General features: G+C 40.6%; 29 protein-coding genes and 1 pseudogene. 22 read left to right on the forward strand and 8 right to left on the reverse strand.

The window, feature by feature from the left end; genetic code table 11:
* Positions 1-79: 79 nt before the first annotated feature.
* The 4 genes from BVH04_RS21430 to BVH04_RS25570 all read right to left on the reverse strand — a co-directional run bounded on the left by BVH04_RS21430 (position 80) and on the right by BVH04_RS25570 (position 1,272).
* The gene (locus BVH04_RS21430; RefSeq protein WP_086543507.1) at positions 80-427 is read right to left on the reverse strand and encodes a DUF3024 domain-containing protein; all 348 of its coding nucleotides are present in this window, start codon (positions 425-427) and stop codon (positions 80-82) included.
* A gap of 243 nt (positions 428-670) precedes the next feature.
* The gene (locus tag BVH04_RS21435) at positions 671-850 is read right to left on the reverse strand and encodes a hypothetical protein (protein ID WP_140160636.1); all 180 of its coding nucleotides are present in this window, start codon (positions 848-850) and stop codon (positions 671-673) included.
* 9 nt (positions 851-859) lie between these two features.
* A complete protein-coding gene (locus BVH04_RS26715) occupies positions 860-1,120 on the reverse strand; it encodes an ImmA/IrrE family metallo-endopeptidase (protein WP_086543530.1) in 261 nt (86 codons plus the stop codon).
* Positions 1,114-1,272 carry a hypothetical protein gene (locus BVH04_RS25570; protein WP_169714480.1) on the reverse strand — a complete coding sequence of 53 codons (159 nt, stop codon included), beginning with the start codon at positions 1,270-1,272 and terminating at the stop codon, positions 1,114-1,116. Before BVH04_RS25570 ends, BVH04_RS26715 begins: the two co-directional genes overlap by 7 nt.
* A gap of 826 nt (positions 1,273-2,098) precedes the next feature.
* Here BVH04_RS25570 and BVH04_RS21445 point away from each other — a divergent pair.
* Positions 2,099-4,489, forward strand: coding sequence for a right-handed parallel beta-helix repeat-containing protein (locus BVH04_RS21445; RefSeq protein WP_205635901.1), 2,391 nt, complete (start codon positions 2,099-2,101; stop codon positions 4,487-4,489).
* A gap of 385 nt (positions 4,490-4,874) precedes the next feature.
* Here the strand turns inward: BVH04_RS21445 and BVH04_RS26410 are convergent, their stop codons facing one another.
* A complete protein-coding gene (locus BVH04_RS26410) occupies positions 4,875-5,003 on the reverse strand; it encodes a hypothetical protein (RefSeq protein ID WP_262481380.1) in 129 nt (42 codons plus the stop codon).
* Positions 5,004-5,433: 430 nt separating this feature from the next.
* Between BVH04_RS26410 and BVH04_RS21450 the strand changes: the two genes are divergently transcribed.
* From BVH04_RS21450 to BVH04_RS21525, 17 genes and pseudogenes are all read left to right on the forward strand, one after another.
* Positions 5,434-5,883 carry a SusD/RagB family nutrient-binding outer membrane lipoprotein gene (locus tag BVH04_RS21450; RefSeq protein WP_086543510.1) on the forward strand — a complete coding sequence of 150 codons (450 nt, stop codon included), beginning with the start codon at positions 5,434-5,436 and terminating at the stop codon, positions 5,881-5,883.
* A gap of 92 nt (positions 5,884-5,975) precedes the next feature.
* Positions 5,976-7,706 carry a hypothetical protein gene (locus BVH04_RS21455; protein ID WP_086543511.1) on the forward strand — a complete coding sequence of 577 codons (1,731 nt, stop codon included), beginning with the start codon at positions 5,976-5,978 and terminating at the stop codon, positions 7,704-7,706.
* Between the two features lie 138 nt (positions 7,707-7,844).
* Positions 7,845-8,573 (forward strand): sulfatase-like hydrolase/transferase, encoded by a 729-nt coding sequence (locus BVH04_RS21460; RefSeq protein WP_240511012.1) that lies wholly within the window; start codon positions 7,845-7,847, stop codon positions 8,571-8,573.
* A gap of 43 nt (positions 8,574-8,616) precedes the next feature.
* On the forward strand, positions 8,617-11,346 hold the full coding sequence (locus tag BVH04_RS21465; RefSeq protein WP_086543512.1) for a DUF6797 domain-containing protein: 2,730 nt from the start codon (positions 8,617-8,619) through the stop codon (positions 11,344-11,346).
* 236 nt (positions 11,347-11,582) lie between these two features.
* Positions 11,583-14,915 carry a SusC/RagA family TonB-linked outer membrane protein gene (locus BVH04_RS21470; protein ID WP_086543513.1) on the forward strand — a complete coding sequence of 1,111 codons (3,333 nt, stop codon included), beginning with the start codon at positions 11,583-11,585 and terminating at the stop codon, positions 14,913-14,915.
* 11 nt (positions 14,916-14,926) lie between these two features.
* On the forward strand, positions 14,927-16,654 hold the full coding sequence (locus BVH04_RS21475) for a RagB/SusD family nutrient uptake outer membrane protein (protein ID WP_086543514.1): 1,728 nt from the start codon (positions 14,927-14,929) through the stop codon (positions 16,652-16,654).
* Between the two features lie 616 nt (positions 16,655-17,270).
* Positions 17,271-17,897 (forward strand): annotated as a pseudogene (locus BVH04_RS21480) (beta-L-arabinofuranosidase domain-containing protein); the annotation flags it as partial.
* Positions 17,898-17,902: 5 nt separating this feature from the next.
* On the forward strand, positions 17,903-17,977 hold the full coding sequence (locus BVH04_RS26720; RefSeq protein ID WP_394335240.1) for a hypothetical protein: 75 nt from the start codon (positions 17,903-17,905) through the stop codon (positions 17,975-17,977).
* 106 nt (positions 17,978-18,083) lie between these two features.
* Positions 18,084-19,526: a sulfatase gene (locus BVH04_RS21485; protein ID WP_086543516.1), complete on the forward strand. Its 1,443-nt coding sequence runs from the start codon at positions 18,084-18,086 to the stop codon at positions 19,524-19,526.
* 259 nt (positions 19,527-19,785) lie between these two features.
* A complete protein-coding gene (locus tag BVH04_RS21490; RefSeq protein ID WP_240511013.1) occupies positions 19,786-22,227 on the forward strand; it encodes an alpha-L-rhamnosidase in 2,442 nt (813 codons plus the stop codon).
* 119 nt (positions 22,228-22,346) lie between these two features.
* Positions 22,347-23,813 (forward strand): sulfatase family protein, encoded by a 1,467-nt coding sequence (locus BVH04_RS21495; RefSeq protein ID WP_086543517.1) that lies wholly within the window; start codon positions 22,347-22,349, stop codon positions 23,811-23,813.
* A gap of 264 nt (positions 23,814-24,077) precedes the next feature.
* Entirely contained in the window at positions 24,078-26,996 is a 2,919-nt protein-coding gene (locus BVH04_RS21500) for a glycosyl hydrolase (RefSeq protein WP_140160638.1), read from the forward strand.
* Positions 26,997-27,003: 7 nt separating this feature from the next.
* A complete protein-coding gene (locus BVH04_RS21505) occupies positions 27,004-28,476 on the forward strand; it encodes a sulfatase family protein (protein ID WP_086543519.1) in 1,473 nt (490 codons plus the stop codon).
* 58 nt (positions 28,477-28,534) lie between these two features.
* A complete protein-coding gene (locus tag BVH04_RS21510; RefSeq protein ID WP_086543520.1) occupies positions 28,535-30,121 on the forward strand; it encodes a sulfatase family protein in 1,587 nt (528 codons plus the stop codon).
* Between the two features lie 9 nt (positions 30,122-30,130).
* Positions 30,131-31,561, forward strand: a complete 1,431-nt coding sequence (locus BVH04_RS21515) for a sulfatase family protein (RefSeq protein ID WP_086543521.1) — start codon at positions 30,131-30,133, stop codon at positions 31,559-31,561.
* 246 nt (positions 31,562-31,807) lie between these two features.
* Positions 31,808-33,652: a family 16 glycoside hydrolase gene (locus BVH04_RS21520; protein ID WP_086543522.1), complete on the forward strand. Its 1,845-nt coding sequence runs from the start codon at positions 31,808-31,810 to the stop codon at positions 33,650-33,652.
* A gap of 163 nt (positions 33,653-33,815) precedes the next feature.
* Complete coding sequence (locus BVH04_RS21525) at positions 33,816-35,819, forward strand: plastocyanin/azurin family copper-binding protein (protein ID WP_086543533.1); 2,004 nt, start codon at positions 33,816-33,818, stop codon at positions 35,817-35,819.
* Between the two features lie 798 nt (positions 35,820-36,617).
* Here the strand turns inward: BVH04_RS21525 and BVH04_RS21535 are convergent.
* A complete protein-coding gene (locus tag BVH04_RS21535) occupies positions 36,618-38,066 on the reverse strand; it encodes an L-serine ammonia-lyase, iron-sulfur-dependent, subunit beta (RefSeq protein WP_240511015.1) in 1,449 nt (482 codons plus the stop codon).
* Positions 38,067-38,382: 316 nt separating this feature from the next.
* Here BVH04_RS21535 and BVH04_RS21540 point away from each other — a divergent pair, with 316 nt between their 5' ends.
* From BVH04_RS21540 to BVH04_RS21555, 4 genes are all read left to right on the forward strand, one after another.
* The gene (locus BVH04_RS21540; RefSeq protein WP_086543525.1) at positions 38,383-39,258 is read left to right on the forward strand and encodes an AraC family transcriptional regulator; all 876 of its coding nucleotides are present in this window, start codon (positions 38,383-38,385) and stop codon (positions 39,256-39,258) included.
* Between the two features lie 259 nt (positions 39,259-39,517).
* Positions 39,518-41,749, forward strand: coding sequence for a S9 family peptidase (locus BVH04_RS21545; RefSeq protein ID WP_086543526.1), 2,232 nt, complete (start codon positions 39,518-39,520; stop codon positions 41,747-41,749).
* A 92-nt stretch (positions 41,750-41,841) separates the two neighbouring features.
* The gene (locus BVH04_RS21550; RefSeq protein ID WP_086543527.1) at positions 41,842-42,759 is read left to right on the forward strand and encodes a dihydrodipicolinate synthase family protein; all 918 of its coding nucleotides are present in this window, start codon (positions 41,842-41,844) and stop codon (positions 42,757-42,759) included.
* 79 nt (positions 42,760-42,838) lie between these two features.
* Positions 42,839-44,245: an aminopeptidase P family protein gene (locus tag BVH04_RS21555; RefSeq protein WP_086543528.1), complete on the forward strand. Its 1,407-nt coding sequence runs from the start codon at positions 42,839-42,841 to the stop codon at positions 44,243-44,245.
* Between the two features lie 21 nt (positions 44,246-44,266).
* On the opposite strand, the gene BVH04_RS21560 is transcribed toward BVH04_RS21555, so the two are convergent.
* Positions 44,267-46,597, reverse strand: coding sequence for an aminotransferase class III-fold pyridoxal phosphate-dependent enzyme (locus tag BVH04_RS21560; protein WP_240511016.1), 2,331 nt, complete (start codon positions 46,595-46,597; stop codon positions 44,267-44,269).
* A 13-nt stretch (positions 46,598-46,610) separates the two neighbouring features.
* Positions 46,611-46,941: GIY-YIG nuclease family protein (locus BVH04_RS21565; protein WP_169714481.1), on the reverse strand; the 331-nt coding region annotated here is incomplete at its 5' end.

Genomic DNA, 46,941 nt, shown 5'->3' on the forward strand with positions numbered 1-46,941 from the left:
GACTATTTAATTCTGGTTCAAATCTTCAGACTCAAACTGGTACTTGAGATTTGGACCATATTGAATTTTTCAGAAAAAATCACCCGAAGAAGCTACCATGAGGATTTTTCATGATCAGATCCAGTGCCTTGTCTAGGGTATCAAATGAGCCAAATTCGTCGTATAGATGCCATTTTAGATTTCCGCGCATCCCATAGATTTTCCATTCATTTGAACTTTTGGTGTATTTTATTTTGGCAAAAGGGTGAGTGCTTTTCTGTTCTGGTTTTCTCCAATCGGGGCGGATTTCATTCAAAAATATATCTTGACTTTGAATATTATAACCAAGGTCAACTTGATCTCGGATATCTTCCTTAGGTCTATTTTGCTCAAGCCAACGGGTCAATGAAGATTCTATAGTGCGAAGGAGTATGGGAGGGAAGGCCATGGATGTTGATATTTTGAATAAAGGTAAGTGTGATATCTTTGAAAATAGTATGCAAATTTAAATCAATAAAGCCTCAAATCTTACGAAATGAGGCTTTTGCTCCTCCTTGTCCCAGCCGACCGAAGGTGGGTAGGACTTGAACCAATCCCGTACGTAAAGGAGATCCAACATTTTGACTTTGACAGTACTACTCTTCCCCATTTCCTTTTCCAGCTCCCTTTTCTTTTTTTCGAGGTCTTTCTTTTACTGAATCGTATCCTCCTGTTCTTTTCTCATTCGACCATAAATGGCTCCACTCATTTTTCCTTTTCTGACCAGATAGGTAAAAATAGCAGTGAAGCTTAGATGTGTATTATCTGAAATGGCTTTGATCCCATCGAAGGAGTAGCCATTGGATTGTCCAACCTCTGGTAGTTGATCCAACTTGATCATTTAATCCCCAGCCAAGAAAGCAAAGGCAAAAGTATAGCACCATGCTTCAATTTTAGAGGTAGCGCCTAGAACCAACTGATCGAAATAAATGGATTCTACTTCTTCCTGATTGAGGATGTAGTGTCCAAGTTCATGAGCCAGCGTAAAGATTTCCCATTTGAAATAATCTTGATTTCTTCTTAGTACTATGACATTAGGCTTTATAAAGAATCCATCAATGTTACTTTTTTGCTTTAAAGAAGGATGTCGATAAATTAAAATACCAGAATATTAGCCTCGGCTAATTTGCTGATAAGTGATTCTAGAAATTTTTTAGGGTCTTTGCGGTACTTAGGATAAAGTGCATTTACAACCTCATTGGCTACTGCCACCGAGGACTTGTTGGTCGAATAAATAGGTAAGCTTCGCTCCATTTTAATATCAGAGAGCTTTGCAAGTCCGGATAGCGAGATTTTCAGTTCTTCGAACTGGTTGGCAATCTTTATGGAGGCAAGATTTAGATCTGTTCCGAACTTTTCTTTCCTATAGAAGATGCTGGATTACTTGCTTTGAATAGGTGCGCTTGGATCCAAATAATAAGACAATCCCTTGCTAAAGACTTTGTCAATAAATGATTCAGTTGAATTTCTTCCTGAAATACGGTTTCCCAAGTAACTCCAGATCATCTCATCTTGCTCCTTTAGCATTCTCTTTTATAGCGTGATTTCTCTTCGTGGATTTGGACCATCCCATTTTGATTTTTTTGGGAATCTATGATGTAGTTGTAGGGCTATTGGGATTTGAGTCAGATTAAGCTAAGAACCTGTTTACGGAGATATATGGAATTCATGCAGCGAAGTATCCAGTTTCCAGTTTGCCCAAGGGGAGAGGAATTGCAGCCACTTAGTAAAGCTTGTTTAGAAAGGCTTTTGGAGGAATTGGATTTTGTAAATAGGCTATAATTGTGGTGAGGGTGCTTTTGTGGTCACCAGATTCTATCGGCTTTCCAGGGTGCCGATGGTTTGGGGTTTTATTTGGAATGAAATAAGCACAATAAAGAAGGTAGCAAGGAAGCGAAACATCATATAATTCTATTTATTAGGTGGGGAATTTGAGTTTTTTGTCGCCAATTCTTTGATTTTTACAAATCCTAAAGGCTTTTTTGGTTTATCGTTTCCTAATACTCCCAAAATAAGATGGCTACAGATATTTTTCAAAGTCAAATTTGATGCCTCAAGGGAATATGCTTACTAAATTGATATGATGTCTAAAAAAATAAGTATTCCTCTTTTCCTGCTATTAACCATTTCTCTTTTTTGCCAGGCCCAAGACCGGAAGGAGTTTTACCTTTCCCCTAAAGGGTCTGACCAAAATTCTGGGACAGAAGGAGCACCTTTTGCCAGCATTGAAAAAGCGAAGGAGATGGTGAAATCCTACAAGAAGAGTAATCCGGACAAGGCTTTTACTTTGATCCTTTCAGAAGGCACTTATTACTTAGACCAACCTTTGGTTTTTTCTCCGGAGGAATCAGGGTCAAAAGATGCTCCTTATACGATCAGGGCTGCCCAAGGTGAAAAGGTGGTCATCAGCGGAGGGAGGTCATTAGATTTAAAATGGAAAAACTTTAACGAAGAAATTTTGGTGGCTAAAGTGCCAAAAGGGTTGGCCTTTTCGAGCCTTTTTGTAAATGGGGAAAAGCAAATAAGAGCCCGCTACCCAAATTTTCAAAGAGATGTCTATCCATTCAATGGGTATGCAGAAGATGCGCTTTCTAAAGAAAGGATAAGAAGTTGGAAGCATCCCGAAGGAGGTTTTATTCATGCACTTCACACGGGAAGATGGGGTGGAATGCATTATGAAATTACCGGAAAAATAGGAAAAGACAGTTTAGCCTATAAAGGTGGCTGGCAAAATAACCGAGCAAGTGCTATTCATCCTACTATGCGTTTTGTTGAGAATATTTTTGAAGAGCTGGATAGTCCAAAAGAGTGGTATTTGGACAAAGAAGCAGGATTGCTTTACTATTTTCTTGAGGAAGGATTGAACAAAGCGGGAATCGAGAAAGTGGAGGTGGATGTATTGGAAAATTTGATAACTCTTCAGGGAGAACTTTCAAAACCTGTGCACCATATTTTTTTTCAGGGGATCACCTTTACTCAGACAGCTCCAACCTTTATGAAAACTGAAGAAAAGCTGATGCGGAGTGATTGGACGATTTATAGGAGTGGAGCAGTTATGATGGATGGGACGGAGAATTGTACGATTGAAAATAGCGTGTTTTCAGCTTTGGGAGGAAATGCCATTTTTATCAGTAACTACAATAGAAATGTAAGTATCAAGGATAATCTGATCGAGGATATCGGAGCCAGTGCAATTAGTTTGGTGGGAGATCCAGACGCTGTACGTTCTGCTACTTTTAATTATTATGAATTTGTAGAGGAAGAGGATATCGATACTATTCCTGGCCCAAAATCACTCAATTACCCTTCTAATTCGCTTATAGCAGGAAATCTGATTCGCAATATTGGCCAGATAGAAAAGCAAGTGGCGGGAGTTCAGATTCAGATGGCGATGGATTTACATGTAGTTCATAATACTATTTACAATGTGCCGAGGTCAGGAATAAATATAGGCGATGGTGCTTGGGGAGGTCACATTATTGAATACAATGATGTGTTCAATACGGTGATGGAGACGGGCGATCATGGCGCATTTAACTCCTGGGGCAGGGATAGATTTTGGCATCCAAACAGAGGCGTGATGAACGCCTTGGTAGAAAGGCATCCCGATTGGATCAAATTGGATGCGATCAAGACCACTATAATTCGAAACAATAGATTTCAATGTGACCATGGATGGGATATAGACCTTGATGATGGTTCCAGCAATTATGAGATTTATAATAACCTGTGCTTGAGTGGTGGAATAAAACTGAGGGAAGGTTTTTACAGAACGGTTTATAATAACATCACTGTGAATAATGGCTTCCATCCACATGTTTGGTTTCAGAATAGCCATGATGTTTTTACAAGAAATATCGTCATGACTTCTCACAAGCAAATCCAAGTCAATTATTGGGGAGACAAGGTTGATGAGAACTTTTTTACTGCCGAAGCGGATTTAAATCAATCAAAAGGTTTTGGAGTGGAGGCGAACGGAGAATTTGGAAATCCTGAATTCATTAATCCTGATGAAGGTGATTTTCGTGTGAATGAGGATTCCCCTGCAATCAATTCAGTTGGGTTTGTGAATTTCAGTGTGAGCGATTTTGGAGTCCTTTCTCCCAAATTAAAAACTCTTGCTGAGGAGCCAGAAATCCCTTTCCTTCTTTTGGAAAGATCTGAGAAATCCGATGAGATTTATGTATGGCATGGGTTTAAAGTAAAGAATATGGAAACGCTTGGAGAGCAGTCTGCGGCAGGCTTAGATGAAATTTCAGGAGTTTTGATTTTGAATGTTCCCGGGGGATATGATGCTTCTTCGTCAAAATCTTTAAAAAGTGGGGATGTTATTCTTGGTTGTTGGGAGGATAAGGTGGAAGATTACTTGTCATTAAGGAAGGCGGAAAAAGGGAATATTTGGAAAGGTAGAATCGAGCTGAAGGTTTGGAGAAATCAAGAGTTGATCTCGATAGTCATGGAGGGGAAATAATCTTGGAAATTGGTCAATTGTTAGGGCCAGTTTTCTTTCATCGAAGATAAAACAAGAAATCCTCAAATCGTAAGATCTGAGGATTTTGAATTTCTTAATTAGTTACTAGCTCTTCCGCAAAAATAAATCCTTTCTGTACGTTTGGCGCAACCACCTTTATGTATGTACCGGGCTTGTTTTCCTTCGAGTGATCCTGTGAATTCTTTGAACACCCTCTTATTTTTCAACCGGTATAATATTTTCGATTCAAAGTATAGTTTCAATTTTTTTTTATTAGCTGAAATAGAAACTTCCAGTTAGCCAGACATAAATACGCCTGGGCAAGCCACTTGCATAAAGGTTGCTGAGATGGAATTCAGGATAGTTTCCTTTCCCATATCCAAGGTCACATCAAGATCATTTGTGAAGCCTTGCCATCTACCGTCATTGTAGGAATCACAACCTCTGTAGCCATCATCAATCTATCCCAATCAGCAGCTGGAAAGAAGGTGTTATATGGTTTTTGATACTGCAATGGCTGGGAAATCGACTAATTAAATGTAATGGGTTAATGGCGCCAATCATAAAGCAAGGTGTTTTTCATTCCGTAAAACTAATTTTCAGGCAGTGTTTAATGGTCAAACCTTCAAAAAAAGATACATTAATGGGGTAACAATGGGAAAAGGCTGTTAACCCATTGCCTTTTTTTAAAAGCCTTAAGAATGGGAAATCCAGCTTGGAGAGCGCATATGTAATATTGGCAAAGTTAACATACTATACATTTTGGTTAGAATATTGGATGCTTAATCCTAAGCATTATGATAATCTTGTATTATCTTAATTTAACCAAATTTTATGAATGCAATTTATGCTGGAATCACTCAAAAGGGTAAAAGGTTTAAACCAAAAATTATTCCTTTCATAGGAGAAACTTTGGCTATGATGACCGGGGATTCTCGCCCTTTATGAATGCAGCTCAGGTATGGTTTATTAAAGCTGAAGCTTTCGAAAGGGGATTGGCATCGGGCGATCCAAGAGTGGCTTACGAAAGAGCTATAGTAATATCAATGCTCGATAATGCTATAGCTCAGGCCGATATCGACGCTTATTTGCAGGGTACTGAAGTAGCTTGGGATTCCGGAACTAAGGCAAACCTGGAAAAGATCAGGTTGCAAAATTGGATCAGCTTGTTCAAACAAAGTGTGGAAGCTTGGTCAGAGGTAAGAAGAACTGATGTGCCTGCATTGGTCAATATCTACAATGACTACGCCAGCAACCACAACCGTCCTCCATTTCGAATGGCCTATCCTGCTAATGAAATAGCCTTTAACGAAAGTTTTTCTACCAATGTGGTTCAGATAGATATCTTCTATGGTGATCAAATATGGTGTGATACTAGAGAGGGTGTATATTAGAATTTCAATGCCATCGGGAGGTTGCTTCCGTTGGTGATTTTCTCCTTAAATGATTGTTATATTCTCAGACTAATTTCACACAAACCATACTTATGCTGACTCGCTACTCCGTTTCCTTTGTGATCTTCTTACTTGTTGGATTTATAGCCACGGAATTTAATTTCACCAAAAAAAGTAATTCTGAAGTATCCGAAAGTATTACAGAGAACAGCAATGGACTCCATGGGTACATTGGATATAGCACTCTGAAAAGGCCTGAAGGCTTTGGTGCCGGAATAGGTTTTTACACTGCAGTTTGGCCTTTAGTGGAGCAGCCTTTGGCAGGATTTCAGATTGGGCTTCCGGGTAATTGGATCACACCTGACAATCCTACCAACAAAGACATTCCCTGCTGTCCAGAAGGTACTATAGCTAGGACGTGGGCACCTAGAGGGCCGACTTGGTCGAGCGTCTTTCAGACTCAGGAAGGCGGACTGGGATATTGGAGAGGAAACAGGTACCATTATGGCTCTCCAAAATTCAGCATGAATGGTGTCCCAGATTGTTATAATTCAGAAATAGCTTCTGCCGGATGGCCTTTTTTTTATAGAGCAGAAGCATTGCCTGATGATCAAATGGGAATAGCCCAGCTGAGCAACAGAATTGTGGTGCCACCTGACGGAATTACCTTTGAAGGAGATCTAGAAGGCAGGTTTTTGGGGTACACCCACATGATGCTGCCGCTAACTGAGGCCAGGCCGGGTCCTGCGCCTACGGGTAACCAAAGCTGGACGCTTTTTTTGAACTCAGATAACTTTAAAGGACCTGTGGCTTTTTATATTCCTGAAATGTGGAGCAGACTTTCAAAAGAATATAAAGCAATAGAAGGAATGGGGCTTGATGCCCGGGAAGGAACCATGGGGGGTGGTGGAGCAATGGAAATCAATACAGTGCCTTCTTTTGAAATGAAAGACAATAACGGGGACTTGTATATCAAAATTCCACAGCTCCAATTTCCTGTAAATGAGCAAGGCCAATCTGTGCTGGTTCAAGATGTAACCTATTACTCAAAAGATGCGCTGTTTAATTATCTTTTGGAATGGAAAAAGGGAGGTAAAGCTTATTCTGGAAAATTTGATGAAACACATGCTTGGAAACCGGATTTAACCCCAAGAGCAATTTCTTTAGATCAAGGAGCCAGCTTAAACAACGGAGGAAAAAAATTAACTGGTCTGGAAAGCATCCTCCAAACTATCACCACTGATACCAATGCATTTGGTCTGCAGTGGCAGGAAAATGCAATTTCTAAACCGGGTCTTTTCCCTCAATATTACAAACAAGTGGGTGATACTAGGGTAGCAATAAGCCCGGAAAATGTCCCCGAATCTCTGCGAAAAATGGAATTTGCTAAAGCTGGATCAGAAAGTCATTACATCAATTGGAGAGATGGTAATGAGATAGTGGAAGGAAATTTCATCATCGACAAAAGCCTGCCTTACTCCACTCCAACTACCGGTGCTTGGGAAAACCCTGGTCCCGCTTCCCAATCCTACTCTGTGCTGTTAAAAGACGGGTCAACGGTCACTTATAAATGGTATAGATTTATTGATCAGCCTTCTTTTCAACAATTTGGCTGGAGTCAGAAAGAAAAAGATACGCTTCAGAAATTTGTCGAGCAAATCCACAGAAACTGGACCATCGACCAAGAATACATGGCGCCTCCCAGTACCGGAAAGCTGGTTGCCATTGATCCGGTTTTGATTGTTAGCCCACCTGTGGGAATGGAAATTGGATTCGTACCCATAGTCATCAGGCAGGAGAAAATCATGATTTCATCTAGATAATACATCAGTTAATTATTGAAATTGATTCACTGACTTTTAGAGAGAAACAGAAGTCTGAAAAAGATCTTGAAGTTGCATTATCACCACCTTAAAAATTCACTTTTAACTACTCGCTTACTCAATAAGAATTCCATAAAAATGAATATTGAGTTTGCGAGTATCTTATATTTTACGAAAAAGCTGATGGATTTATTGAAAAACTTCTTCTCTATTAATTCTAGACAACTTTCATTTTTATCTATCAATATGGTAATGTTCTTAATAGTAATTCTATTCAATTATCCCTACCCTATTGCCCAAAAAGAAGACGGAAATGTACCAAGACCAAATGTCATTATTTTTCTGACAGATGATTTGGGTTATGGGGATCTCGCCAGTTATGGCAATCCCATTATAAAAACTCCAAATTTGGATCAGTTTGCTTTAGAAGGGGTTCGGATGACGGGCATGCATTCAGACGGTACAGTTTGTTCGCTTTCCCGGGCTTCCATCCACACGGGAAGAAATGCCTACGGCAATGGTTTTTACTCCATTGCAGGAATTTTTGGCACTACTCTACACAAGGATGAAATAACTCTACCCCAACTGCTGAAAGAAGTTGGTTATGAAACAGTTTTTTTTGGAAAGTGGCATTTGTCCCGTTTGGAATCACCGGCAGAGGTTTCAGTCAATGAAATGGGCTTTGATTATTCTTTGGCTACTTCCGTCAATGCATTCAATACCGGGCCTAAAAACCCGGACAAATTCATTCGAAATGGTCAGCCTGTAGGAACTTTGGAGGGATGGTATGTGGATATCGTTTCAAATGAAGCTGCATACTGGATCGCTACAAAAAGGGATGATGAGAAACCCTTTTTTTACTCATAAATTAATAATTTAAAGCTTACCATCAATCTCACCCAACCTCTCTATGAAAAGATTCCTACGCAATTTAAATTTCCTTCTACTTTTTCTCTTTCTCCTAGGGTGTAATTCCGGTTCTAAAAATGAAGATGCAGAAACTGCCCTTGGTTTTACCCTTCAGGAATCAGACCTCCCCGATTACGAAAAGAACATAGATCATCGAGGCCTGCTAACTGCCTTGGATGACCGGCAAGGGGAATCAATTCGGACTGGAGAGCATATTTACAATAATACCTGTTTCAATTGCCATGGAAATCCCGAGCAAGAGGGTTCTATGCCCAATGCATTTAAATTTTGGAAGGACGAATTTAAGATGGGAAAGGATCCCTATTCCATCTATCAAACCCTCACCAGAGGTTACGGATCCATGCCTCCGCAAGTCAATTTGACGCCCGTAGAGAAGTACGATATTATCAATTACCTGAGGGAAACTTTTTTGAAAGAGGCTAATCCGAATCAATATGTAGCAGTGGACTCGGCCTATTTGGCAACCTTGCCTGACGGAACGACCACAGGACCTGCACCCAAAGAATTTAAGCCTTGGGCGGAAATGGACTATGGTAACTTTTTGATCAATACCTATGAAGTGGTCGCACAGAATGCGCCGCCGAGAGAACGGTCCACTGGCCCCATCCAGCCACTTAAGGATGAAAATCTGATCAATTCCAATTTTGCATACAAAGGGATCGCCGTCAGACTGGACCAGGGAAAAGGTGGTGTTGCCGCTGGCAAAGCTTGGATGATGTTTGACCACGACCTGATGCGTGTTGCTGGAGCTTGGACAGGAGAAGGATTTATAGATTGGGAAGCGATTTTATTTAATGGAAAACACAATATCTCGCCTAGAACTATTGGTGAGCTGCACTTTGAAAACCCGGTAGTTCCAGCTTGGGCAAACCCAGCCACGGGCAACTTTGACGATCCTCGATTTACAGCTCGAGACAAACGGAAGTTTGGACCCTTGCCTCGAGAATGGACGCACTACGAGGGACTTTATCAATTCAACGATCGGGTGATTATTTCTTACACCGTAGGCAATGCAAAAGTCTTGGAAACTTTTGGGCTGGAGACGTTGGAAGACCAACCGGTATTTACCAGAACTATGAATATTTCTTCTTCTGATAAAGCGCTGAAAATGAGAATTGCTCCTACCGGAACTTCCGTGGCAGTGGTGGGTGAAGGGGCAGTTCTGAAAGATCAGGGTGGGTTTACCGTCATGGAGCTCCCTCCTTCTCAATCTCTAAAAATCAAATTATTGATTGCTAAGTCTGGCATGGAGGGTTTGCAGCAGTATTCAAAAACTTCCAGCCAACCAGAGGATTTGAATCCACTGATCAAAGGAGGTCCTGCCAGATATCCTCAGAAATTGACCACAGCAGTCCAGATTGGAGAGCAAGAAGGCCCTTTTCAGGTGGATATTCTGAATCCGCCTTTTGACAGCCCATGGAAAAATCAATTCAGATTAAGCGGGCTTGACTTTTTCAAAGATCCCAATAAAGGGGTGATTTGCTCAACCGATGGAGACGTTTGGCTGGTAGAAGGCTTTATGAAAGATTCTGGAAAACTCACCTGGCAGCGCATCGCTTCAGGCTTGTTTCAGCCTTTAGGAATCAAAGTAGTCAACGAGGAGATTTTTGTCACCTGTAGGGATCAGCTGGTCCGCCTACACGATTATAATGGAGACAGGGAAACAGACTTTTACGAAAGCTTCAACAATGATCATCAGGTCACGGATCACTTCCATGAATTTGCCATGGGACTTCAAACCGATGATGAGGGAAATTTCTATTACGCCAAAAGTGCCAGGCATGCCAGAGAGGCTTTGATCCCTCAGCATGGAACATTGATCAAAGTGAGTAAGGATGGACTAAAAACCGATATCATCGCCACCGGTTTCAGAGCCGCAAACGGCGTTTGTATCAATCCTGACGGCACGTTTATAGTGACTGACCAAGAAGGTCACTGGAATCCTATGAACCGGATCAATTGGGTGAAAGCCGGTGGATTCTATGGAAATATGTTTAGCTATAATCCACCTACTGACAGCACAGAAAGTGGGATGGAACTCCCACTCGTTTGGGTGGAACGGGATATTGATCAGTCACCTTCCGAACTCCTTTGGGTTGATAGCAAAAAGTGGGGAGCATTGGACGGAAAACTTCTGAACTTCTCTTATGGCTATGGAAAAATCTTTGTGGTTCCCTATGAAAAAATAGGAGACCAAGTACAGGGAGGGATCTTTGAATTGCCGATTCCGAGGTTTTCTACCGGCGTGATGCGGGGGCGATTCAATCCCGGAGATGAACAGTTATACCTCTGCGGCTTATCAGCTTGGGGTTCCACGCAGCCACAGTTGGGGGGACTTTACCGAATCAGGAAAGTAGATCAGCCGATGGTCATTCCCATTGGAATCAAAGCAACAACCACAGGAATAGAGCTAAGCTTTACCGACGAACTCGATCAAGCTAGCGTCAATCAAATTGCTAACTATACGGTGGAAACATGGGATCTTTTGCGATCCAGAAAGTATGGATCGAAGCACTACAATGAACAAACATTAAATGTCACAAAAGCTGAATTGGGAAAAGACAAAAAAACGATCAAACTGACTATCCCCGAAATCAAACCAACCTGGGTCATGGAGATTCAATACAAACTGAAGGATAAAGGAGGAAAAAGCATTGATGGATCAATTCAGAATACGATTCATAGATTGGGGAAAGCTTCGACTAGTTAACTACTTTTTTTTAAATGAAAAACGAGACTATCAAAAAAAAATAGATTGGGTAATAATGAAAAAGGGCTGTCAATCGACAGCCTCTTTTTTTTAAGTCTTAAGAATGAGAAATTTGGTTTGGAGAGCGTATATGTAATGTAGGTACAGTTAACATACTATACATTTTGGTTAGAATATTGGATGCTTACCACCAAGCGATATGATAATTTTAATATATCATCATTTAACCAAATTTTATGAAGGCAATTGTTACAAGCATCACAAAAAAGGATGAAAGGGTTAAACAAAAAATTATCCCTTTTATCAGGAGAAACTTTGGCTATTACTTATTACCGCTACTATTCGTGCAAGTGGCAACAGCGACGCCACTTCCAGCTGAAGGTGAATTAATCGGAAACAAAAAAACCGAATCCATTAATTCAGGATCTTATCTTTTTGAAATCCATAAAATGGCAGAATTTCTAGTTGTTACAGAAGCTGATATTCAGGTCTCTGGAACAGTGACGGATGAAAAAGGTGATCCCTTACCTGGGGCTTCTGTTACGGTAGCTGGCACTTTAACTGGAACCGTAACGGATATAAATGGAAATTATACGCTTGAGGTTGACGAAAGTGCGACATTAATTTTCTCATTTATAGGATTTGATAGCGAAGAGGTAGCTGTCGGATCCAGAACAATAATTAATATCACCTTACTGGATGATGTTTCCTCATTAGATGAAATAGTCGTGGTAGGGTATGGTACCAAAAAGAAAATAAATTTAACAGGTGCTGTTTCAACCGCCAGTGGCAAAGATATGGCGAATAGACCTGTAACTAATGTTCAGCAGTCTTTACAGGGCTTAGTTAGTAACCTGACTATTTCGCCTAATAATGCAGGAGGAGAGCCTGGTGCGGATATGGCTATGAGCATACGTGGTCTGGCATCTTTTGAAGGAAGTACTGCTCCTTTTGTTCTGGTGGATGGAGTTCCAATGGGTATCAATGATATTGATCCTAACGATATAGAATCTGTGTCTGTTTTAAAGGATGCCGCCTCAACTTCCATTTATGGTGCTCGCGCAGCCTACGGGGTGATACTGATCACAACCAAAAGAGGAAGTTCAGGATCAAGAATATCCTATTCAACAAATGTTGGATTTAGTGCACCTACAATATGGCCGAGGTTAGAAGGAGGAACGGCGTGGGCACATGCATTGAATGATGCAAGGACCAATTTCGGTGCTTCCCCATTCTATCCGGACGAAGCCATTGCAAGATTGGAGCAGAATCTGGCAAACCCTGGCAGTGCTCCAGGTATGTTACCAAATGCAAGCGGTGATAATTGGAACATAATGAACACGGGGACATTAGGAGTGGCAAATGACGGTATTAGTGATTTAATCCTAAGGGATAATGCTCCAAGAGTTAAACATAATTTGAGTATTTCAGGCGGAAACGAAAGTGTTAATTATTATTTATCCGGTGGCTTTTATGATGAAAAGGGACTTTTGACATTCGGTGATGAATCATTTAATCGATTTAATGTCGATGCAAAGATCGGGGCCAAGGTTACTTCCTGGATGAACCTTGATCTTTTTTTCAAGTACAAATCAGAAAATGAAGATTTTCCATGGAATCAAAACTTTGGACGTGCCTGGTATATGAACTGGATTGGCAAACTGAAATTTGGCACACCTGCAAAGTATCCAGGGACAGATATTTGGACAGATCAGACTAATGTGGAGGCTTGGAAAAAAGTGCGTCAATCTATCACGGATAATCAAATGGTGATTTCACCAAAAATAACTTTAGAGCCTATTAAAGGATGGGTGACAACTCTACAATTAAATTACACTTCCACTCAAGTTGAAGACACAAGAACTGGCTTACAATATCCATGGGTTAGGCCAAATGGAGTCGTTGATTTTATACCACAAAACCGAGAATCAACTGAATATCACAATGAATTAAGAAGAAATACCTATCTCTCACCTAACCTTTATTCATCTTACTCAAGGGTATTTGGGAAGCATGATCTTCAACTTATGGTTGGTTATCAACAAGAGGAATATACCTTCAGTAATTTGGGGGCAAGAAGTTTCTTCTTATTGAGTGATGCCATACCATCGATTAGTACCGCAGTGGGTGATCAACTAGTTAATGACGCAGTTGGACACTGGTCTACACGAAGCGTATTTGGAAGATTCAATTATATTTTTGACGAAAAGTACTTGCTTGAAGTAAACTTAAGGAGTGATGGATCATCCAGGTTTGAGGAAGATGAAAGATGGGGAGTATTTCCATCGGTATCAGCTGGATGGATAATTTCGGAGGAGAACTTTTTTTCATCAAATAAATTAATTGACCTATTAAAAATAAGAGGTTCCTATGGAACCTTGGGTAATCAGGATGTTGCCAATTATTTATTCATACCAACAATGCCGATACGTCAAACCAATAACTGGTTATTTGGTAATGATCGTGCTTGGACAGTTCGTGCGCCAAATCTGAATAGTGTGAATTTATCATGGGAAACAGTATCCACAATAGATCTGGGTATTGATGCCTACTTGCTGAATAATCGATTAGGATTCACTTTTGGTGTATATGAAACAAGGACATCCGACTTGGTTGGACCGGGACAACCCCTTCCAGCGGTTTTGGGATCAACAGTGCCAAAAAGGAACGAAGGAGAAATTAAAACACGTGGATGGGAACTTGAGCTTTCATGGAAAAACGTTGTGAGTCAGGATTTCCGTTATGAAATCAGAGGCCAATTGGCCGATTACAAGAGCACCGTGGTGGATTATAATAATCCGACCGGATTGTTAAACACCTTTTACCCTGGACAGGATCTAAATGAGATTTGGGGATATCGTTATGACAGTCATTATCAGACACAGGCTGAAATTAGTGAAGGTGTGGATCAGAGCTTTATTTATTCCGGGTTGTGGAGAACTGGTGATTTTAGGTATAAAGATTTGAACGGAGATGGTAAAATTAATGTGGGAGATAATACGATTGATAATCACGGAGACCTAGACATTGTAGGAAATACTACTCCACGATACACATATGGGCTTAATTTAAATGCACAATGGAAAAATTTAGATGTTTCAATTTTCTTCCAGGGAGTGGCTAAAAGAGACTGGAGCTTTGGAAGTAGTAGTGTTTTCAGAGGACCTGCGGGAGGACCAATGCATAATAATGTGTTAGAGGGTCACCTTGACTACTGGCGGGACGAATCAAGTGTTCTGGGTGCTAATTATGATGCATATTTCCCACGACCTTATGCCCAGTTTTTTGGCGAGAATGCAAAAAACTACGGACGACCTACCGATCACCTCATGCAAGATGCCTCATATTTAAGGCTTAAAAATCTACAGATAGGTTATTCACTTCCTAAAAGAATTGCTGAAAAAGTGTTATTGACTAATGCAAGGATTTATATATCTGGTGAGAATCTTTTAACATTTACAGATTTAATGTTTTTTGATCCGGAGGCACTTGCTGGTAGATGGTATGGATCCGGAGATGCTTATCCATTAAGTAGGACATTTTCTGCGGGTTTAAACCTTAACTTCTAAAAAACGACACCATGAAAAAAATATTTTATATACTTATACTAGTATCGGGAACATTTTTGTATTCCTGCCAAGAAGATTTCCTGGAGAGATCACCGCTCGATCAGATATCTGATCCGGAATTCTGGAACAGTCAATCCGATCTGGAATTATTTCTTAACTCATTTTATGACTCATTTCAGGGATGGCCAGCCTCCGGTGGTGGAAAGGCGCCAACTAAGGACGAGGGAACAGACCTTGCATTAGAAGGGCTCAACGCTTTTGGCGGTACTTTAACTGCACGTATGGATGGTGTATTAAATGTGCCGGCTTCCGGTGGTGGCTGGAATTGGGGGAATATTCGAAACATAAACTATTTCCTTGCTAATGTAGATCGCGTTCCGGTGGGAGGTAATATGAGAGACCATTATATTGGTGAGGGACACTTTTTCCGGGCATGGTTTTACTTTGAAATGTTTAAGGATTTTGGAGCTTTACCAATAATTACAGTACCAGTTACAGCAGAAGATGAAGACATTTTGTATGGCAGCCGTGCTGACAGAACGGAGGTTTTCAATTTTATTCTCAGCGATATTGATTTAGCTATTTCCAATATGAAAAATAGTAAAGAACTTGCTACACCAGGAACTAGGTTAAGTAAAGATATTGCCTTATTGTTTAAAGCAAGAGCAGCTTTATACGCTGGTACATGGGAGAAATACCATCAGGGCTCAGTCTTCGCAGGAAAGACGAATGGAACCGAATATATACAACAAGCTGCGACCGCTGCCAAGCAGATCATTGAGGATGGGAATTTTTCTCTCGTAACAGGTGATAGCAGCAAGGTCTATTTCGAACTCTTTAATCAGGTAAACTATGCCGGTAATCCGGAAGTGATTTTTTACCAACATTTCGATAGAGTCGTTGGAGACAGCTTTAGTAATCAATTGTGGAACTGGCCAAACGGTTACGGATATACTTACGAAGCGTCAAGATTTTATTTGAGTAATGATGGGTTGCCTATAGCCATTAGCCCAAATTTTGTTGGTGATGCCACCTTAGATATACTTGAAAAGAATCGTGATCCACGACTTGCACAGACATTTATGGTTCCGGGAGATATTAGGAGGATACAAGGTACGGACACCTTGATGTTTATCAATCCAGATGTAGATAATAGTGGTACCGGTATAGAATCACAAAAATTCCGGCACATTGTAGTAGATCCTGCAATAGGGATTAACAATGGAAATGTTGATTATATTTTTATGCGTTATGCCGAAGCTTTATTGATTTATGCCGAAGCGAAAGCAGAACTGGGTACATTGACTCAGGCAGATGTTGACATGACCATCAATCAGTTAAGGGACAGGGTCGGAATGCCACACCTAATTTTGAATAATATCACACCTGATCCTAACTGGCCGAATTATGGTTATTCCTTATCTGGTGTAATGCATGAAATCAGAAGAGAGCGTGTCGTTGAATTGTTTGCAGAAGGGTTTCGTTTTGACGATTTGACGCGTTGGAGAGCACATGAGTACTGGATGGGAGAACGATTCGTAGGCACATTTGCTACTCCCGAATTAAAGGGATCATCTAATGTTCCGATTAATGCTGACGGTTTTTTTGATCCTTTTCAGAATAGGTTAAGCGGACCCAACGGAGGATATGGATTCAATCCGGAAAGAGATTATTTAATGCCTCTTCCTACCAATGAATTAACATTGAATAAAAACCTTACACAAAATCCGGGTTGGTAAAAACACACCTTTTTTTCAAGGTCGAGAAATGAGGATTGTTTAATTAAGCAAAGTCAGAGTGAATTCATTATGATCTTTGACTTTGCTTAATATTTTCTAATAAACTCTTTTATACATTCAAGAATAGCAATGTTGAGTTGACTGTATTTAAGGATATCCCTTTAAAATAGTTGTTTTTTCAGTAACAAGATTAAGATAATCTGATAAGCAATAGAGTAAATCAGATCTGTTTGATGAACAAAATATGTAATGAAGCAGAGAGATGTTTTTGTTTTGCAACCCTTAGAGAAACTAAAACCAGAATTCATAATGGGGTGTAAGATATAGCTCTGAAAATAACAATCACTATGAACCAACAGTATGTTTTATCTACAATTGAACTTTCTGGTTTATCTCATTCTGTTACTAGGCAATTTTTTACTGCTTAGCACAGCATATATGTCAGGGAAAAATAGCCCTAAAAAACCAAATTGACCCCTGCCCGAAGACAGGCGTGGAGGAAGGAAGACCGAAGTGGCGCCTTTGCTAGTCCCGATGGCTATCGGGATCACCAAATCCTCTGTTGATTTTGGCTTTTACTGGTAGAAAAGTGGATATACAGTTTACATTAAATAAAATGGGACAAAAAATAATATTCTCTAAAACTTTCGGCATTCATGTTTCAGTTTTACTAGGCTGCTTTTTTGTGTCGGCATCATCGTGCAAAACAGTAGAGAGTGATACCGAAAAAGAGAATCTGCCAAAATTCGAATCGAACAGAGAAAATGGAATTCCATCCGTTTTTGAAGCCGGCAAAACTTCGTTTGAAAATTTTGACATTGCTGCGGGAAAAACGGAAGGAGAGCAAAACCAAAGAATGGCCAGTGATTCTGATTTTTATAAAATTATCCAGGGGGTAGCCTATTCCCTTCAGCATACACCAGATAAGGAACTGGAAGCATTCACAGACAGCCTTATTGACAGGATAGTTGCGGCACAACAGGATGATGGTTACCTTTTTACCTACTGGACAGCTATTAATCCGGATAAAAGATGGACAAATATTAACAAAGACCATGAGCTCTATTGCGTGGGTCATTTCTTTGAAGCTGCAATTGCCTACTACGAAGTAACAGGAAAAAGAAAATTACTGGATGCAGCTATAAAACTTGCCGATCATATTGGTTCCATTTTTGGCCCCGGTAAGCGGATTGATATTCGCGGTCATCAGGAAATAGAACTGGCTTTATACAAACTTTACCAAACAACGTGCGATATATCCCTTATTATTCTTGGGCAAATAGGGAGGAAGGCAACATGAAGGTTTGGGCATCATTCGAATAGCAAAAAAATAATCCCTCATTATGAAAATTAAAATGTTACCGATTTTGCAACGTGCTCCAGTAGCACAGAAAAGGAGAAAATTAATTGCACATAGAAGTTATAGAAAATGAAACTATCCCTAAAATTTATTTTATACATTTCTCTGGCTGCGGTTGGTGCGTTTTCCTGTAATCAGGCACAAGAGAAAAAGGTGCCGCCAAATATCGTTTTCATCTTTATTGATGATATGGGTTGGAAAGATGTAGGATATATGGGGTCAGAATATTACGAAACACCCAATATTGACCATCTGGCAAAAAACGGAATGATCTTTACACAAGCTTATGCAAATGCTGCAAACTGTGCTCCAACCCGCGCCTCTTTGCTTAGCGGGCAGTATTCACCAAGACATGGTGTTTTTACTGTTGCCAGATCAGACAGAGGGGATCCTGAAGACAGGCGATTGATTCCAATAGAAAACTCAAGAACTGTCCCTCTTGAGCATATTATGATCTCAGAAGCGTTAAAACCGGCAGGTTATCGGAGCGCTGCAATTGGAAAATGGAACGTTGGAAATTCACCAGAGGAACAAGGTTTTGATTTGGGGATACCTGGTTCAGGGTTTGAGGGTCACTTTAATAAAGAAGGAGAATATTTGGCTGATCATTTAACCGATAAGGCTGTAGAATTCATAAAAGAAAACAATCCTGAAAAAACAGGGAATCCATTTTTTCTTTACCTCGCGCATTACTCCGTTCATACGCCTATTCAAGCAAAAGATAGTTTAATAAATAAATATCAGGAAAAACAGGGGTCCCAGGATCACAATAATCCAACCTACGCTGCAATGATAGAAAGTGTCGATCATAGTGTGGCAGAAGTAAATGGCATACTTGAGGAATTGGGATTAAGTGAGAATACGTTGTTGGTTTTCTTTTCAGACAATGGTGGACATGGAACATATACTAGTCAGAAACCTTTGCGTGGAGGAAAGGGAATGTTTTATGAAGGAGGAATCCGGGAACCAATGTTTGCTTACTGGCCCGGCAAAATAAATCCGGGAACCGTCTGCGAAGAACCGGTTATGGGTACTGACTTTTACCCCACTTTCCTTGAGCTTGCCGGTGTAGAAAAACCAAAGGATTATGTGTTGGATGGGAAAAGCATTGTTTCATTGCTAAATGGAGAAGCGACAATAAATAGAAAGGCACTTTTTTGGCATTTCCCGGCCTACCTGGAATCTTACCAAGGAATGAAAGATGAGTCGCGAGATACAGTTTTCAGGTCCAGGCCTGTGAGCGTAATAAGGAAAGGAGATTGGAAGTTATTACAGTTTCACGAAGAGTGGGTACTCGATGGTGGTCGCCAGAATATCTCTGAAAATAACGCGGTTGAATTGTATAATCTTGCAGATGATATTAGTGAAACAAAGAACCTTGCCGCAGTTGAAACTGATAAACGTGATGAGTTGCTTGATGATCTTATAAAATGGCAGCAGGAAATTGAAGCGCCAATTTCCAGAGAAATGAATACAAAATATGATGGCGACGACAAAAAGAAATTAAAGTAACAAACAGTATTTTGAAACCGGACAGGTGGCCGTTTAACACAGTTTCCAGAGGGAGTCGAATTATATAATTTCCGCATAGATACAGGAGAAATAATGGGAGTTTCAGCTGATCCTCCTAAGATGGTTGAAACGTTAAATGGAATGGCCGGATAGCAAATCACTGCACTCGGCCAGTAGTGTAGATATGATGCAGTAGTGAGAAAAACCCTTCCCGTAGAAATTCCTGTCACAATTTTTAAATAAAAGGAAAAATTGAAATATGAATGATTTACAATTAATGGTAACAAAAGCAAATAGCGTCTGCTGGTCATTAATGCTGTTGGTTGCGTTTTCCTGCCAAGAACCATCCTTAAAAGTGCCGGATTGTGGATTGTGTTCGGAGACAGGGGCAGAATGGCTAGAAGATGAAAAGCCCCTGCCTGAGTACGATTCCCTTTTCTATGAGGCCAGACCAGCCCCCTTGTTTAGAAAGGAATTTACCGTGGAAGCCGAAATAGACAGTGCCATCCTATTTATCACTGCTGCAGGATATTATAAGGCTACCGTTAATGGAGACACCATTGGCAACAGTGTGCTGGATCCTGCCTGGACTGACTACAGCAAAAGAATATATTATTCCCGATATACCCTTACAGACAAAATTCAACAGGGAGCAAATTCTCTGGGTGTGACGCTAGGAAACGGATTTTATAATCCTTTGCCATTGAGAAAATGGGGAAGAAGAAATCCAAGAGAAGACCTTACCGTTGGCAAGCCTACTTTTATGGCTAGACTTGTGGTTTATTATCCAAACGGACGAACAGAAGAAGTAAAGACAGATGCATCTTGGAAGTACGAATATGGTCCTTTGGTGAAAAACAGCGTTTATATCGGAGCAGTTTATGACCAAAGAAAAGAATGGGAAGGATGGCAGCTGCCAGGCTTTAACGACGATTCTTGGCGGCCAGTTCAAGTTGGAAATGGCCCAGGAGGTGAACTTCAACCGACATTTTTTCCTCCTGTTAGAATCATGGAGGAAATCAATCCCATAGCCGTTTCCACACTTCACAATGGAAAACACATGGTGGACATGGGAGTCAATTTTACCGGAACTTATCGGATAAGACTTCCAGCTAATGAGGGAGATACCATCACCTTTAGGTTTGGTGAACGGGTGTATGAAAATGGAACCTTAAACCCTATGACGACTGTGGTAGGACAGATCAAGAAAGAGGGAGTTGGAGGACCTGGTGCCCCAGCCATTGCATGGCAAACGGATAGTTATATTTCAGGTAAAAAAGAGGCTTATTTCACGCCTGATTTTGTGTACCGAACTTATCGGTATATGGAGATTGATGGCTTAAAAGAGCAGCCTTCCTTGTCCGATATACAGGGCTTATTTATCTATTCAGACGTACCGAAAAAAAGTAGTTTTACCAGTTCAAATGCTTTGCTAAATGATATTCAGGGTGCTGTAAAAAGGACTTTCCTTTCTAATTTGGTAAGTGTTCAATCCGATTGTGCAGTCAGGGAGAAATTTGGCTATGGGGGTGATCTCAATGCCACCAGCGAGTCTTTTATCTACAATTTTGACATGCAGGATTTTTACCGTAAAACAGTTTATGACTGGGTGGATGCCATGAATGATTCGACTTTTGTGGATACAGCTCCTTTTTCAGGTATTCAATACTGTGGCATAAGTTGGGAATCAGCTTATATAATCACCCAGTATAACCTTTACCTTTATTACAATGATCTTGATATCGTTAAAGAGCTCTATGAATTGAATAAAAAGTGGATGGAGAAAGCGGCTCGAATTCATCCGGAAGGCTTGGTAGATGATGGACTTGCTGATCATGAATCCCTGGAGCCAGTTCCTGTGGAGTTAACGGGCACCGGCCACTACCTGCAATGTGCAAACATCATGTCAAAATTTGCATCGCTTATGGGAGATAGGGAGAATGAACAAAAATACACCTTGCTGGCCGCAAAGCTAAAATCCATACTTAAGGAAACCTTTTGGGACCATGCAGTGGATAGCCCTATAAATAGACAGACCCTTTTTTCTACCCTTTTGACTCATGAGGTGATCCCAGAAGCGGATATGGAAAGAGCCAAGGACTCCTTGTTACTGGCAGTAAAAAACGGACCCTCAGGTCATTTCAATACAGGGATTTTTGGCACCAAATATATCTTAGAAACACTATCGTCAACTGTCTCTCCTAATGAGGTATACAAGGTGGTTAATAGTAGCGCATATCCGGGCTGGGGCCATATGATTGATAGTGGAGCCACTACCCTCTGGGAAACTTGGAAAGAAAGTGACAATACTTTTACCAATTGCCACCCCATGTTTGGAACTGTTACGGAGTGGTTTTATAGATGGCTAGGTGGTATTCGCCCTGATCCTAGCAATCCTGGTTTTAAAGAATTCACACTAGCACCAAGGGTTCCAGTTGGACTGGATTATATTTCCTGTGTGTACGATTCTCCTTATGGTGAAATCGTTTCTAATTGGAAGAGGGGGGCTGATGAAAGTGTAAATTATGAAATGAAGATACCTAAAGGCAGTAGTGCCAATGTTTCTTTAACCATTGATCCTTCACAAAAATTGTCCATAAAGAAAAAAGGAGATGGTTTTAAACCTGAAAATATCAAGGGCTTGGAATCAGGCGAATTTAAATTAGGAGAAGGCGAATATTTTATAAGCATTTCAAACTGAAAGGTCCTTAGATAAACCTTTATGATAGTGAAGGGGCAGATATCAAAATAAGGAGAATACTAATACTAAGAAATAGTGCTTCTATCTATTTATAGGTGTTTACCAATTGCGAAAAGAAAATGAAATCAAGGATGTATAAAAAGTCGAAAATCAACATTTGCTTATTGCTGTTAGTCATTTTGGTAATTTTTGCTGGGTGTAATGCATCCGAAAAAAGTCAAACTGAATATTTCCCAACAAATGTTTTATTGATCACTGCAGATGACCTTAATTACAATTCGTTAGGTTGCTATGGAAATGATATAGAAAATATCACTCCTAATATTGACTTACTTGCGCAAAGGGGTATTCGTTTCAGTAATGCATTCGTCAATATTGCGGTATGTCAGCCATCCCGCCAATCCATTTTGACAGGCAGGTATCCTCATACCAACGGAGCACCTGGCTTTAACCCTATTGATGAAGCCGTCACTACCTTACAGGAGCAACTCAATAGCGCAGGATATCTGAATGGTATACTGGGAAAAGAAATACATCTTAAGCCCACCAAAAAGTTTTTTTGGGATTATTACATAAGGCAAGCAGATCTTGCTTCAGGTTTAGGAATAGGAAGAGATCCCGATTTATACTATTCATACGCCTTAGAATTTTTCAGAAAATCCAAAAAGGAAGGTAAACCTTTTTTTCTGATGGCGAATAGCCATGATCCTCATCGTCCTTTTGCCGACAGTGACCAGGAAAGAAAGAGTTGGGGGGAAGACCTTCCTGTTTTTACTAGAAAAATTACACCCGAAGAAGTAACTGTTCCTGCTTTTCTGCCTGACCTGCCAGAAGTCAGATTAGAGATTGCAGAGTACTATACCTCGGTGTACCGGCTGGATCAAACTGTAGGTGCGATCATGAGAGCACTTGATGATTCCGGACTTGGAGATAATACAATGGTGATGTTTTTAAGTGACAATGGGATGTCATTTCCTTTCGCCAAGTCAAATTGTTACCTAAATAGTAACAAGACTCCATGGATTGTAAGTTGGCCCGACCAAATTTCGGAAGGAAAGGTGGACAGTACCCATTTTATCTCAGGTATTGATTTCATGCCTACTATCCTTCATGCCCTTCATTTACCCGAAGTCCCTGCTATGGATGGTTCTTCTTTTCTTCCTTTGCTCCAAGGGAAATCCCAAAAAAACAGGACAAGCGTATTTACCGAATTCCACAGGACTTATGCCGGTACAGACTATTCCATGCGCTGCGTACAGGAAGGTGATTATGGGTATATCGTGAATTTTTGGAGTGATGGGGAACAGCAAATGCGAGGGGATGCTTCCAGCGGAAGGACTTATGCTGCAATGAAGAAAGCGGCTACTCTCGATGAAGATATTAACGAACGCCTGGACATGTATGTTTATCGAGTTCCCGAGGAGCTATATGATTTTAGTATGGATCCGGATGGACTAAACAACCTAATTAATGATCCAAATTATATGGAAATCACGAAGAGATTAAAGGGACTGCTTCTTCGGGAAATGAAGAAAACCCATGATTCACTGTCAGGTAACTTTGAGGAAAGGTTTTTAGAGGAATAAAATAATTTCTGACGGATTATGACCCAGTAGGATAGTAAGATGGTTTCGGTGATCAATTCCTAATTCTATTGCATAATGCGGGTTTAGCAATCTTATGTTTGGCTATCAGCAAAAATAACGGTTTCATGTCGTTTAAAAAGCAATGTTAAAATACCATGCCTTTTGGTTAAAATCGTGTAAGATTTAGCAGATACTTAGGCCTACATTTATCTTTCTCGAATAAGTCCATTAAGTCATAATAGGTTGGTTTGCAAAATATCAAAGGTGTATACAAGTGATTTCAGGTTCCTAAGCAGAGGAGTAGTTACTCAGCTTCTCGTAATATTGGTTCTCTTTTTATCACTAATAGCTTGCACGTCTTCGGAAGACAAATCAGTTACTTCTCTTTCAGAAGAAGAATTTCTCAACCCTTCTACAGAATATAGGCCGTTGGCTTTATGGACTTGGCTCAACGGATATGTGGATACCACGCAATTGGTGTACGAACTCGAGCAAATGAAAAGCAAGGGGATGAGGGGCGCCTTAATTTGGGATTTGGGAGCGCTAATGGATTCTAAAAAGCTTATTCCTGAAGGTTCTGCCATGTTAGGAGAGGAGTCCCTAAAATACTTTTCACAGGCCTTGATTACTGCTGAAGAATTGGATCTTGATCTCGGCTGGGTGGCGTCCAGCAGTTGGAATGCCGGTGGACCATGGGTGGCTGAGGAAGATGCTTCTAAGGAGGTGACAAGTTCTAGCCAACTCGTAAAAGGCCCGTCCAAGCAAAAAATTTTCATTTCACAACCGGAAAGTAAAAGGGAATCAGCTACTCAATTTACATTGGTAAGCACCATGGCAGTGCCCCACAGCGAGGAGAAAACCATTGATTACAGGAATGCTAAACTCATACCTCTGGATGAATTTATAAAAGAGGGCCAATATTTAGATTGGGCGGTGCCCAATGGTAGCTGGGATATCCTTTCCTTTTTTATAAGCAATACCGGCCAAAATTTGGTGGTTCCCAGCCCTAACTCCAGCGGATTAATTATCGACCACCTGAGCAAATCCGCCACAAAAAAATATTTCGATAGTATTTTCCAAAAGCTTGCACCCATTCAGACTTCCGATCGCCATTTAAAATTTTTCATGCTGGACAGCTATGAGGTCTGGCCTGCAACTGACTGGACTCCATCCTTTTTGGAAGCCTTCCGGTTGAAATATGAATACGATCCTTTGCCTTACCTTCCTTTGCTACAAGGGTATACCAGTCAAGATACACAATTGGCTGATCGGTTTTTGGGAGACTACCGCAGACTCGTGAGCGATATGATGATAGCAAATCACTTTGCGCAGTCTGTAGAAATTGCAGAAAAGCATAGTGTGGAAATGCTGGTGGAGGCCGGACATGGTGGTCATCCACGTGTAGATCCGTTGAAAGCTTTGGGCAACTCACATATTCCTATGGGGGAATTCTGGAACAGGCAACGGCACTGGGTAACCAAAGAAGCGGCAAGTGCCGCTCATATTTACGGGAAGAACGTAGTGGCAGCAGAATCGCTTACCGGTTGGAATCATTGGCAACACGGGCCAACTGACTTCAAGCAGCTTATTGATATTGCCTTCTGCGAGGGCCTGAATCAAATAGTCTTTCACACCTTTTCCCATAATCCGGCAATAGCTGGCAAACCCGGATTTGTGTATCACGCGGGTGAGCATATCAATGTCAATGCTACTTGGTGGGAAATGGCACGGCCTTTCATGGATTATATAGCAAGGAGCTCTTACCTATTGAGGCAGGGGAAATATGTGGCAGACGTCCTTTTGTATTATGGTGACGATGCCCCCAACCTGGTTCCGCCCAGACGAATGGATCCTAATTATACGCCGGACATGCCAGGTATATTTCCGTCCTATTTTTATGACGAAAGTATGTGTCCGCACTGCGGTATGCCAAAACCGATCAATCCCGGCAGTTTACCAGGGTTTCAATACGATTATATAAATGAAGATGTGATAACCACCACAATAGAAACTGAAAATGGTAACCTAGTACTGCCACACGGGCAATCATACAAAGTAATGGTGCTTCCTGACAGGGAGGATATATCTCTTGAGGTATTAAAGCGTCTTGAAAAATTGGTTTTCAATGGTGCAGTGGTTATCGGCAGGAGGCCTGAAAGAACTACCTCCTTGAAAAATTATCCTGATTCTGATGAGGAAGTGAAAACTATCGCTGACAAAATATGGGGTAATTGTGACGGTAAAAAGATAACGTCCAATAGGTACGGAAAGGGCATTATTTATTGGGGGAAATCCGTGCATGAGGTATTGGAAGAACTTGCTATTCACCAAGATTTCGAAGTGAAGAATATAGATAATCACGACCTGCATATTGACTACGTTCATCGGAAATCAGAAAATGAAGACATCTATTTCGTTTCAAACAGCAGCCAAAGGCAAGAAAATATAACAGGAGTTTTCAGAGTCGATGCAAACCTAAAACCAGAACTATGGGATGCTGAATCAGGCTTGATTCAACGAGATGTGAAATATTCTAAGGTGAATAATGGTTTGCAGATTGACCTGATTCTTGACCCCCTTGCTTCAAGGTTTATCATATTTCGAAAAAATACCACTGGAATAAATGATGTAGGCATGTATTACGATTTGCAATCTGGCTTTCAGGAAAAACAAAAGTCAGAAGAAGGCGAACATACAATTGATATTTCAACTCAATGGAATATCAGCTTCAAACCCGCTATGGGTGGGCCTAAGTCCGTGAAATTAGACAAGCTTGTTAGTTGGTCCGATTTGGAGGAAGAAGGAGCGAAGTATTATGCCGGTTCTGCAAATTACTCCCGAGATTTTACAGTAAATAAAGAATCATTATCTTCTGAAATTGAGGCATTCGTAACCTTTGATGACGTTCAGGAAATGGCGCAGGTGTATGTCAACGGGAATGATTGTGGCGTGGTGTGGTTACCGCCTTACACTACCCGAATTACCCCATACCTCAAGGAGGGGACAAACACCATCACTGTGAAGGTCATAAATACCTGGAATAACCGAATTGTGGGGGATTTAAGGGATGGGGATAAAAATCCTTATACTCAGACAAATGCCAAAATTAAATTTAATAAAGATTCCCCCTTATTACCATCCGGATTGATGGGGAAATCACAGATCCGATTCTTTAATAAATGAAAGGCCTATGAAAATCCGTACTTATTATAAAATTATAATTACCATTCTCGTTTATTTTGCTTTTGGTGGCGCTACCACAGCGCAAGAAAAAAAAGCCAATATCATTTATATTTTGGTTGATCAATGGCGAGCATCTGCCTTCGGCTTTGCAGGAGATCCCAATGCAAATACCCCCAATCTGGATAGGTTGGCTCAGGAAAGTATCAATTTCAAAAATGCAGTTTCAGTAATGCCGGTTTGCACTCCTTATCGTGCTGCTCTTATCACGGGAAAATATCCTACTACTACTGGCATGTTTTTGAATGATCTTCATCTTCCTTTAACCGAATATGGTTTGGGGGATGTGCTTGTGGACCGTGGATATACTACTGCCTATATTGGTAAATGGCATTTGGACGGCCATGGCAGGCATGCTTATATTCCTCCAAGCAGGCGTAGAGGGTTTATGTATTGGAAAGCAGCAGAATGCGACCATGATTATGACCAATCCCATTATTATACAGGCAACTCAGATGAAAAGCAATTTTGGGATGGCTACGATACCTATGCGCAAACTAAAGATGCGCAACAATACATTGCCGAACAGGTTGGAAAAGAAAAACCCTTCGCTTTGTTTATATCCTATGGTACACCTCATTTCCCTTATGATGCGGCACCTGAAGTTCTAAAACAAAATTATCCCCTTGCTGATATTATCCTTCCTGAAAATGTACCTGCCTCTATGGCAGATGAGGTGAGAAAAGAAGCTCAGGGTTATTATGCCCATTGCGAGGCTTTGGACAATAGTATTGGAGAATTGCTTGCCAGCCTGGATGAATTAGGAATCAGTGATAACACACTAATTGTATTTACCTCTGATCATGGGGAAATGCTAGGGGGGCACGGCGTAAGACCTAGGGCCAAACAGGTGCCGCTCGCTGAATCAGCCAGGGTGCCAATGCTACTTCGTTACCCTCCCTTACATGGAAAAACGGGAAGAGTCGTAGAAACACCTATCACCACACCGGATATTTTCCCTACCATCTTTGGCATGCTGGACCTTCCCATTCCAGCTACCTATGAAGGAGATGATCTCTCTCGTGTATTAACTGAAAACAAAGAAATTCAAGACCGTGCAGCGCTTTATATGCAGCTTGCTCCTTGGGAAGTAGGTTCGGAATATGGAAGAGAATACAGGGCCATCAAAACTTCCCAATATACGTACGTTCGCGCCCTGGATGGTCCTTGGCTATTGTTTGATGATACTAATGACCCTTTACAGATGAACAATCTCGTGGCAAATCCTGCCCATGAAGGATTAGTCACTGAATTGGATGAACATCTCTGGAAATTACTCATCAAGCTGGGAGATGATTTTAGACCTGCACAATGGTATATTGATAAGTGGAATCTAAAGCCAGGAGCACACGGCAGTATTCCCTATGACAAAGAAGGCAATCTGCCTTCACAATCTCCCCTCTTAACAAAGGGTTCTTCCTGAAAATTTTTTTTTAACCAAAAAAGTAGAACCGTTTGCCAAATTTATAGAATTGAAAAAAATGAAAAAATCCACGGATAAATTTCTACTAATAGTTTTTGTTTTAAGTTGGCTGTTAGTTTCCTTCCATGAAAAGGAAGTTGAACAACAGCCCAATATCCTTTTTATCATGACCGATGACCATACTCAGCAAGCACTACATGCGTATGGACATGGATTGCTGGATAGCGTTTATTTTCCCAATATGAACCGCCTGGCCAAAGAAGGAGCTCTTTTCAAAAACAGCTTTGTTACGAATTCCATTTGTGCCCCAAGCAGAGCAGTTTTGCTCACAGGTAAATACAGTCATATTAATGGGCAAGTAGATAATGTGGTACCATTTGACTGGGATCAGGCCAATTACCCAAAAATGTTGCAGGCTGCAGGCTATGAAACTGCACTAATTGGAAAGATTCATCTTGGGGGTAAACCACAAGGATATAACTTCTCGATGACCTTGCCTGGACAGGGAAGTTATTACAACCCCGAGTTCATCAAAAACGGAGATGAGAAACTGAGCTTTGAAGGCCACTGCGAAGCCTTAATCCCACAATTTGTTATGGATTGGCTGGAAAATGATTGGGATAGAAGTAAACCTTTTGCTATTAATTACCATACCAAGGCTCCTCACCGAGATTGGATGCCCGAGGAGAAATACCTGGATCTATATGAAGATCAAGAGTTTGAATTTCCTGCGAATTTCTTTGATGATTATGAGGGCAGAGGGACTGCAGCTCAAGAACAGGAAATGGAAATCATCAATGACATGTATTGGGGCTGGGATATGAAATTCGAATCAAACCCCTTTACTGGAGAGCCTAGCCGCTTGTCTGCACCTTTTGACCGCATGACTGAGGAGCAAATGGCAGCCTGGAATGCCGTATATGGTCCTGAAAACGAAAAATTCCTGAAAGAAAAACCTACTGGTGAAGCTCTTGCAAAGTTCATGTATCATCGGTACTTACGAGACTATTTGAAAGTAGTCAAATCGGTGGATGATGGTATAGGAGAGGTGCTGGATTACTTGGAGAGTCAAGGTCTACTGGATAATACCGTTGTGGTTTACACTTCTGACCAAGGCTTTTACCTGGGAGAACACGGTTGGTTCGACAAGCGATTTATGTACGAGCAATCCCTAAGCACACCGCTGCTGGTCAGGTATCCAAAGGAAATAAAGGCTGGAACAGTTGTGGAAGAAATGGTAATGAATCTAGACCATGCCCCTACGATTTTAGATTATGCGGGGATTTCGAAGCCTTTAGAAATGCAGGGAAATTCCTGGCGAAAACTTGTCGCTGGAGAATCCATTCCTTGGAGAGATGCTATTTATTACCACTATTATGAATATCCGGGCCCGCATTCGGTAAAACGACACTACGGTGTAAGAACAGATAGGTACAAGTTAATCCATTTCTACTACGATGTGGATGAATGGGAGCTGTACGATTTACAAAATGATCCGGATGAAATGAATAGTATTTATGGTAACCCTGAGTATGCTGAGGTACAAGAAATGCTATATCAAAAATTGGGAGAACTTCGCTTACAATATGGGGATTCGGATGAGTTGAACCAGCAGTTCATCAAACAATCAACTTCCAAAAATTAACATGATGGTATGACCTACCCAAAAATAACCTACATCTCTTTTCCTTCGATCGGATGGCTACTGATTTTCATATTATTTTCTCAATGGAGCATTCAAAACAAGGGAATTTTAGACGAGAAAATAGCAGATGAGAAAAAACCGAATATCATCTTTATTTTGACTGATGACCAGCGATGGGATGCATTAGGTTTTGCGGGAAACGATATCATTCATACCCCAAATATGGATATGTTGGCCAGTGAAGGATTGTATTTTGAAAATGCGTTTGTTACCACGCCTATCTGTGCAGCCAGCAGGGCTTCATTGTTCTCCGGATTGTATGAGCGGACACATGATTTTACTTTCGGCAAACCTCCCTTACAGGATAGCTACATGGCCAAAAGCTACCCGAACCTTCTGAAAAAGGAAGGTTACCGAACTGGATTTGTGGGAAAGTTTGGCGTGAAGGTAAGTGAAGGAATGGAAGATTCTCTTTTTCATCGAATGGACAAGACATTTTGGCCTTACTTAAAGGAAGTGGAGGGAAAAGAAGTCCACCTGGCGGATACCAATGGGGACCTGGCCATTGATTTTATCCGGTCATCTGGGGATCAGCCGTTTTGCCTCTCATTATCCTTTTGGTCACCCCATGCGGATGATGGAGCGGAGGAACAATACTTTTGGGCTGATTATACGGATCATTCATATCGGGATGTAGAAATTCCGGTACCGGACACGGCCGATCCTGCCTTCTATGACAGTATACCCGAATTTTTAAAAAACAGAATGACTAGGGAAAGGTGGCATTGGCGCTTTGATACGCCGGAAAAGCACCAGAAGATGGTGAAAGGGTACTACCGGATGATTAGCACTGTGGATAGCGTTTTGTCCAGAATCAGGGTTTCCCTGGAGGAAGAGGGGATTGCCGATAATACGGTCATCATTTTCATGGGGGATAACGGCTATTTTTTGGGAGAAAGGGGCTATGCTGGAAAATGGCTGTTATACGAGCCTTCCATTCGGGTTCCGTTGATTATATATGATCCCCGTCAGCCGGAAAATAAGCGAAAAAAGACCTATTCTCAGATAGTATCGAATGTGGATGTCACTCCTACCATTTTATCCCTGGCCGGTGTAAAAATCCCGGACAGTTATGCCGGAAGAAGTCTCACCGATTTTTATGAAGGGGCACCAGGGGATTGGCGTTCCGGAATCTTTCTTGAACATCGGCTGGAAAACAATGAAAAGCTGTTGAAAACAGAAGGCTATCGGGATGATGAGTATAAATTTATCCGGTATGATGACAGCGATTTGATAGAATTGTACCACCACAATACTGATTTTAATGAGGTTAATAACCTAGCTTTGGATACTAAGTATGTCGAAAAAGTAAAATATTATTCAGACAAGTGTGATTCCATTATTCATGACCTACTTCAACAGCGGGTGATGAATCAATGAAAGTTTAATTTAAGATTTAGTTTATTCTATTGTGATCGGGTGAAGAATAATAGGTTTACTGAAGATGTAGCTTAGGTAATTGTAAAATTTATTCATCTCGGTGAAGATTAAGATTTTCTCTCAGAAAATAGAAAACAGTTAGTAAATAAAAGAAATTTTGAAAGTATAGTCTTTCTGTTTTGAAATAATATAATAACCAAGTGGTGATAGTTTATAAAGTGAACGCTTATTTAAAAATTATATACAATGTTTAATTTGAGATTTAGTAAATTATTTTTACCCGTAATTATTTTGATAAGCGGAGGTGTTTCTGCACAACAAGTAACCGTTTTCGATGATTTGAAAGAATTTGGGGAAATTCCAAAAACTTGGAAAATGGTAGGAGGGGTAAATGCTGACTGGGAGCATAATGATTTTTTGTCAACAACTCGTGGAACGGGAATTTTGGTTAATCTGCCTAAGTCCAAAAACGGGCCGCATTTAATTTCAGGATTTGAACATGGGGATATGGAATTGGAATTGGATTTTATGGTTCCCAAAGGTTCCAATTCAGGAATTTATCTTCAAGGAAGATATGAGATCCAAATTTTCGACAGTTGGGGTAAAGTCAATCCGAATTCCGGCGATGCAGGAGGGATCTATCAGCGTTTTGATAAAGAAAAACGTCAGGGTTTTGAGGGGAAAGCTCCCAGAATGAACGTCAGTAAGGCTCCTGGCTTATGGCAACATGTCAGGATTGTCTTTGAAGCGCCTCAATTTAACGCTGAAGGAGTAAAAGTAAAAAACGCAAAATTCGTACAGGTCTTTCAAAATGGAATACTGATTCATGAGAATGTAGAAGTGACAGGTCCGACGACATCAGCAATGTTTGAGGATGAGAGTTCACTAGGCCCCATAGTTATTCAAGGAGATCATGGTCCAGTAGCTATCAGAAATATCAAATACAAATCATACTATAACCAAGTTCCTCAAATAAAGGACTTGAAATTTGACTACTACAAAGGGAAGTTCCAATCTGTGGAGGAGTTTCAGGGAAGTACCCCGAACCAGACAGGCCAATTGAATAAAGTGACTTGGGACTTAGGTCATGGAATTCTTGACTTTGCCTACGAGTATTCTGGGAATTTGGAAATTATAAAATCAGGTGATTATACCTTTTCATTGAGTGCTTTTGGTAAAACAAGCCTTTACATCAATGGCGAAAACGTAATAGAGGATCAATATCAATTACCTGGCGACGCCCCTAGAAGCAAGACATTACGGCTAGAGAAAGGGACTGTTCCATTCAAATTGGTGTTTTACAAAAATAATTATCCGGGAAGAAGACCACAACTTGGTTTTTTTATTGAAGGACCAGGCATCAAAAAAAGTCCTTTGCAGGATCCAAATTCTTACGTCGAATCCGTTATCCAGAAACCGTTTTATTTAGAACCTTCCAATGAACCCATAATTATAAGAGGGTTTTTCCAACATGAGGGTAATGTTAAGACGCATACAGTAAGTGTAGGAGAACCGTCTGGGTCAAGCTTTGTGTATGATCTTCAACAAGGTGCTCTTTTGAGTATTTGGAGGGGAGGATTTTTGGATACCTCACCCATGTGGCGGCAAAGGGGGGAATCGCAATTGATGATTCCAAATGGAGCCTTAATCGAATTGGCAAGTGGGCCTACCATTGCCAAACTTGATAATGAAAACAGCCCTTGGCCTGATTCTGTCAGCACTGATCTACTACACATACAAGGGTATTCCCTTAATCGGGCTAGAAGACCCACTTTCAAGTATACCCTTGAGCAAGTTGCCGTGGAAGATTACATTGAACCTGAGATGGATGGCAAAATTTTAACCCGGACAATTAGCTATATAAATCCTCAAAAAGCCACTGACTTATATGCAAGGATTATCTCTGCTGAGAAAATTGAGGATCTTGGGGAAGGAGTTTATTATATAAATCAAGGCCAATTTTATGTGAAAATAGCTGACTCTACTCTTTCAAATGTAGTGTTAAGAAGTACGACATTGGGCCAAGAATTGTTACTTCCAATTTCGACGGAAGAGGCTAAAAATGAAATTAAGTACAGCCTTATTTATTGAACGATAAGTGTAATTTACAACTAATTTACAAGACCAATTTATTGGAATTACGATTATGAAAACATCTAAAAATAGCTTACTTATCTTGAATTATAGCCGCAATTTTCACCCTCAAAAATCTGCATTAAATGGATTTTTGGCAGTGTTAAAAGGTTGTTTTTTTATGCTACTATCTGGTTCTTTGCATGCGCAGGATACGACTGAACAGAAGGCTTCTTCAGCGAAAGAACAGGATTATTACATTATAGTAGATATTCCAGTTCCTGATGGTATTGAACTTGAAGTTGGTGGGTTGGCCGTAACTCCTGACGGAAGTTTGGGCGTGTCCACTCGAAGAGGTGAGGTTTGGGTAATAGAAAATCCATACATGGTGGGTTCTCGAATCCCCCAGTTCACCAAATTCGCAGATGGGTTACATGAACCACTGGGATTGGCCTATCATAAAGGTAGTTTTTATTCCTCCCAGCGGTCGGAGCTGACCAAATTGACCGACAATAATGCAGATGGAAGAGCGGATGGGTATGAAACTGTTGTTTCTTGGCCCTTGTCGGGGAATTACCACGAATATTCATATGGACCACTGTTCACTCCAGAAGGTGACATGCTCGTTACACTTAATTTGGGATGGATAGGTCATGGCGCCAGCTTGGCAAAATGGCGTGGGTGGATGATGAAAGTGTCTCCAGACGGTAAAATGATACCTATAGCATCAGGAATGAGATCTCCATCGGGCTTTGGTTATAATGCGGAGGGGGATGTGTTTTACGGAGAAAATCAAGGCGATTGGGTTGGTTCAGGCCGGATTACTCATGTGGAGGTAGGTGATTTTGTGGGAAATCCGGAAGGCCTGGTATGGAGCCATTTGGATGGTTCTCCCGTCAAATTAAAACCTGAGGATATACCTGACACGGGGTTGCCTATGTCAAAGGTCGCTGCAGATATCCCTGGATTCAAGACTCCTGCAGTGTGGCTGCCTCACGGGCTGTTGGGAATTTCCACTTCAGATATTCTTCTGGATAAATCTGGTGGGGAATTTGGGCCATTTAGTGATCAACTTTTTATCGGAGATCAGGGTCTTAGTAAAATTGCAAGAGTTTATCTTGAAAAAGTAAACGGTGTTTACCAAGGTGTGGCATTTCCTTTCAGAGAGGGTTTTTCTTCCGGTATATTGAGGATGGTATGGGGAAATGACGGATCTATGTTTGTGGGAATGACTAGTAGGGGATGGAGTTCTACTGGAAAGGCACCATTTGGTTTGCAGCGATTGGTATGGACGGGGAAAACACCCTTTGAAATTAAAACGGTAAAAGCCCAACCAGACGGATTTGAATTGGAATTTACCCTGCCGGTAAATGAGTCGGTTGCAAAAGATCTGGAATCTTACAAAATGTCAAGTTTCAACTACAAGTATCACCATAATTACGGAAGTCCCGTCATTGAATTGGAAGATCTAGTGGTTAAAGGTGCTGTAGTCTCTACCGATGGATTGACTGTGAGATTGGTAGTTGATGGCCTTAAGGAAGGATATATCCACGAAATAAATGCAACTGGGATTAAATCAATGGAGGGGATGGATTTATTGCATGCAGTAGGGTATTACACTCTTAATCAAATTCCAGTCGGTGAAAAAGTGAATCTTGCAGATATAATAGAGACATCCAACAACCTTCACCGTGGACACCAAAAAATGAATGACCCGCCGCTTACTAAGGCAGCTTCAGCTAATGTGACTGCACCACCAACGAATAGTCAACAAAAAAGGGTGACGGTTATGCCGAGTACCTGGTCTAAAGGGCCCGATCAAAGTATTGTCATGGGCACCAAGCCAGGCTTGAAATATGATTTGGAGATTTTCGAAGTAAAAGCAGGTAGCAAGGTTAAGATCACTTTCAATAACAATGATGACATGTTACATAATCTGGTAGTAGTAAAGCCTAACACTGCCATTGAGGTGGGAGAAGAGGCCTTAAGCATGGGATTGGAAGGTTCTCAAAAAAACTATATACCCAACTCCGATAAGGTGCTTTTTCATACCAACATTCTTTCACCGGAAACATCTGAATCCATCTATTTTGAAGCACCTTCCGTTCCCGGTGAATACACCTACGTTTGTACCTTTCCAGGACACTTTTACGTGATGCAAGGGATTATGAAAGTGGTGGAATAGCGATTGAACTTTGGGATTTAAGGTGTGTAAGAGCATATGATATGCCTTTTTTTGATGAAATAAAAAACGGCAAGTGTTTTATTTTAAGAGAAATCAAATGAAAACAAGTGAATTCGGCCAATATCAATTGCCACCATGCTACAGAATTTATCAAGTCCAGTAAAGAATCAACCTTCTGTCTTTAAATATCTTTTGGCAACTACATACTGGCGTTGGTACTGAGGAAGAGCAAAATCCAGTTAAGCTTGATTTTTGTCCAACAATAGTGGATATGTTTATTTAAATTTTATACTGAAAGGTGACCTTTTGATTTGGTAACCACCAACCCAAAGATTAAGGTATATGTATGAAAAATAGTCAAAATTAAGAATCCAAAAAGCTTTTTTGGAAAAAGGCAAAAATAACCAAACTTACTATCCCCAAAATCAAACCAATACGGGTCATGGAAATTCAATACCATGTAAAGAATACGGAGGGGAAAAGCATTGTGGGATTCATTCAAAATATGATTCATCAATTGTGAGGAAGCCCGGCTAGTTAACCCAATGTATTTATTGAACGAAAAATGGGATCATACAAATAAAAAAAAAGGATAGATTAATTGGATAACAATGAAAAAAGGCTGTCAATCGATAGCCCTTTTTTTACCCTGTTTATCAACCTGATTCGCTAAACTTTTTAATTCGCACCCTTTCTGTGTCATATTGGAAATTAGATAGGGGGATGTGACACTGACCGCGGAGAAGAAAATGGGTATTCAGAAGTGGTCGCTTTTGTAATCAACCTCAATAGTTGTTATCAAAATGCTGCTGACCTAAGTTTACGCTCGATTTCTTTAGCAGTTTTTGTAGCACACAATCCACCGATATTAGTACACTTAAATTCGTGCGGTATTCCCATGCCAATTGTGTACATCGTTTCGATCACTTCATCTAAAGGTATTAATTCGTCATATCCGGAGAGTGCCATATTCGCAAAAGAAATTGCGTTCGTTGCTGCCATCACATTATTTCCCAAACACGGGGCTTCCACTCTGTTGGCAATGGGTGTACAGGTCATACCAAGTGTGCTTTGCAACACCATAGAAGCAGCAGCAATAGACTGGCTAAGTGTGCCTTTCGAAAGATATACAATCGCAGCCGAAGCCATACTGCCTCCAGACCCATACTCAACTCCACATCCTGCCACTTCTCCTGCAAAAGTGGATTGTGACGAAATAAAAATTCCAATTAATCCAGCCACCAACATTGCTTTAACGATTTCGTCTTCTGAAACTCCAAGGAAATCGGCAGTCCCCATCACCGCTCCTGGGAGCGTACCACATGAACCGGCTGTAGGAGCCGCTACAATAACTCCCATTGAACTTTTTACCTCCATTAATGCAGAAACATACATTACAACAATATTGAGCGCACCAGTCTCTACTAACCGCTTGTTTTGTAATTGGGTTCTAAAATTTACAGACTGACTACCTAACAACCGATCAGTATATTGAGTACCCTGAAGTCCACATTTTATGGAATCTTTTATAGTATGTACTATCTTTCTCATCTTCCCAAAAATTTCCTCTTCCGAAGTGTTTCCTCTCTCGCTTTCATAAAGAATAGCCAGTTCCAATAAAGAAAGATTTTTATTTTTATTATAATCAAGCATTTCGTTGCACGTTACAAAGGGTACTATAATATCTTTTCTTGATAGGACAGGAAGTACAGGGCATAGTTTTTTTATGAACATGACATCTTCCATAGAGGCCAATTGTACCTGAAGGAATTCCTCCGGAAAACTTTGCGCCTTTATTTCAATAAAATGCGGATTTTCATTATGCACAATTAAGTAGTCATAAGACATCCCTCTATTAATTAATTCCAAAATCCTATCTGGTGTCTTGCAATAAATCAGCGTTTCGTAAAAATCACCCATCATAGAAACCCCAATTCCGTCAATGGCTATTACTTCAATCATGCCACCACCTGTGGAAATCGCCGTCACAGTTCTGGTTTCCAAAGAATTACTCAACGTAATCTGATACGTATTTAAATGTTTCGCGGCAATATCTCTTATAGCAAATTGAACTTTTATACCGGCTTCAGAAATATGATAATCAGATTTCGGTAACCGTTCATCATCTGCTTCCCATCCCAGGAAACCTCCAAATAGCCCCATATCCGATCCCTGATCCTTATGCGTATTCGCTAAAGAGCCGTTCGGATCGAATTCAACTAAAATACTCTTTATATTATTTGCCATCAAGTCCCTACACAGCCTGCCAATCCGCAGGGAAGCTGCACAATGGGAACTAGAAGGACCTCTCATCACAGGTCCGATTATGTCATTAAAAATGCTGGGATAATTCATTGCATTATTCTTTTAACTATTATAAATAAATTTAAAGGGATTTGAGGCTTTCTCACTATTAAATATTGACAAATCTGTGTATTATCTTAACATTTCATAGTTTTTTCTTTGCAAGAATTGCTTATTAATCCCAACTATGGTAGATTAATATTACAATATCTTGCATTTCTAAGGTTATTTTAAGAGGTAAAAATAAATCTAATTTCATATGCACCCCCTTCATTTTAAAGTACCAAGGCTTAAAGATGAAACAATCCGAGTAGAGTGTTGGGATTTGGAAAATTTCTATGAACCTATTCATTTTCACGAGGAATTTCAGATTACCCTGATTCTGGAAGGTGGAGGATCGCTTTTCGTTTCGGATAGCGTCATACAGTTTAAAATAGGTGAGATCTACCTTTTTGGCAAAAATTTACCCCACGTGTTTAGAAATAGAGGGAATGAATTCCTAAATAATGGACATAAAAAGGCCAGGGCAGTTTCAGTCTTTTTCAACCAGGATGTTTTGAAATGTTTGTTGCAAGATATCCCTGAGGCCTATGCCATAAAACGATTGATCGACTTTTCATTATATGGAGTCAGGGTTTCCGAAGCTAAACAGGGGCTTATAAGTCAGAAATTAAATGCGTTGCCTGAGAAAAGTGCATTTGAAAAAGTCCTTTGCTTACTTGAAATCATGGAATGCATTTCAAAAGACAATGAGTTGGATTTTATTTCCTGTCAGGGAATTCCCATTCACACCGTTCAGGAAAATATCCCGAAGATTAACATGGTTTTTGATTTTATTAGAAACAATTACAATGAAAAAATCACCCTCAAACAAGTGGCCTATCTGGTCAACATGTCTCCTACCGCCTTTTGCAGGTTTTTCAAATACAAAAGTCAGAAGACCTTTTCCAGATTTTTAATAGAAGTGCGGATTGCAAATGCCTGCAAACTCTTATACGAGGATGATTTTAATACTTCGGAATGCTGCTATCGCTGCGGCTACAATAATTTGTCAAATTTCCATAAACACTTTAAAAGTGTAACCGGGATGACACCCCTGAGATACAGGAAAAACATTCTGAACATTGCCAGCTAATTAGGTGGTTTATTTGATGGAGTGATTCTTAACTTACCGATCTTTGTGGTTTTTCAACAACCAATGAAATATTACCCTTACTTTTTGATCATACCTACTATGTTAATATATCATATCATTTGGTTAAAATGACATAATATGAAAAGGGGTTAATCATTTATCTTTGTAAAAGTAGTTGATCATGATTTTGATTCAAATCATGAATTAAACCATTGTTTGAAAAATCCTAATTAATTTGACAAATAATCAATAGCATAGAATGAAGCGTAATATAGTGTTCGGAATATTTTTTTTATTAGGTTTTGTATGTGAAGTATATTCTCAAACAGAGCTGACGTTACAGGACATCTATACGGATGGAGTATATGATCAGAATCGATTCGGTCCTATTCGCTGGATGAGAGACTCCAAAGGTTATTCTAGCATTGAAAAAAGTAATAGTCAAGAGGGAGATGATATCGTCCGGTATGACGCCCTTTCAGGAAAAAGAACGTTACTAATTTCTGCTGAAGAATTAATTCCTTCAGGGAGTACTAAGCCTTTATCCGTGGCAGACTACCATTGGTCAGAGGACAATAGCAAGCTGCTAGTTTTCACCAATACCAGAAAAGTTTGGAGATTTCATACAAGAGGTGACTATTGGGTTTTGGACTTGACAACCCGAAAGCTTTCTCAACTGGGCAAAGGAATTCCTTCGAGTACGCTGATGTTTGCCAAATTCTCTCCTGATGCAACTAAAGTGGCTTATGTAAGTCTAAACAACATCTTTGTGGAATCACTTGAATCAGGTGAAATCACAAAAATCACCTCCGACGGAGGAGAATTTATTATAAACGGAACCTTTGATTGGGTATATGAGGAGGAGCTGAGTTGCAGAGATGGATTTAGGTGGAGTCCAGACGGGAAAAACATTGCCTACTGGCAATCGGACACCAGAAATGTGGGTACTTTTTATTTGATCAATAATATTGATTCAATCTATTCGAAACCTATCCCTTTACCTTATCCTAAAGTTGGGGAATCACTTTCAGCTGTTAAAATTGGAGTAGTCTCTAGTGAAGGAGGTCAAACAAAATGGTTTGATTTTCCAGGGGATCCTAGAAATAATTACCTAGCTAGAATGGAATTTATTCCGAATTCTCAGGAAGTGATGGTACAGCAGTTGAACAGATCCCAAAACAAAAACACGGTTTGGACAGGAGACATTGAGACTATGGCATTGTCAAAAATCTTAATCGAGGAAGACGCTGCTTTTTTGGAAATCCATGACGACATACGCTGGCTAGAAGATGAGAAGTTTTTTACCTGGAGCAGCGAAAGGGATGGTTGGCTTCATTTATACAAAGTTTCCAGAGATGGGAAAACAAGCGAATTGGTTACTCAAGGAGACTTTGATGTAGAGCGCATGAGTCATATTGATCCTGCCAGTGGGTATGTGTATTACATAGCCTCACCTGAAAATTTCACTCAGCGATACCTTTATCGAAGTTCACTGTACCAAATAGGAAAAGCGGAACGGATCACCCCGATGGGACTGTCAGGACAAAATGCCTATCAAATTTCAATAGATTCAAAATTTGCAATTCACGCCTTTCAGAACACAACCACTCCGCCCGTTTATTCCTTGGTTAGCCTTCCAAACCATGAAAAAATCAGGGTTTTGGAAGAAAACCAAGAATTAGAGAACAAGTATTCTGCATTGAGACTGAGTCCGAAGGAGTTTTTCAAGGTGGATATTGGAGATGTGAAATTAGATGCATGGATGATAAAGCCCAAGGACTTTAACCCAGACAAAAAGTACCCGCTTTTATTTTATGTCTATGGTGAGCCTGCAGGATCTACTGTCCAAGATTCATGGATGGGTGGGGATTTATGGCACCATTACATGGCCCGCTTGGGATATGTAGTCATCAGCATAGATAATCGTGGTACCAAAACTCCGAGAGGAAGGGAATGGCGTAAATCTATTTATGGTCAGATAGGAATACTCGCTTCCTACGATCAGATGAATGCTGCAAAGCAAATCCTAAAAACCTACGACTACATAGATTCCTCCAGAGTAGGTATTTGGGGCTGGAGTGGAGGTGGTCAGATGACCCTCAATGTGATGTTCCGCTATCCGGAAATCTATAAAGCAGGTTTGGCAGTGTCATTCGTATCTGATCAACGGCTTTATGACGCTACGTATCAAGAGCGATACATGGGACTTTTGGAAGATAACCAGAAAGGTTATCGAGACGGTTCTCCAATCACTTATGCGGAAAATTTGCAGGGAGAACTTATGATCATCCATGGCACGGCCGATGATAACGTGCATTACCAAAGTTTTGAAATGCTGGTTGACAAATTAATCCAATACAACAAACAATTCTCCATGATGTCTTACCCTATGCGTGCCCATGGAATCAATGAACGTGAAAACACTTCCCTTCACCTCAGGGAGACCATGAAAACCTTCTGGTTGAGGAGTTTACCACCTGGCGGACGATAATAAAGGACTGGATGATAATTTCAATCAATTCAGGTAAAGAAAAAATTTGAATTTCTGAATAAACCAAAACCTATAAACTAAATAGAAAAACCATGATAAATTGGAAAGGAGTATTCCCCGCTGTAACAACCAAGTTTACGTCTGATGATGAGCTTGATATCAAGTCATTCCAATCCAATATTCGGACCCAGATGGAGGCAGGAGTGCATGGCATCATCTTGGGTGGCAGCTTGGGAGAAGCTAGTACTTTGACAAGCCGCGAAAAAGCAACCTTGATCAAAGCAACTTTAGAAGTGTTGGAAGAAAAAATTCCGGCAGTCCTCACCATCGCGGAACAATCGACAGAAGGTGCTATCGAGGCCGTGAAGGCTGCAAATGAAAGTGGCATTGAAGGCTTTATGGTACTTCCTCCAATGCGATACAAGGCAGATGATCTGGAGACCCTCACTTTTTTCAAGAAAATAGCCCAATCCACTGATCTTCCGATTATGATCTATAATAATCCTGTGGATTATAAAATTTTGGTGACTCTGGATATGTTTGAAGAGTTGGAAGTATTCAAAAATATCCAAGCCGTAAAGGAATCAACCAGAGATCTCTCCTTGGTAACCAAAATGATCAATCGATTTGGCGACAGATATAAAATTCTATGCGGGGTAGATCCCATGGCATATGAAAGTTTGGCACTTGGTGCAGATGGCTGGGTAGCCGGCTTGGTATGTGCCTTTCCGTTTGAGACGGTCGCCATCTATAACTTGATGGAGCAGGGAAGATATAAAGAAGCTTTGAAAATTTACCGATGGTTTTTCCCTCTTTTGGAATTAGATATTCATCCAAAACTAGTTCAATATATCAAATTGGCAGAGGTAGCCACTGGATTGGGTACTGAGCATGTGCGGGCACCGAGGTTGCCGCTGGTTGGATCGGAGAGGCAAAGAGTTCTAACTATTATCCAGGAATCCCTTAAGAGCAGACCTGTTTTGCCCAATTGGGAAAAAATTCCAATGTAATCACATTTAATAGGAAAAGAGAAACCTTTGATATCCAGTATCCCGGGATAAATGTGCACAACAGTTAACCAGCGTATGAATGAAGACCTTTCCAAAAGAAACCTATATTGAAAGAAGGAATCAATTAAAAAGAAAAATGGAATCCGGTGTCTTGCTTTTTATCGGAAATGAAGAAAGCAGCATGAACTTCAAAGACAATTGGTATCCATTTAGGCAGGATAGTACTTTCCTTTATTTTTTCGGGTTGGATATGCCGGGACTCACTGCTGTGATCGATGTAGATCAAGATGTAGAGGTTATTTTTGGAGATAATTTGACCACAATAGAAACCATTTGGCAGGGATCCCATCCTCCTTTATCGGATTTGGCAGCTGCTGTTGGGATCGAAAAAACTAAATCAAAAAGCGAAATCTCAACCTTTCTGGACTCAGTTGATGGGCAAAGAATCCATTTTCTACCCCCATATAGGCCTGAAAATAGTCGAAAGCTGGAGAGTTGGTTAACTAAAACTCAACTGGAAATTCAATCCTCAATTTCAGAGAAATTCATTAAAGCTGTCGTCTCTTTAAGATCTATAAAGTCCGAGGAGGAAATCCTTGAAATCACCAATGCAGTGAACATGAGTGTGAAAATGCATAAGCGGTTAATGCGGGAAGCGAAGCCCGGGATGAAGGAATACGAACTTCTTGGCCTGGTAAACTATGAAGCAATTTCCTCAGGTGGAAGTGTGTCATTCCCACCGATAATAACTATTGATGGACAAATTCTTCACAACCATAACTATTCAAACACACTAGTTGAGGGAAAAATGCTTTTGGGTGATTTTGGTGCCGAGTCAGCTATGAATTATGCCGGTGACATTACCCGAACCATTCCCGTTGGATCTAGATTTTCAGATAGTCAGAGAGAAATCTATCAGATCGTTCTCAATGCCTATCAATCTGCTGTTACACTTTGTAAGCCAGGTATACCGTTTAAAGACGTTCACCTTTCAGCTAGTAAAAAACTTGCTGAGGGGTTAAAAGATCTGGGGATTATGAAAGGGGACTTGGATGATGCGGTGCATCATGGAGCCCATGCGCTTTTTTTTCAGTGTGGTTTAGGGCATATGATGGGGCTGGATGTTCATGATATGGAAGACTTAGGAGAGCAATATGTGGGATACAATGAAGAACTTCTTAAATGCACTCAGTTCGGTCTGAAGTCACTCAGATTAGGAAAAGAGCTTGAAAAAGGCTTTGTAATTACGATTGAACCTGGTATTTATTTTATCCCTAAGCTGATCGAACAGTGGGCGGGGGAAAAACTACACAGTGATTACATTGATTATAATGAACTTGCACATTTCCAGAATTTTGGTGGAATCCGAGTGGAAGACGGTTTTGAAATTACAGAGAATGGTTCGAAGCTTTTGGGCGAGCCATTAGAAATAGAAATCAGAGAAGTAGAGGGTCTTAGAGAAGGTGTAATTGGCTGTAGACCATGAAGCAAAGCACAAAAACGCTACTCAACTTTTGAGTTGGTTCTTTAGAATCAAATCAATGTTTTCGACAACCATTACGGCATTTTCTTTTGAAAAGCAAAGTGGTGGTTTTGTCTTCAAAACATTGTCATTTGGACCGTCGGTGCTGATCAGTATGTTACGATTTCGCAGTTCGTTTTTGATGTGAGAAGCTAATGCAGTATCTGCTTTAGTGGTTCCAAGTTTCACCAATTCCACCCCGATGAAAAGTCCCGAACCTCGGACATCCCCTATGCAGGAGTGATTTTTCTTTAAGTCCCGAAAAAGCTCGAGATAATAATCCCCGACAATTTTTGCATTCTCTTGCAAGCCTTCCTCTTCAATCACCTCTAAAACAGCAAGACCTATCGCACAGGAAACAGGGTTTCCGCCAAATGAACTGAAAAATTCCACGCCTTTGCTAAAAGATTCTGCAATAGCCTCGGTGCAGACAATGGCACCCATTGGATGACCATTCCCCATGGGTTTACCCAGTACGACCATATCTGGTACGACCCCTTGGGCTTCGTAGCCCCAGAAATAGTCTCCCATTCTTCCAAAGCCTGTTTGAACCTCATCGCTGATGCAGATTCCACCTTGATTTCGCATGACTGGATATAGATTTTGGAGATAGCCCTCGGCCAAAGGGACCTGTCCACCGCAACCTACAATCGGCTCAGTGATGAATGCTCCAACTCTTTTTCCAGAATCCAGAATCACCTGAATCGCATCTTGAGCAAACAGTTTTCCTGCGGATCCATCATTGACTTTGTGTTTCCCTAAGTAAGTATCCGGAATCGGAGCTTTGAGGATATTGCTTTTTTGACCGAAGCCCTTTTTGTTATTGAATTTGTAGTCGCTGATATCAATGGAAATCTGCGTGTTTCCATGATAGCCATGCTCCATGACGAGCACATTTGGGTTTTTGGTATGAGCAAAAGCCATCCTCATTGCCAAATCACTGGCAGCACTTCCCGAATTCACAAAATATACTTTGCTCAGTGATGATGGGAATTTTGCTAGAAGCTTTTCTGCATATTCTGCCAATTGATCATAGAGGTAGCGAGTATTCGTGTTGAGTTTAGCCATCTGACGCTGACCAGCTTCCACGACTTTAGGGTGGGAGTGACCCACGTGGGGAATATTATTATAAGCATCCAAAACAGCTATCCCCGACGAATCATACATGTATTGGAAAGCTGCGCCAGTGACAGAAAGTTGCTTTTTGTAGCTAATGGAGAGGAGCGGGCTGATGGATTGGTGTCTTCGTACAAGTTGGGATTCCAAGCTTGGTACTTCCGCAATCGGTAAATTCAAGGCTTTCTTAAAGGTGTTTGTAGCACCAAGCGGATTGATGGCAACCCATTTTCTAAGCATTTGCCAGGCTGCGTTTTCGCTGATTGAAGCATAGCTATTTTGGGGATCTACCTTTCTGGCATGGGCTGATTGACATACTGAAATACATAGCCGAGCAGCAATCAGATAATATAAAACATCCAATTCCTTTGGTTCCAAAGGAATGGCTCGGTGGTAGGCTTTCAAGAAATCAGCTGTCCAATCCAAAGGGTTTTCTTTGTCGTAGCAGATATAAGTCATCGCGATAGCGACCTCATTGATCAGCGGTGAATAGGTTAGATCTCCGAAATCTATAATCCCTGAAACTGTTCCGTTTTGGAATAAAATATTCCACTCATTGGCGTCGTTATGGATGATCTGATGCCGTAATCCCGGCAAAATCGGAGCGACATTCTCTTGGTATAGGAGAAAAAAATAGCGGACCAAAGTGCGGTCTTGCGGATTTTCGATATCCTCGATCAAGGCTTTATTAAGGTGAAGGAATTGAATATCCCAATCCAGCTTTCTTGCTTTGAGGGTATAGCTCTTGAAAGTATGCAGGGAGCGATCCAACTTTCCCAAGAAAGTACCTAAAGATTCATAAAGTTTCTTAGTCGGTTCTTGATCTCCCAGAAAAGCTCCTTCCAGAAAAGTGAGCAATCTACAGCTTGTTGGATTGCCATCTATTTCAGCTAAAAAGATAGATTCACCTTGCAAAGTAGGGACGGGATTGGGATATTTTCCCACTTCCATCTGATTAAGATGGAGCAGTGCTTCGTTTTCTGCCTCTATGATATCAAAAAGCTCTTGATCAAATCGATAAGTTTTAAAAATGTATTTGGTAGCCCTATCCTCGACTGCATAATTGATGTTGAAATAGCCAATAAGCTTATCGATTTTTGGATTTTCGAACTGAAATTTTTCCTGTAGTATTTTCTTTAGTTCTAGCATAAAAAGCAACTGGGTACTCAAAAGTTGGTAATTAACCTTCTTTTTTTTCACAATATCTCAAATTCTAACCCGATAAAAAACACACAAGACCTAAAGCCACCAGTAAACTTTGGTCAACAGGATCACTCCGGTAGACCAGTCCAGAATAGATATTAAAGGTTTCGAGGATAAGGTTAGGCAGCATAGAGTTTCCCCTGGGCGCTATTTTTTGTTTTTCGATTCGCAGGGCATCAGATTGTGAACCTGCCACTTGGAATAATACTACTTCCCATGATCTAAATTTGGAGGTATAGGTGTGAAAAGTGCTCTCATTATGTTCTGTAATTCTTCTTTTGGGATTATTGGAATGCCCAACGTAAAATTTATCAGCAGAAGTAGAGTGAAGTATATCAATT

Source organism: Algoriphagus antarcticus, from assembly GCF_002150685.1.
Classification (GTDB): Bacteria; Bacteroidota; Bacteroidia; order Cytophagales; family Cyclobacteriaceae; genus Algoriphagus; species Algoriphagus antarcticus.

Bases quoted from the DNA above. Each gene is read 5' to 3' on its own strand.
- BVH04_RS21430 (WP_086543507.1), bottom strand. From the start codon at position 427: ATGGCCTTCCCTCCCATACTCCTTCGCACTATAGAATCTTCATTGACC.
- BVH04_RS25570 (WP_169714480.1), bottom strand. From the start codon at position 1,272: ATGGAGCGAAGCTTACCTATTTATTCGACCAACAAGTCCTCGGTGGCA.
- BVH04_RS21445 (WP_205635901.1), top strand. From the start codon at position 2,099: ATGATGTCTAAAAAAATAAGTATTCCTCTTTTCCTGCTATTAACCATT.
- BVH04_RS21450 (WP_086543510.1), top strand. From the start codon at position 5,434: ATGAATGCAGCTCAGGTATGGTTTATTAAAGCTGAAGCTTTCGAAAGG.
- BVH04_RS21455 (WP_086543511.1), top strand. From the start codon at position 5,976: ATGCTGACTCGCTACTCCGTTTCCTTTGTGATCTTCTTACTTGTTGGA.
- BVH04_RS21460 (WP_240511012.1), top strand. From the start codon at position 7,845: ATGAATATTGAGTTTGCGAGTATCTTATATTTTACGAAAAAGCTGATG.
- BVH04_RS21465 (WP_086543512.1), top strand. From the start codon at position 8,617: ATGAAAAGATTCCTACGCAATTTAAATTTCCTTCTACTTTTTCTCTTT.
- BVH04_RS21470 (WP_086543513.1), top strand. From the start codon at position 11,583: ATGAAGGCAATTGTTACAAGCATCACAAAAAAGGATGAAAGGGTTAAA.
- BVH04_RS21475 (WP_086543514.1), top strand. From the start codon at position 14,927: ATGAAAAAAATATTTTATATACTTATACTAGTATCGGGAACATTTTTG.
- BVH04_RS21485 (WP_086543516.1), top strand. From the start codon at position 18,084: ATGAAACTATCCCTAAAATTTATTTTATACATTTCTCTGGCTGCGGTT.
- BVH04_RS21490 (WP_240511013.1), top strand. From the start codon at position 19,786: ATGAATGATTTACAATTAATGGTAACAAAAGCAAATAGCGTCTGCTGG.
- BVH04_RS21495 (WP_086543517.1), top strand. From the start codon at position 22,347: ATGAAATCAAGGATGTATAAAAAGTCGAAAATCAACATTTGCTTATTG.
- BVH04_RS21505 (WP_086543519.1), top strand. From the start codon at position 27,004: ATGAAAATCCGTACTTATTATAAAATTATAATTACCATTCTCGTTTAT.
- BVH04_RS21510 (WP_086543520.1), top strand. From the start codon at position 28,535: ATGAAAAAATCCACGGATAAATTTCTACTAATAGTTTTTGTTTTAAGT.
- BVH04_RS21515 (WP_086543521.1), top strand. From the start codon at position 30,131: ATGACCTACCCAAAAATAACCTACATCTCTTTTCCTTCGATCGGATGG.
- BVH04_RS21520 (WP_086543522.1), top strand. From the start codon at position 31,808: ATGTTTAATTTGAGATTTAGTAAATTATTTTTACCCGTAATTATTTTG.
- BVH04_RS21525 (WP_086543533.1), top strand. From the start codon at position 33,816: ATGCTACTATCTGGTTCTTTGCATGCGCAGGATACGACTGAACAGAAG.
- BVH04_RS21535 (WP_240511015.1), bottom strand. From the start codon at position 38,066: ATGGCAAATAATATAAAGAGTATTTTAGTTGAATTCGATCCGAACGGC.
- BVH04_RS21540 (WP_086543525.1), top strand. From the start codon at position 38,383: ATGCACCCCCTTCATTTTAAAGTACCAAGGCTTAAAGATGAAACAATC.
- BVH04_RS21545 (WP_086543526.1), top strand. From the start codon at position 39,518: ATGAAGCGTAATATAGTGTTCGGAATATTTTTTTTATTAGGTTTTGTA.
- BVH04_RS21550 (WP_086543527.1), top strand. From the start codon at position 41,842: ATGATAAATTGGAAAGGAGTATTCCCCGCTGTAACAACCAAGTTTACG.
- BVH04_RS21555 (WP_086543528.1), top strand. From the start codon at position 42,839: ATGAAGACCTTTCCAAAAGAAACCTATATTGAAAGAAGGAATCAATTA.